The 54628-nt window shown below is 64.7% G+C and carries 56 protein-coding genes (1 of these 56 cut by a window edge); 14 read left to right on the plus strand and 42 right to left on the minus strand.

Annotation, left to right across the window (positions count from 1 at the left end; genetic code table 11):
• The 5 genes from H0W65_RS02185 to H0W65_RS02205 all read right to left on the minus strand — a co-directional run.
• Window positions 1–118 (minus strand): FAD-dependent oxidoreductase (locus H0W65_RS02185; protein WP_294003492.1); only part of this gene is annotated, 118 nt, incomplete at its 3' end.
• Window positions 111–596 (minus strand): endonuclease domain-containing protein, encoded by a 486-nt coding sequence (locus H0W65_RS02190; protein ID WP_294003366.1) that lies wholly within the window; start codon window positions 594–596, stop codon window positions 111–113. The genes H0W65_RS02190 and H0W65_RS02185, both read right to left, overlap by 8 nt.
• Entirely contained in the window at window positions 593–1006 is a 414-nt protein-coding gene (locus tag H0W65_RS02195; RefSeq protein ID WP_294003368.1) for an acyl-CoA thioesterase, read from the minus strand. Before H0W65_RS02195 ends, H0W65_RS02190 begins: the two co-directional genes overlap by 4 nt.
• Window positions 1003–1290: a hypothetical protein gene (locus H0W65_RS02200; protein WP_294003370.1), complete on the minus strand. Its 288-nt coding sequence runs from the start codon at window positions 1288–1290 to the stop codon at window positions 1003–1005. The genes H0W65_RS02195 and H0W65_RS02200 overlap by 4 nt, the downstream gene beginning before the upstream one ends.
• 131 nt (window positions 1291–1421) lie before the next feature.
• Window positions 1422–2777 (minus strand): pyruvate dehydrogenase complex dihydrolipoamide acetyltransferase, encoded by a 1356-nt coding sequence (locus H0W65_RS02205; RefSeq protein WP_294003371.1) that lies wholly within the window; start codon window positions 2775–2777, stop codon window positions 1422–1424.
• A gap of 138 nt (window positions 2778–2915) precedes the next feature.
• Here H0W65_RS02205 and H0W65_RS02210 point away from each other — a divergent pair, with 138 nt between their 5' ends.
• On the plus strand, window positions 2916–3374 hold the full coding sequence (locus H0W65_RS02210; protein ID WP_294003372.1) for a universal stress protein: 459 nt from the start codon (window positions 2916–2918) through the stop codon (window positions 3372–3374).
• Between the two features lie 5 nt (window positions 3375–3379).
• Here the strand turns inward: H0W65_RS02210 and H0W65_RS02215 are convergent, their stop codons facing one another.
• The 3 genes from H0W65_RS02215 to H0W65_RS02225 are packed head-to-tail and all read right to left on the minus strand — an operon-like array spanning window position 3380 to window position 4912.
• Window positions 3380–3859, minus strand: coding sequence for a GAF domain-containing protein (locus H0W65_RS02215; protein WP_294003373.1), 480 nt, complete (start codon window positions 3857–3859; stop codon window positions 3380–3382).
• On the minus strand, window positions 3859–4263 hold the full coding sequence (arfB, locus tag H0W65_RS02220; protein ID WP_294003375.1) for an alternative ribosome rescue aminoacyl-tRNA hydrolase ArfB: 405 nt from the start codon (window positions 4261–4263) through the stop codon (window positions 3859–3861). Before arfB ends, H0W65_RS02215 begins: the two co-directional genes overlap by 1 nt.
• Entirely contained in the window at window positions 4253–4912 is a 660-nt protein-coding gene (locus tag H0W65_RS02225) for an RluA family pseudouridine synthase (RefSeq protein WP_294003377.1), read from the minus strand. Before H0W65_RS02225 ends, arfB begins: the two co-directional genes overlap by 11 nt.
• Before the next feature lie 212 nt (window positions 4913–5124).
• Between H0W65_RS02225 and ctrA the strand changes: the two genes are divergently transcribed.
• The 4 genes from ctrA (at window position 5125) to H0W65_RS02245 (ending at window position 9269) form a co-directional block, all read left to right on the plus strand.
• Entirely contained in the window at window positions 5125–5838 is a 714-nt protein-coding gene (gene ctrA, locus H0W65_RS02230; RefSeq protein ID WP_294003379.1) for a response regulator transcription factor CtrA, read from the plus strand.
• Window positions 5839–6014: 176 nt separating this feature from the next.
• Window positions 6015–6989, plus strand: a complete 975-nt coding sequence (locus H0W65_RS02235; protein WP_294003381.1) for a ferritin-like domain-containing protein — start codon at window positions 6015–6017, stop codon at window positions 6987–6989.
• Window positions 6990–7871 carry a ferritin-like domain-containing protein gene (locus H0W65_RS02240; protein WP_294003383.1) on the plus strand — a complete coding sequence of 294 codons (882 nt, stop codon included), beginning with the start codon at window positions 6990–6992 and terminating at the stop codon, window positions 7869–7871. It begins immediately after the preceding gene.
• A gap of 66 nt (window positions 7872–7937) precedes the next feature.
• Window positions 7938–9269 carry an Nramp family divalent metal transporter gene (locus tag H0W65_RS02245; protein WP_294003385.1) on the plus strand — a complete coding sequence of 444 codons (1332 nt, stop codon included), beginning with the start codon at window positions 7938–7940 and terminating at the stop codon, window positions 9267–9269.
• Here the strand turns inward: H0W65_RS02245 and H0W65_RS02250 are convergent.
• Window positions 9266–10072 carry an arginyltransferase gene (locus H0W65_RS02250; protein ID WP_294003386.1) on the minus strand — a complete coding sequence of 269 codons (807 nt, stop codon included), beginning with the start codon at window positions 10070–10072 and terminating at the stop codon, window positions 9266–9268. The genes H0W65_RS02245 and H0W65_RS02250 overlap by 4 nt on opposite strands.
• 130 nt (window positions 10073–10202) lie before the next feature.
• The gene (locus H0W65_RS02255; protein ID WP_294003387.1) at window positions 10203–11429 is read right to left on the minus strand and encodes a threonine ammonia-lyase; all 1227 of its coding nucleotides are present in this window, start codon (window positions 11427–11429) and stop codon (window positions 10203–10205) included.
• A gap of 53 nt (window positions 11430–11482) precedes the next feature.
• On the opposite strand from H0W65_RS02255, the gene H0W65_RS02260 reads away from it, so the two are divergent.
• Complete coding sequence (locus tag H0W65_RS02260; RefSeq protein WP_294003388.1) at window positions 11483–13132, plus strand: amidohydrolase; 1650 nt, start codon at window positions 11483–11485, stop codon at window positions 13130–13132.
• Between the two features lie 3 nt (window positions 13133–13135).
• Here the strand turns inward: H0W65_RS02260 and H0W65_RS02265 are convergent, their stop codons facing one another.
• The 5 genes from H0W65_RS02265 to H0W65_RS02285 are packed head-to-tail and all read right to left on the minus strand — an operon-like array spanning window position 13136 to window position 20703.
• Window positions 13136–15136: a protein-disulfide reductase DsbD gene (locus H0W65_RS02265; protein ID WP_294003390.1), complete on the minus strand. Its 2001-nt coding sequence runs from the start codon at window positions 15134–15136 to the stop codon at window positions 13136–13138.
• A gap of 17 nt (window positions 15137–15153) precedes the next feature.
• A complete protein-coding gene (metH, locus tag H0W65_RS02270) occupies window positions 15154–17778 on the minus strand; it encodes a methionine synthase (protein ID WP_294003392.1) in 2625 nt (874 codons plus the stop codon).
• Window positions 17775–18842 carry a homocysteine S-methyltransferase family protein gene (locus tag H0W65_RS02275; protein ID WP_294003393.1) on the minus strand — a complete coding sequence of 356 codons (1068 nt, stop codon included), beginning with the start codon at window positions 18840–18842 and terminating at the stop codon, window positions 17775–17777. Before H0W65_RS02275 ends, metH begins: the two co-directional genes overlap by 4 nt.
• Window positions 18839–19741 (minus strand): methylenetetrahydrofolate reductase [NAD(P)H], encoded by a 903-nt coding sequence (gene metF, locus H0W65_RS02280; RefSeq protein WP_294003394.1) that lies wholly within the window; start codon window positions 19739–19741, stop codon window positions 18839–18841. Before metF ends, H0W65_RS02275 begins: the two co-directional genes overlap by 4 nt.
• Complete coding sequence (locus H0W65_RS02285) at window positions 19738–20703, minus strand: metalloregulator ArsR/SmtB family transcription factor (protein ID WP_294003396.1); 966 nt, start codon at window positions 20701–20703, stop codon at window positions 19738–19740. Before H0W65_RS02285 ends, metF begins: the two co-directional genes overlap by 4 nt.
• 205 nt (window positions 20704–20908) lie before the next feature.
• On the opposite strand from H0W65_RS02285, the gene H0W65_RS02290 reads away from it, so the two are divergent.
• Both H0W65_RS02290 and H0W65_RS02295 read left to right on the plus strand, forming a co-directional pair.
• Window positions 20909–21148, plus strand: a complete 240-nt coding sequence (locus H0W65_RS02290; protein ID WP_367120111.1) for a circumsporozoite protein — start codon at window positions 20909–20911, stop codon at window positions 21146–21148.
• Between the two features lie 86 nt (window positions 21149–21234).
• Window positions 21235–21408, plus strand: coding sequence for a hypothetical protein (locus H0W65_RS02295; RefSeq protein ID WP_294003398.1), 174 nt, complete (start codon window positions 21235–21237; stop codon window positions 21406–21408).
• 14 nt (window positions 21409–21422) lie between these two features.
• On the opposite strand, the gene groL is transcribed toward H0W65_RS02295, so the two are convergent.
• The 3 genes from groL to H0W65_RS02310 all read right to left on the minus strand — a co-directional run bounded on the left by groL (window position 21423) and on the right by H0W65_RS02310 (window position 25001).
• Window positions 21423–23066: a chaperonin GroEL gene (gene groL / locus H0W65_RS02300; protein WP_294003399.1), complete on the minus strand. Its 1644-nt coding sequence runs from the start codon at window positions 23064–23066 to the stop codon at window positions 21423–21425.
• A gap of 75 nt (window positions 23067–23141) precedes the next feature.
• Complete coding sequence (gene groES / locus H0W65_RS02305; RefSeq protein ID WP_294003400.1) at window positions 23142–23429, minus strand: co-chaperone GroES; 288 nt, start codon at window positions 23427–23429, stop codon at window positions 23142–23144.
• A gap of 165 nt (window positions 23430–23594) precedes the next feature.
• Window positions 23595–25001 carry an MATE family efflux transporter gene (locus H0W65_RS02310; RefSeq protein WP_294003402.1) on the minus strand — a complete coding sequence of 469 codons (1407 nt, stop codon included), beginning with the start codon at window positions 24999–25001 and terminating at the stop codon, window positions 23595–23597.
• Window positions 25002–25124: 123 nt separating this feature from the next.
• Between H0W65_RS02310 and sppA the strand changes: the two genes are divergently transcribed.
• On the plus strand, window positions 25125–26993 hold the full coding sequence (gene sppA / locus H0W65_RS02315; RefSeq protein WP_294003403.1) for a signal peptide peptidase SppA: 1869 nt from the start codon (window positions 25125–25127) through the stop codon (window positions 26991–26993).
• Here sppA and H0W65_RS02320 read toward each other — a convergent pair.
• The 8 genes from H0W65_RS02320 to mdh all read right to left on the minus strand — a co-directional run bounded on the left by H0W65_RS02320 (window position 26980) and on the right by mdh (window position 36555).
• Window positions 26980–27681, minus strand: a complete 702-nt coding sequence (locus H0W65_RS02320) for a PepSY domain-containing protein (protein WP_294003405.1) — start codon at window positions 27679–27681, stop codon at window positions 26980–26982. The two genes, sppA and H0W65_RS02320, sit on opposite strands and share 14 nt — an antisense overlap.
• A gap of 401 nt (window positions 27682–28082) precedes the next feature.
• Window positions 28083–28730: a DUF6058 family natural product biosynthesis protein gene (locus tag H0W65_RS02325; protein WP_294003406.1), complete on the minus strand. Its 648-nt coding sequence runs from the start codon at window positions 28728–28730 to the stop codon at window positions 28083–28085.
• 11 nt (window positions 28731–28741) lie between these two features.
• Window positions 28742–30148, minus strand: a complete 1407-nt coding sequence (lpdA, locus tag H0W65_RS02330) for a dihydrolipoyl dehydrogenase (protein WP_294003408.1) — start codon at window positions 30146–30148, stop codon at window positions 28742–28744.
• A gap of 9 nt (window positions 30149–30157) precedes the next feature.
• Window positions 30158–31480 carry a 2-oxoglutarate dehydrogenase complex dihydrolipoyllysine-residue succinyltransferase gene (gene odhB / locus H0W65_RS02335; protein WP_294003410.1) on the minus strand — a complete coding sequence of 441 codons (1323 nt, stop codon included), beginning with the start codon at window positions 31478–31480 and terminating at the stop codon, window positions 30158–30160.
• A gap of 8 nt (window positions 31481–31488) precedes the next feature.
• A complete protein-coding gene (locus tag H0W65_RS02340) occupies window positions 31489–34317 on the minus strand; it encodes a 2-oxoglutarate dehydrogenase E1 component (RefSeq protein ID WP_294003412.1) in 2829 nt (942 codons plus the stop codon).
• 52 nt (window positions 34318–34369) lie between these two features.
• On the minus strand, window positions 34370–34657 hold the full coding sequence (locus tag H0W65_RS02345; RefSeq protein ID WP_294003414.1) for a GIY-YIG nuclease family protein: 288 nt from the start codon (window positions 34655–34657) through the stop codon (window positions 34370–34372).
• Window positions 34658–34699: 42 nt separating this feature from the next.
• The gene (gene sucD / locus H0W65_RS02350; protein ID WP_294003416.1) at window positions 34700–35593 is read right to left on the minus strand and encodes a succinate--CoA ligase subunit alpha; all 894 of its coding nucleotides are present in this window, start codon (window positions 35591–35593) and stop codon (window positions 34700–34702) included.
• On the minus strand, window positions 35590–36555 hold the full coding sequence (gene mdh / locus H0W65_RS02355) for a malate dehydrogenase (RefSeq protein WP_294003418.1): 966 nt from the start codon (window positions 36553–36555) through the stop codon (window positions 35590–35592). The genes sucD and mdh overlap by 4 nt, the downstream gene beginning before the upstream one ends.
• A gap of 185 nt (window positions 36556–36740) precedes the next feature.
• Between mdh and H0W65_RS02360 the strand changes: the two genes are divergently transcribed.
• The gene (locus H0W65_RS02360; RefSeq protein WP_294003420.1) at window positions 36741–37115 is read left to right on the plus strand and encodes a hypothetical protein; all 375 of its coding nucleotides are present in this window, start codon (window positions 36741–36743) and stop codon (window positions 37113–37115) included.
• Between the two features lie 159 nt (window positions 37116–37274).
• Here H0W65_RS02360 and H0W65_RS02365 read toward each other — a convergent pair whose 3' ends face one another.
• The 6 genes from H0W65_RS02365 to H0W65_RS02390 form a co-directional block, all read right to left on the minus strand.
• Window positions 37275–37655: a VOC family protein gene (locus H0W65_RS02365; RefSeq protein WP_294003422.1), complete on the minus strand. Its 381-nt coding sequence runs from the start codon at window positions 37653–37655 to the stop codon at window positions 37275–37277.
• A gap of 59 nt (window positions 37656–37714) precedes the next feature.
• Window positions 37715–39148, minus strand: coding sequence for a M20/M25/M40 family metallo-hydrolase (locus H0W65_RS02370; protein ID WP_294003423.1), 1434 nt, complete (start codon window positions 39146–39148; stop codon window positions 37715–37717).
• A gap of 100 nt (window positions 39149–39248) precedes the next feature.
• Window positions 39249–40661 (minus strand): M20/M25/M40 family metallo-hydrolase, encoded by a 1413-nt coding sequence (locus tag H0W65_RS02375; protein WP_294003425.1) that lies wholly within the window; start codon window positions 40659–40661, stop codon window positions 39249–39251.
• A 31-nt stretch (window positions 40662–40692) separates the two neighbouring features.
• Window positions 40693–41793 (minus strand): cell division protein ZapE, encoded by a 1101-nt coding sequence (gene zapE / locus H0W65_RS02380; RefSeq protein ID WP_294003427.1) that lies wholly within the window; start codon window positions 41791–41793, stop codon window positions 40693–40695.
• On the minus strand, window positions 41777–42253 hold the full coding sequence (locus H0W65_RS02385) for a PaaI family thioesterase (protein WP_294003429.1): 477 nt from the start codon (window positions 42251–42253) through the stop codon (window positions 41777–41779). Before H0W65_RS02385 ends, zapE begins: the two co-directional genes overlap by 17 nt.
• Window positions 42250–43032: a succinate dehydrogenase iron-sulfur subunit gene (locus tag H0W65_RS02390; RefSeq protein ID WP_294003431.1), complete on the minus strand. Its 783-nt coding sequence runs from the start codon at window positions 43030–43032 to the stop codon at window positions 42250–42252. The genes H0W65_RS02385 and H0W65_RS02390 overlap by 4 nt, the downstream gene beginning before the upstream one ends.
• An 85-nt stretch (window positions 43033–43117) precedes the next feature.
• Between H0W65_RS02390 and H0W65_RS02395 the strand changes: the two genes are divergently transcribed.
• The gene (locus H0W65_RS02395) at window positions 43118–44212 is read left to right on the plus strand and encodes a glycosyltransferase (protein WP_294003433.1); all 1095 of its coding nucleotides are present in this window, start codon (window positions 43118–43120) and stop codon (window positions 44210–44212) included.
• A 1-nt stretch (window position 44213) separates the two neighbouring features.
• On the opposite strand, the gene H0W65_RS02400 is transcribed toward H0W65_RS02395, so the two are convergent.
• Genes H0W65_RS02400 through glnE form a run of 3 tightly spaced genes read right to left on the minus strand, consistent with a single transcriptional unit; the run spans window position 44214 to window position 48381 of the window.
• Window positions 44214–45299: a glycosyltransferase family 2 protein gene (locus H0W65_RS02400; RefSeq protein ID WP_294003435.1), complete on the minus strand. Its 1086-nt coding sequence runs from the start codon at window positions 45297–45299 to the stop codon at window positions 44214–44216.
• The gene (locus H0W65_RS02405; protein ID WP_294003437.1) at window positions 45236–45691 is read right to left on the minus strand and encodes a peroxiredoxin; all 456 of its coding nucleotides are present in this window, start codon (window positions 45689–45691) and stop codon (window positions 45236–45238) included. The genes H0W65_RS02400 and H0W65_RS02405 overlap by 64 nt, the downstream gene beginning before the upstream one ends.
• Window positions 45688–48381 carry a bifunctional [glutamate--ammonia ligase]-adenylyl-L-tyrosine phosphorylase/[glutamate--ammonia-ligase] adenylyltransferase gene (glnE, locus tag H0W65_RS02410; RefSeq protein ID WP_294003439.1) on the minus strand — a complete coding sequence of 898 codons (2694 nt, stop codon included), beginning with the start codon at window positions 48379–48381 and terminating at the stop codon, window positions 45688–45690. The genes H0W65_RS02405 and glnE overlap by 4 nt, the downstream gene beginning before the upstream one ends.
• Before the next feature lie 105 nt (window positions 48382–48486).
• Here glnE and H0W65_RS02415 point away from each other — a divergent pair, with 105 nt between their 5' ends.
• Window positions 48487–48621 carry a hypothetical protein gene (locus tag H0W65_RS02415; protein WP_294003441.1) on the plus strand — a complete coding sequence of 45 codons (135 nt, stop codon included), beginning with the start codon at window positions 48487–48489 and terminating at the stop codon, window positions 48619–48621.
• A gap of 9 nt (window positions 48622–48630) precedes the next feature.
• Here the strand turns inward: H0W65_RS02415 and H0W65_RS02420 are convergent, their stop codons facing one another.
• The 3 genes from H0W65_RS02420 to H0W65_RS02430 all read right to left on the minus strand — a co-directional run bounded on the left by H0W65_RS02420 (window position 48631) and on the right by H0W65_RS02430 (window position 50388).
• Window positions 48631–49269 (minus strand): sigma-70 family RNA polymerase sigma factor, encoded by a 639-nt coding sequence (locus tag H0W65_RS02420; RefSeq protein ID WP_294003443.1) that lies wholly within the window; start codon window positions 49267–49269, stop codon window positions 48631–48633.
• A gap of 78 nt (window positions 49270–49347) precedes the next feature.
• A complete protein-coding gene (locus tag H0W65_RS02425) occupies window positions 49348–49485 on the minus strand; it encodes a hypothetical protein (protein ID WP_294003445.1) in 138 nt (45 codons plus the stop codon).
• A 102-nt stretch (window positions 49486–49587) separates the two neighbouring features.
• Window positions 49588–50388 carry a response regulator gene (locus tag H0W65_RS02430; protein WP_294003447.1) on the minus strand — a complete coding sequence of 267 codons (801 nt, stop codon included), beginning with the start codon at window positions 50386–50388 and terminating at the stop codon, window positions 49588–49590.
• 301 nt (window positions 50389–50689) lie between these two features.
• Between H0W65_RS02430 and H0W65_RS02435 the strand changes: the two genes are divergently transcribed.
• Both H0W65_RS02435 and H0W65_RS02440 read left to right on the plus strand, forming a co-directional pair.
• The gene (locus tag H0W65_RS02435; RefSeq protein ID WP_294003450.1) at window positions 50690–50896 is read left to right on the plus strand and encodes a NepR family anti-sigma factor; all 207 of its coding nucleotides are present in this window, start codon (window positions 50690–50692) and stop codon (window positions 50894–50896) included.
• Between the two features lie 18 nt (window positions 50897–50914).
• On the plus strand, window positions 50915–52459 hold the full coding sequence (locus H0W65_RS02440) for a sensor histidine kinase (RefSeq protein ID WP_294003452.1): 1545 nt from the start codon (window positions 50915–50917) through the stop codon (window positions 52457–52459).
• A 186-nt stretch (window positions 52460–52645) separates the two neighbouring features.
• On the opposite strand, the gene tatC is transcribed toward H0W65_RS02440, so the two are convergent.
• The 4 genes in view from tatC to scpB are tightly spaced (at most 34 nt apart) and all read right to left on the minus strand, a layout consistent with a single transcriptional unit that may run on beyond the window.
• The gene (gene tatC, locus H0W65_RS02445) at window positions 52646–53428 is read right to left on the minus strand and encodes a twin-arginine translocase subunit TatC (RefSeq protein ID WP_294003454.1); all 783 of its coding nucleotides are present in this window, start codon (window positions 53426–53428) and stop codon (window positions 52646–52648) included.
• On the minus strand, window positions 53425–53808 hold the full coding sequence (gene tatB / locus H0W65_RS02450) for a Sec-independent protein translocase protein TatB (RefSeq protein ID WP_294003456.1): 384 nt from the start codon (window positions 53806–53808) through the stop codon (window positions 53425–53427). The genes tatC and tatB overlap by 4 nt, the downstream gene beginning before the upstream one ends.
• Window positions 53809–53823: 15 nt before the next feature.
• Window positions 53824–54099 (minus strand): twin-arginine translocase TatA/TatE family subunit, encoded by a 276-nt coding sequence (locus tag H0W65_RS02455; RefSeq protein ID WP_294003459.1) that lies wholly within the window; start codon window positions 54097–54099, stop codon window positions 53824–53826.
• Window positions 54100–54133: 34 nt separating this feature from the next.
• Window positions 54134–54628, minus strand: the 3' portion of a protein-coding gene (gene scpB / locus H0W65_RS02460; protein WP_294003461.1) for an SMC-Scp complex subunit ScpB. 72 nt of this gene lie beyond the right edge of the window; the window shows 495 of its 567 coding nt (coding positions 73–567); the start codon falls outside the window, past its right edge; the stop codon is at window positions 54134–54136.

Below are 54628 nucleotides of genomic sequence, written 5' to 3' on the forward strand. Positions count from 1 at the left end.
CCCCCAGATTCTCCCGCTCGACGATCGCTGTCCTGAGCCCCAGCTGCGCCGCGCGGATGGCGGCGACGTATCCGCCGGGCCCAGAGCCGAGGACGATGAGGTCGTAGGTGTCAGCCATGCGAAGCTCCAAGCCCCTCTCCCCCTGCGGGAGAGGGAGGGGCCCAAGCCGAAGGCTTGGGAGGGTGAGGGGCGGTGAGTGCGGCCATGATCATGTCGAACACACCAGCCGGATTCGTCAGGACATCATATTTCCAGAAGCGCAGCACTGAAAAGCCTTCAGCGCGAAGAAACGCATCACGTCGTTCGTCCAATTTGCTATCGCTATGCTGGCCGCCATCAACTTCGACGATCAGCCGCTGCTCAAGGCAGACAAAGTCGACGATATAGGGTTCGATCGTCAGCTGGCGGCGGAACTTGCATCCCTCGAGCCGCCGGTCGCGGAGCAATTGCCACACTATACCCTCTGCCGGAGTCGCCTCATGGCGCATCGCCTTCGCGCGGGTCTGCATCAACTTGCGCCGTGCCCTCACCCTGCCGTCGCTGCGCGACGGCTGTCCCTCTCCCGCGAGGGGAGAGGGAGGAGGCTTGCTCGTCACTCCCCTCTCCCCTTGCGGGAGAGGGTCGACTCGGCGTCAGCCGAGCGGGGTGAGGGGACTGCGCGAGGTCGGCCGTTTTCGTCCAACGCCACGAACGTAAACTCCCCGCTCGCGACCTTCGTCTCCCTATCCCCATCCCGCTCGCGAGCCACCGCCTCGACCGCGATGCGCATCGAGCTTCGGCCCTGTTTCACCAGCTCGGCGAAGACGCTCAGCTCATCCCCGACCCCCATCGGCCCGATGAAGCGCAATTCGTCCGCCGCCACCACCACCGCCTTGCCGCGCGAGTGGCGCGAAGCGAGGCTCCCCGCAGCGAGCGCCATCTGGCTCATCAGCCACCCCCCGAACACCCCGCCATAGGGGTTGGTGTCGGCTGGCATGGCGGTGACGCGGATGAGGGGGACCCTCATGTCGTTGCCGTCGGTGGTGATCGGGCAAAGAAAAGGAGGCCGAGCACAAAACCGATCGACGCGCCTGCGATCGCTCCGAACTGTTCGAAGACTCCGAACGTTTTGAACATGCCGAATGTCACGAACATCAAGAGCGCACCGACGATGCCGCCGCCGACAGTGAGAACTCCTGTCGCGGGCAACAGAGAGTAGGCGCGACGTCTAAGGAATCGGATGGCCGGCAAGCCAAAGAACAGAGCTGGAAATGCCCCGAAAATCACGTAGGTCCCGGCGATTCCGAGCATCACTAAGACACTCGTCTGATCAGCACTCGAGGGCAAGTCCCAAACTATGGACAGAAAACTAGCAAGTATGCCTCCGCCCAAAATCGCAAGCACAAACAACAAGGCTTTTCGCAACTGGTCGAAGGCAATTTTCAAGCCACCAGCCCCAGCGGCGTCTCCACCAGCGCCTTGAACGCCTTCATCAGCCGTGCCCCGTCGGCGCCGTCGATGGCGCGGTGGTCGAAGCTGCCGGTCGCGCTCATGATGGTCGCGATCTGCAGGCTGTCATCGATCACATAGGGCCGCTTTTCGCCCGCGCCTATGGCCATGATCATGCCCTGCGGCGGGTTGATGACGGCCTCGAACTGCTTGATTCCATACATGCCCATGTTCGACAGGCTGGCGGTGCCGCCCTGATATTCGTTCGGAGCCAGCTTGCCCTCCTTGGCGCGACCGGCGAGGTCGGTCATTTCTTTCGAAATCGCGGAAATCGCCTTGGTCTCGGCACCGACCACGATCGGGGTGATCAGCCCGCCGTCGATACTCACCGCGACCGAGATGTCGGCGCGGCTGTATGTGATCAGCGTGTCGCCGGCGAAGCTGACGTTGCATTCGGGGACTTCGATCAGGCTTAACGCCAGAGCCTTGATCAGCATGTCGTTGACCGACAGTTTGATGTTCCGCGCGGCGAGGCCCGCGTTGAGCTCACCGCGTAGCTTCAACAGCGCATCGAGCTGGATATCGACCGTCAGGTAAATGTGCGGCACTTGCTGCTTCGACTCGGTCAGCCGCCGCGCGATGGTCTTGCGCATATTGCTGAGCTTGACCGTTTCGTGCGGAATGTCGGTTTCGAACGGTTTGGCGGGCGCAGCCGGCGCCGCGGCTTGCGCGGCTGTAGCGGCCTGAGCGCCGCCACCGGCGCTACCCAGATCGGCGCGAACAATCCGCCCGTCCGGCCCGCTGCCCTTGAGGCTAGCAAGATCAATCCCCTGCGCCTCGGCGAGACGACGCGCGAGAGGCGAGGCTTTGATTCTATCGCTCCCCTCTCCCCTTGAGGGAGAGGGCGACTCAGCCGCAGGCTGAGCGGGGTGAGGGGGTGCTGAAGGAGTTTCACCGCCACCTTTCGACGGAGGGGCGGGTGCGGGCCCAGGTTGCGCCCCCTCACCCTGGCTGGCTGCGCCAGCCTTTCCCTCTGCCGCGAGGGGAGAGGGGCTGACAGATGCGCTTTGGCTGCTGCCCCCGGCAGCAGCGTCGCTAGCATCTTCCCCCTCGCCCGCCAAAATCGCAATCGGCGTGCCGACCTTCACCCCATCCGAGCCTTCCGGGACCAAAATCTGCGCGATTGTCCCCTCGTCAACCGCTTCGAATTCCATCGTCGCTTTGTCGGTTTCGATCTCGGCCAGGATATCGCCCGACGACACGGAGTCGCCGACCTTAACCAGCCATTTGGCGAGGGTTCCTTCCTCCATCGTCGGCGACAGGGCGGGCATTTTGAGTTCGATCGTCATGGGCACTTCTTTGGCTGGAGACTCGCCGGGCACAAAGGCCAAAGCGGCGGGTGGGGTCAAGAGGGCGGCGGAATCGCGGATGGCCGCTTGTCAGATGAACCGCTTTGGCGCAGCCTCGCGCTCAAGGGGGGATCGGGCATGGCGCGCACCTATCTGGTGGTGATCGACGACAGCGCCGAAGCGCGGGTGGCGCTGCGCTTCGCCGCGCGCCGCGCCGCCAAGACTGGCGGAGCGGTCGAAGTGCTCGCCGTGGTTCAGCCGCAGGATTTCGTCCAATGGGGCGGAGTGCAGGCAGCGATCGAGGAAGAGCAGCGCCTCAGGATCGAGGCTAGCGTCGCCGCCTCGGTCGGTGAGATCGTCGATGCGGCAGGGATCAAGCCCGAAATTGTGGTGCGCGAAGGGGATCCGGTGACGGTCGTGCGGGCCTATGTCGGCACACGCGACGACATCGCCGCGCTGGTCCTTGGCGCCGCGCCGGCGGGCAAGCCCGGGGCCCTGGTCGCCGACTTCACCGGCAACGACGCCGGCAAGCTGCCCTGCCCGCTGATGATCATCCCTGGATCGCTAACCGACGACCAGCTCGAACATTTGAGTTAGCCGTCTTAAATTGCGGCGCTGAGAATTTCACCCAGCCGGACGCATCCGGCCTCATCCTCTTCATCGAACCTGGCGAGCGAAGGGCTGTCGAGGTCGAGCACCGCGATCAACTCGCCGTCGCGCATGATCGGCACCACGATTTCGCTATTCGACGCGGAATCGCAGGCGATGTGGGTCGGGAAGGCATGGACATCCTCGACGCGTTGGACCTGGCGGGTCGCCGCGGCGACGCCGCACACGCCCTGGCCGAAGGGAATGCGGATGCAGGCCGCGCGGCCCTGGAACGGCCCCAGCACCAATTCGCCGCCGATATTGCGGTAAAAGCCCACCCAGTTGAGGTCGGGCAGCGTTTCCATGATCAGCGCCGTCGTATTGGCCATATTGGCGATGCCGTCGGACTCGCCCGCGACCAGTCCCTCGAGCGCCGAGGCGAGGTCGGCGTAGAGTGTCGCCTTGTCGGCCGCCTCGATCTTGAAGTCGTACATCAGTCCCAGCTCACCTTCCCACGGCCCGCCTTGACCTGGCTGCGGCCTTTTTTTTCGTCGACGCGCCTGGCCTTGGCGGCGCGCGACGGGCGCGTGGTCTTGCGCTTGGCCTGCACAATATGGGCCTCGGCGATCATTTTCGCCAGTCTTGCCCTCGCATCCTCGCGGTTCGCCTCCTGGGTGCGGTAGCGCCGAGCGGTGATGACCAACTCGCCGCCGGTGGTCAGCTTGCTCCCGGCGATGACCTTGAGCCTGGCGTAAACTTCGGGGCTGAGTCCAAGCTTATAGACGTCGCAGCGCAGCTGGCAGGCGGTTGCGACCTTGTTGACGTTCTGCCCGCCCGGCCCGGTCGCGGCGAGGAATTTTTCGGACAGCGCTTCCTCGGGGCTGGCGTCAATGGTCATCGATCATGTCCAGCCACAGGCCGAAGCTATCGGGGATTTTCGCCATCACGTCGATCGCCGGCTTGGGGTCGCGCGGCACCCTGAGCTTCCAGGCGTGGAGCAGCATCGGCCGATCGCCCGAGCCGTAAACCGGATCGCCGACGATCGCCGCGCCCAGCCCGCGGGCGGCATGAACGCGGATCTGGTGCGTGCGGCCAGTTTCGGGCTTAAATTCGACGAGGCTCTGCCCCCCTTCCACGGCAATCCGCCGCCAATGTGTCACCGCGCGCTTGCCGCCCTCGTCGACCACCATCCGCCAGCCCTCGGCCGCGCTGGAAACCTTGGCGACTGGCAAGTCGATCGTCCCCGCTTCCCCCGGCGTCTCGCCCACGACCACCGCAATGTAGGTTTTCTCGACCGTGCCGGCCTCAAAGGCCTGCTGGAAACGCGCCCGCGCCTTCGGATTGCGCGCGAACAAGAGGCAGCCCGAGGTGTCGCGGTCGAGCCGGTGCATCGCCGTCGGCGGCCGTTTGAAGCCGAGGCTCAATTCAAACGCCCGCGCTTCGACGCTCGGACCGCCATTGCGCGGGGGGTCGACCGGCAGGCCCGCCGGCTTGTCGATCACGATCGCCTCGCCATCGATGAACAGGATCAGGTCTTCCAGCGTCATACGCAGAGGCGATGCCACCTGATCCCGGCCCCTGCAAGGGAAGGGCAGGTGATGCAGCGCTGCAACGTTTCCGGGCATTTACCTAGCTTTACGCAACATTAACCTTTTGCGCCGAGAAACGGCATGGTTAATGGACGCTTAGTTCTCGTTAAGAGCGCGAAACCTTTTTTGGACGCGCCTTGGGACGGGGATCTGGACGGGGGACTTGAGCAATGCGCGTACTGCTGATCGAAGACGAAGCGACCATCGCCAAGAGCATCGAGCTGATGCTCGGGACCGAAGGCTTCAACGTCTACACCACCGATCTTGGCGAAGAAGGCCTCGATCTTGGCAAGCTCTATGATTACGACATTATCCTGCTCGATCTGAACCTGCCCGACATGCATGGCTACGACGTGCTCAAGAAATTGCGCACCGCCAAGGTCGGCACACCGGTCCTCATCCTTTCCGGCATCGGCGAGATGGACAGCAAGGTCCGCGCGCTGGGCTTCGGCGCCGACGATTATGTCACCAAACCGTTCCACCGCGACGAATTGGTCGCGCGCATCCACGCCATCGTCCGCCGCTCGAAGGGCCACAGCCAGTCGGTCATCCGCACCGGCAAGCTGGCGGTCAACCTCGATGCCAAGACGGTCGAAGTCGACGGCAGCCGCGTCCATCTGACGGGCAAGGAATATGCGATGCTGGAGCTGCTTTCGCTCCGCAAGGGCACGACGCTGACCAAGGAAATGTTCCTCAACCACCTCTACGGCGGCATGGACGAACCCGAGTTGAAGATTATCGACGTATTCATCTGCAAGCTGCGCAAGAAATTGAGCCTTGCGTGCGGCGGCGACAATTACATCGAAACCGTCTGGGGCCGCGGCTATGTGCTGCGCGAGGTCGAGGGCGATAGCGCAACGACCGAGGTCGCTGCGGTCGCCTGATACCCACGAATTCGGGACAGCCAAGGAACGGCGGTGCGGCGACGCGCCGCCGTTTTCTATTGGGACTGGCGATCTTCTTCAGAGGTTTATTTGTAAGATTGGCGGCGTCCGGGGAACTGGCGGAGGTCGAGGGCGGTTTCCAATGCCAGCCGAGGGGTTGGCAGCGGAGTTCGATTATGGACTATATTAGCCTCGATCCCACTAGGCGGCAGGCGCTGCGGATGATGTCCGCCGGCCTGATGGGAGCCGGGCTCGCCGGCTGTGCCGACCTGATCCCGCAAAATCTCGGCCTTGCACTGTTACCCAATCCGCTAACCGACCCCGCCGTCTATAATTTCGCACTCAACCTCGAATATCTCGAGGCCGAATTCTATCGTCGCGGCGTCTATGGCGAAGGCTTGCCCGGCGAGCTGATCGGCCCCAATCCGGGCGCAGTGATCGGCGGCCGCCGCGTACAGTTCCGCACGCCGTGGATCGCCGAGATGTTCGCCGAAATCACTGAGGATGAAACCAACCATGTGCGGTTCATCCGGCAAACGATTTCCTCTTCGCCGCTGGTCGAGATCAACCGACCGGTGATCGACCTCCAGACCAGCTTCCGGACGCTCGGCATGCAAGCCGGCCTCGGTCCCAACTTCGACCCCTTCGCCGACGAGGAGTCCTACATCCTCGGCGCCTTTATCTTCGAGGATGTCGGTGTGACGGCTTATGCCGGCGGCAGCGATCTGATCGCCGACGATGATTCAATCGAAGCGGCGGCCGGGATTCTTGCGATCGAAGCATATCACGCCGGCGCGATTCGCGCGACGATAGCCGAGATGGGACCACGGATGGTCGCCGCCGCCGACGGCATTTCACGCGCTCGCGGCGCAGCCGAAGGCCCGAACAACCGCCGGCCGAACCGGTCGAGCGTCCATACCGTCCCGGGACCGAAGGAGCAGGCCATTAGCGCCGGCGAGGTGTTCCAAGGCGAAGTCGTCATTGCGCCGACCGATCCCCAAGGTCGCAGTTTCCCGCGCCCACCGCAGGATGTCCTCAACATCGTCTTCATGAATCCCGATCCGGAAGCGAATCGCGGCGGCTTCTTCCCCAATGGCGTCCAGGGTGTCGTTCGCCACGCCATGTATCCAGCCCAGACGAGGAGTGCCTGAATGGAACAGATCGGCCAGGATCGGCGCTCGCTGTTCGGCTTGTCGAATGGCCAGGCAGCGCTTGCCGCCGTTGGCGTGCTCGCCGCATCGACCGCTTTCCCGCTCAATGAAGCGGTAGCGCAACAGGCGGAAAGTTCGACCGACGTCGACCTTTTCAACTTCGCCCTGAACCTCGAATATCTCGAAACCGATTATTATCTGCGCGGGCTCGGCACGACCGTTGATGTGGTGTTTCGAACATCGTTCGGGGCACCGGTAAAGGGCGGCCGCAAGGTCCAGTTCTCTAACCCGGTGCGCGAAGGCATGATCAAGAACATTGCCGGCAACGAGGTCGCGCATATCAATTTCGTGCGGGCCATAACCGGCAGCCAGGCGTCCAAGCGGCCACCGATCGATATGGACGCGGGATTCGCCGCGGTTGCCGCCGCGGCTGGACTGTCGGACTTCGATCCGTTCGGCAACGAGATGGATTTCTTCCTCGGCGGCATGTTGTTCGAGGACGTTGGAATCAGCGTGCTCAAGGGATCGGCGCGCAAGTTGCGCAGCCTGACCCTGCGCGAATCCGCCGCTGGCCTGCTCGGCAGCGAAGGCTATCACATGGGAGCAATTCGATCGGTCATCTACAAGATGGGCGATACGTGGCGGTCGCGCGCCGCCGCCATCTCCGAATTTCGCGACCGGCTCGATGGCCCGCAGGATCTCGATCAGCCCCCGGTCAAGGTCGGTGCCTTGGCCAACATCACACCAACCAACCAGAACGGGATTGCGTTCGGGCGAACCCCGCAGCACGCGCTCAACATCATCTATGGCAATCCGGCGCAGGGCATCATGGCGGGGGGCTTCTTCCCCGAGGGATTTAATGGCAGAATTCGGTCGACCTGAAGCCGATAGCTTGGCACGGCGTTAACGATCAGGGCCAGGGAGCAGGGGATGAGGATGGCGACGGGGGTGAATAAGGCAGAAGTATCGCCACGCCCAATCGCCGCGAGCCTCCCTGAATCCTTCCAGACGGTGCCGATTCCCGGCCGAGGGGCGGGCTTCTGGCGCAAGATGGGCGCCTTCGCCGGGCCCGGCTACCTCGTCGCGGTCGGCTATATGGACCCGGGCAACTGGGCGACTGACTTGGCCGGGGGTTCGGCCTTCGGCTACACCTTGCTGTCGGTTATCCTCCTGTCGAACATCATGGCGATGGTGCTGCAGGCGCTGTCGGCCAAGCTCGGCATCGTCACCGGGCTCGACCTCGCCCAAGCGTGTCGCGCCCACTATAGTCCGCCGGTTCGTATCGCGCTGTGGCTGCTATGCGAACTGGCGATCATCGCCTGCGACCTGGCCGAAGTGCTGGGGACCGCCATCGCGCTGCAACTGTTGTTCGGGATTCCACTGGTGTGGGGCGTGATCCTGACCGCGCTCGACGTGCTGATCATCCTGCTTCTGCAGCAGCGCGGCTTCCGCTGGCTCGAAGCCTTCGTCATCGCCCTGTTGATCATCATCGGCGGCTGCTTCGCGGTCGAACTCGCGCTTGCTCAGCCGAGCATCGCGGCGATTGCCGGAGGACTCGTGCCGCGACCCGAAATCGTCTCGAATCCAGCCATGCTGTACATCGCCATCGGCATCATCGGCGCGACCGTCATGCCGCACAACCTCTACCTGCACAGTTCGATCGTCCAGACCCGCCGCTTCGACCAAAATCCCGAGGGCAAGCGCGAGGCGATTCGCTTCGCCACTCTCGACAGCAGCATTGCGCTGAGCCTCGCGCTGTTCATTAACGCCGCCATTCTAATTCTCGCCGCCGCCACCTTCCACCAAGCAGGGCGGACCGAGGTGGCCGAGATTCAGGACGCCTATCATCTGCTGACGCCGATGCTGGGCCTCGGCATGGCCAGCACCCTGTTCGCCGTGGCGCTGCTCGCCTCGGGGCAGAATTCGACGATCACCGCAACGCTGGCCGGGCAAATCGTGATGGAAGGCTTTTTGAATATCCGCCTTCCCGCCTGGCTTCGCCGCCTCGTGACGCGAGTGCTGGCGATCATCCCCGCGGTCGCGGTCGCCGCCGCTTACGGCGAGGCAGGAACGGCCAAGCTGCTTGTGCTGAGCCAGGTTGTGCTGAGCTTTCAGCTACCGTTCGCGGTGGTACCGCTGGTCAAATTCACCAGCGACCGCGGCAAGATGGGCGAGTTCGTCAACTCGACATTGCTCAAGGTCGCGGCCTGGGTCATTTCGACGGTCATCATCGCCCTCAACCTGAAGCTGTTGGCGGACGTGTCGGGACTGTTCGGCTAAGCGTCGACCAGGATGCGGCGTGGGCTGCGGGTCGGCAGCGTGACGTCGATCCTGGGGGCATCGGCCTCGCCTGCGTCCATCGACCGCCAGCCGTCGCGGCCAAGACGCTCGAGCGGACGGAAGGTCGCTTTGTAGGCCATTCGGCTCGACCCTTCGACCCAGTAGCCGAGGTAGACATAGGGAAGGTTCGCCCGCGCGGCGCGGATGATGTGGTCGAGAATGATGAAGGTGCCGAGGCCTTTGCGCGATCCCGGGCCGACATCGTAGTAGCTGTAGATCATCGACAGCCCATCGCCCTGCTGATCGCTCAGGCAGGCGCCGACCAGCTTGCCGGGGCGCCCGCCTATCGACGGCTCGCGATATTCGATGACATAGGTGCGAACCGGGGTCTGCTCTACCATGTCGGCATAATCATGCTCGTCCATTTCGGCCATGCCGCCGCCGGGGTGCCGCTGGGCGAGATAGGTGCGGAGCAGCGCATATTGTTCCTCGGTGCTCCACGGACGGCAAGCGCTGACCTCCAGATCGGCGTGGCGGCGCATCAGCTTGCGTTGGGTAGCGTTAGGCTCGAATCGGTCGGCGGCAACGCGAACCGAAACGCAGGCCGAGCAATCCACGCAGCTGGGCCGATAGGCCACCGATTGCGAGCGGCGGAAGCCAATGCGGCCAAGTGCCTCGTTGAGCTCGCCCGAGTTGCGGCCGTTCAATTCGGTGAACACCTTCCGCTCGACCTTGCCCGCAAGATAGGGGCACGGTGAAGGGTTGGTGACGAAGAATTTCGGGAAGCGGAATGGTGCGCTCACCCTGTCCGGCCTTTCGCAATGGTTACGAAACTCTTTATGCGACCGGTAAACGCGGTTGGAAAGGGGCTGGTACTACGAAAAGAGGGTTAAGGGGGGATGCTGTCCCGCGACTGGACGGAACGAGGTTAATTCAATCGAGCTCCGCGCGCTCGACATCGAAGCCGGCGCCTTCCAGGCGCTCGACCAGAAGTTCGATGGCACGAGCGTCGCGGGCCTCGCCTTCGACCTCGATCACCGTATCCTTGGCCGGAAGGCGGGTGAAGATGCGCTGATGCTGGACCTCAATGATGTTGACGCCGCTGGCCTGGAAGCAGGCGGTGATCGAGGCGAGTGCGCCGGGCCTGTCCTGCGCCGCGATCCGGAGCCGGGCGATCCGCCCGCAGCGAACCAGCTCGCGCACCAGCACGTTGGCCAGCAAATGAGGGTCGATATTGCCGCCGCACAAGATTGTCCCGACCTTGCGCCCCTGGTAGCGCTCGGGATTGGCGAGGATCGCCGCGAGGCCTGCTGCACCCGCCCCTTCGACCACCGATTTTTCGATTGCGACGAGCAGCGCGACGGCATGCTCGATCGCTCGTTCGTCGACCAGGTCAATGCGGTCGACCAGATCGGCGATGATGGCGCGGGTTAGCTGCCCCGGCTCCTTGACCGCGATGCCCTCGGCCAACGTGTCGCCGCCGATCGCACCATGGCCGTCCTCGACGACATTCTTCATCGATGGGTAGAGTTCCGCTTCGACCCCGATGATTTCGATGCCTGGTTTCAACGCCTTGGCCGCCGTGGCGATTCCGCTGATCAGCCCGCCGCCACCGATCGGCACCACCAAAGTGTCGAGGTCGGGCACGTCCTCTAGCATTTCGAGCGCGACCGTGCCGGCGCCGGCCATCACCGCCGGATCGTCGAACGGATGGACGAAGACCAGCCCGCGCTCGGCCTCGAGTTGCCTGGCATGTGCGTGCGCCTCGTCAAACGTCTCGCCGACCAGCTCGACCGTCGCGCCATGGCCCTCGGTCTGGGTCACCTTGATCGTCGGCGTGTTGACCGGCATCACAATCGTCACCGGAATGCCGAGCCGCCGGCCGTGATAGGCGACCGCCTGTGCATGATTGCCCGCCGACGCCGCGACCACGCCGCGCCGGCGGTCGTCTGGATTGAGCTGCAGCAATTTGTTGAGCGCGCCGCGTTCCTTGTAGGCGGCGGTGAACTGTAGATTCTCGAACTTCAGCCAGACTTCGGCACCGACCATTTCGGACAGGGTGCGGCTGCAATGGACGGGCGTGCGAACCACCGCGCCATCAATGGCAACGGCGGCGGCGCGAATATCGTCCAGGGTCGGCCGGGTCGTGCAATTGTTCATCGGTTGGGGTGCCTAGCCCTTCCGCACAAAGCAAACAATGCTATGCCGTCGCCATGCTGAAACCCCCGTTCGCGCTTGCCACGCTGCTCATCGCCACCAGCCCCGTGGCCGCCCTCGCCGATACGTTGGTGACCAACGCCAACGGCATTCAGGTTGATACCAACGGTAAGCTGCAACATTTCACCGGGTTACTGATCGGCGACGATGGCAAGGTGGAGCGGTTGCTTCAAAAGGGTGATGGGGCACCCAAGGCCCAAAAGCGGATCGACGCAGGTGGGCGAACTCTGCTTCCCGGATTGATCGACGCCCATGGCCATGTCTTGGGGCTCGGTCTCGGCGCGATCCAGCTCGACATCACCGGCTCCAAATCGCTTGCCGAGATGCAGCAGCGACTACGCAATTATGCGACCGCCAATCCCGGCACCGGCTGGATCCTCGGGCGCGGCTGGAACCAGGAACTGTGGGCCGATAAGCGCTTCCCGACCACGGTCGATCTCGACGCGGTGGTCGCCACGCGTCCGGTGTGGCTCGAGCGGGTCGACGGCCATGCTGCGGTCGGCAACAGTGCAGCGCTGAAAGCCGCGGGGGTCACTGCCGCGACCCAGGCGCCATCGGGCGGGCGGATCGAGAACGGGCTGTTCGTAGACACCGCGCGCGGCTTGGTGGAAGGCAAGATTCCTCCGGCCAGTGTCGCCGATCGCGACCGCGCGCTGAAGGAAGCGCAGCGCATTCTCCTGTCCAGCGGGCTGACCGCAGTCGCCGACATGGGCACGTCCCTCGACGACTGGAAAGCGATGCGCCGACTGGGGGATGCAGGCGCACTTAACTTCCGCATCCTCAGTTACGCGGCCGGCCCGGAGGCGTGGCCGGTCATCACTGGAGGCAAGCCGACGCCTTGGCTCTACGGCGGACGGCTCCGCATGGCGGGGATAAAGCTTTACGCCGACGGGGCGCTCGGGTCGCGCGGGGCGTGGCTCAAGGCGCCTTATGCCGACAAACCCGACACCAATGGGCTGCGTTTCCTGACCGATGCCGAGCTCGACAGACAGGCGGGCGACGCCGCGGCGCACGGCTTCCAGATCGCGGTCCACGCCATTGGCGATGCCGCCAACGCGCAGGTGATCGGCGCCTATGAGCGGCTGACCAAACGCTATGGCGCCGCCCGGCGCTGGCGGATCGAGCATGCACAAATCATCGACCCAAAGGATATTCGACGCTTGAAGCCGGCCGGGATCATCGCCTCGATGCAGCCGACCCACCAGACCAGCGACCGGACCATGGCCGAGGCGCGGCTAGGACCTAGTCGGTTGGCGGGCGCCTATGCGTGGGCGACCATCGCGAAGTCGGGAGCGCGGCTCGCGTTCGGGTCCGATTTCCCGGTCGAATCGCCCAATCCCTTCCCGGGCCTGAGCGCCGCGATCAGCCGCCAGGGCCTCGACGGCATGCCCCCGGGCGGCTGGCGACCCGAAGAGCGGGTGAGCTTCGAAGCGGCGCTGGCCGGCTTCACGCGCGGCGCGGCATATGCCGGCTTCGCGGAAGATCGCATCGGCTCGCTCGATCCCGGCCGCTACGCCGACTTCATCCTCGTCGACCGCGACGTGAGCAAGGTGTCGCCAAGCGATCTCGGGCGGACGAAAGTGCTCGAAACCTGGGTCGCAGGAAAGCAGGCTTGGACTAGCGCGGACGCGAAGCCCGCTCGCTGAGCCCTAGCGCTGTCTCGCAGCGCGTTCACTCAACATGCCCGGGGTGAGGATTTGCGGCAGTTCCTCGGGCTTCGCCTTGCCGGGCTCGTACCACAGATAGAGCGGCGCCCCGGCTCGCCCCTGGCTTTCCAAGAAGCGGGTGATCGCTGGATCGCCGTTGGTCCAGTCGCCGACCAACACCTTGACCCCCGCCCTGGCGAACGCCGCGCGGGTCGACTCCCGCTCGATCGCGGCGGCTTCATTGGCTTTGCAGGTCAGACACCAGTCGGCGGTGAAATAGACGAACGCCGGGTGCCCGGCGGCAAGCTCGCGCTGGACCGCCGCTTCGCTCCATACTCCGGCGCCGAGGGGAACGCGCGACGCGGACTGCTGCAGTTGCGGCACGAGCATTGCCGCCGCGCCACTCAGCAATAGCGCGGCGCCGAGCGCCATGAGGCCGCCAGATTCGCCGCGCCGCTGCCGCCTACCCGCCCACGCAAGCAGCAATACCAGCGCCGCGACCGCAGTAAGACCGACACCGAGCGCCGCTATTCCTGCTTGCCGGTAAAGCAACCACAGGCAGCCAACCGCAGTCGCCGCCATCGGGATAGCGAGGAAGCGCTGCAACCGCGCCATCCACGCCCCCGGCTGCGGCAGTCGGCGGCGGAGGGCGGGGACGAACGCGACGACCACGAACGGCAGCGCGAGGCCGAATCCCAGCGCCGCGAACACCGCGATTGATCCGTAGGCGGGCAGCAGCAGGGCAATGCCCAGCGCCGCCCCGAGGAAAGGCCCGGCGCAAGGCGTCGCGACGAACGCAGCCAGGGCGCCGGTACCAAAGCTGCCGGTCGGTCGGGTCTCGCTGCCGATCACTGGCAGCTCGAAGATGCGCAGTAGGTTCAATGTGATCGCGGTGGCGAGCAGCAGAAGGATAACAGTGGTGCGCGGGTCCTGCAGTTGGAATGCCCAGCCGGCCGACCTGCCCCCGGCGCGGATCGCGAGCAGCAGTGCTCCGAGCAGGCCGGTGCCGACGATCGCGCCGCCCGCATAGGCGATCGAATCGCGCCGCGCCGCGCGCTCGTCGCCGCCCGATTTGGCCAAGTGCAACGCCTTCAAGGCAAGGATCGGGAAGACGCATGGCATCAGGTTGAGGAGAATTCCACCGACCAGCGCGCCGAGGATCGCCAGGACGACGGCGTTAAACCCCAGCGCGCCTACGGCGCCGATCGGGCTGCCGCCTGGCGGGACCGCACCGGGCACCGCGACAATCTCCAGCCCGCGACCGTCACCGAGCGCGAGCACGCCGGTCAGCCGCTGTGGGGATCCGCGCCGATGCTTGAGTTCGACCACCAGCGTGTCGCCGACTCGGCGGAAGGTTTGCGGCGCGGCATAATCGATCGGGCCCTCCTCGGCCGGAAAGAAATAGGGCTCGCCGATCGTCACGTTGCGCGGCAACGGGACCGCAATCCCGACCTTCTCACCTTTGATTTCGAACCGTGCGGTGCTGGCGAGCGGTCGCGGCAGAGCGCGGCGCCAATCGTCGAAGCGGGTATTCGCGGTCGGCCGGCCAACCCCGACCGAAAGATCGAGCGCGAAGCTGCCCTTTTCGGGCACGCAGACCTGATCGGTGCAGGCGAGCCAGCGCGCTTCGGCACGGATTGGCAGGTTGTCCGACGCATCGGCGGGAACCTTGAGCCGGGTCAGGATCGCATGGTCGCGCTCGTAGACATAATTGACGATGCCGGCGACCAGCAGCTTCGATGGCACCGGGTAGCGCAATGGTCCGACGCTTGCGCCCCTGGGCAGCGTCCACTGGATCGTCATCGGCAACCCGGCGTCGCCGGGATTGAGCCAGTAGCCGTGCCAGCCCGGGCTGGTGTGCATCAGGATCGCGATCTCCACCTCGCCGCCCGGGTGCGCCGGTCCTTCCGCGACCAGCTCCGGCCGGATCGCGTTGCCGCGCGGCAATTGCGCCAGCGCAGGCTGGGCAATCAGCGCGGCGAACAGAAGGAGAAAGCGAAGCATCGTCGCCCCCGCTAGCATCAGTCGAGGTTGGGGCGAAGCCAGCGTTTGGCGGTGTCGAGGTCGACCCCGCGCCGCACCGCATATTCCTCGAGCTGGTCTTGCCCGATCCGCGCCACGCCAAAATAGGAGCATTCGGGATGGGCGAAGTAGAAGCCTGAAACGGCCGAGGTCGGCCACATCGCGAAATTCTCGGTCAAATCGATCCCCGCCGCGCCTTCGCCGAGCAGCGAGAATAGCAACGGCTTCAAGCTGTGATCGGGACAGGCGGGATAGCCCGGCGCGGGGCGGAAGCCGCTATACTCCTCGCGGATCAGTTGCTCATTGGTCAGCGCCTCGCCCGGTGCATAGCCCCACAGGTCGGCGCGGACGTGCTGGTGAAGCCGCTCGGCGAACGCCTCGGCCAGCCGGTCAGCTAGCGATTTCAGCAATATGTCGCGATAATCGTCATGCTCGGCCTTGAACCGCGCGAGGTGCGGGTCGATGCCATGGATCGCCACCGCGAACCCGCCCAGCCAATCTTCCTCACGCGGGGCGATGAAGTCGGCGAGGCACATGTTGGGGCGGCCGGCGCGCTTCTTGACCTGCTGGCGGAGGAAAGGAAGGCGCGTGCGCTGCTGGTCAAGGACGATAACGTCATCGCCTTCGCGGCGCACCGCGAACAGGCTGGCGACACCCCTAGCCGTCAGCCATTTCTTCTCGACGATCTCCCCCAGCATCGCCTGTGCGTCGGCGAACAGCGAGCGCGCGCTTTCGCCAACCACTTCATCGTCGAGGATCGCCGGATAATTGCCGGCCAATTCCCACGCGCGGAAGAAGGGCGTCCAGTCGATCAGCGGGACAAGGTCGTCGAGGGGCCAGTCGTCGAAGCGGTGCGTACCCGGCTTGGCCGGCCGCGGGCTCGGGCCGTCGTGGACCGGAGTGAAGCCGTTGGCCCGCGCCTCGATCAGCGGCGACAGCTCGCTGTGCCCCCTGCCCGCGCGGCTTTCGCGCAGGGCGCGATAGTCGTTGGCGGTGCGGTGGATCAGTTCGTCGCGGCTGGGCCCGTCGCTGACAAGGGCAGACGCCACCCCGACCGCGCGACTGGCGTCTAGCACATGCACCACCGGCCCCGAGTAAACTGGCTCGATCCTCAGCGCCGTGTGCGCCCGGCTGGTGGTCGCGCCGCCGATCAGCAATGGCCGGGTCATGCCGGCGCGCTGCATCTCCTCGGCGACGGTGACCATTTCATCGAGCGACGGCGTGATCAGCCCAGAAAGCCCGATCATCGCCGCGTCATTCTCGTTGGCGATCTCGAGGATTTTCACCCAAGGCACCATCACCCCCAGGTCGATCACGTCGAACCCGTTGCACTGCAAGACGACGCCGACGATATTCTTGCCGATGTCGTGGACGTCGCCCTTGACCGTGGCCATGACAATGCGGCCCTTCGACGTGTCGACCCCCGGTGCCTTCTCGGCCTCGATGAACGGCAGCAGATGCGCCACCGCCTTCTTCATCACCCGCGCCGACTTGACCACCTGCGGCAGGAACATCTTGCCCGATCCGAACAGGTCGCCGACCAGGTTCATGCCCTGCATCAGCGGGCCTTCGATCACCTCGATCGGCCGCGCGAACAGGTGACGCGCTTCCTCGGTGTCATCGACGACATGGGCATCGATACCCTTGACCAACGCATGCGCCAGCCGCTCCTTGACCGGCCAGCCGCGCCACTCGGCGGCCTGCTTCTCAGCCACCGGGTCGGTCCCGCGATAGCGTTCGGCGAGCACGATCAGCCGTTCTGTCGCATCGCCGCCCGCATTGGGCAGTCGGTCGAAAATGACGTCCTCGCAGGCCTCCCGCAGCTCGGGATCGATCGCGTCATAGACGTCGAGCTGGCCGGCATTGACGATCGCCATGTCGAGGCCGGCGGGGATGGCATAAAATAGGAATACCGAATGCATTGCCCTGCGCACCGGCTCGTTGCCGCGAAAAGAGAAGCTCAAATTCGACAGGCCGCCGGAGATATGGGCGTGGGGGCAGGCCACGCGAATCTCGCGGCACGCCTCGATGAAGTCGATCGCGTAACGGCGATGTTCGTCGATGCCGGTAGCGATGGCGAAGATGTTGGGGTCGAAGATAATGTCTTCGGGCGGGAAGCCGCTCTCCGTCAGCAGCGCATAGGCGCGCTTGCAGATCTCGACCTTGCGCTCCTTGGTGTCGGCCTGGCCAACTTCATCGAAGGCCATCACGACGACAGCGGCGCCATAAGAGCGGACCTTGGCCGCCTGCTCGAGGAACGCCGACTCGCCTTCCTTCATGCTGATCGAATTGACGATCGGCTTGCCCGACACGCATTTGAGACCGGCCTCGATGATGCTCCACTTCGAGCTGTCGATCATCACTGGCACGCGGACGATGTCGGGCTCAGCGGCGAGACGTTTGAGGAAGGTCGACATCGCTTCCTCGCCGTCGAGCAGCGCCTCGTCCATGTTGACGTCGATGATCTGCGCTCCGGCCTCGACCTGATCGCGCGCGACCTCGACCGCGGCGTCATAATCGCCGGCCAGGATCAGTTTCTTGAATTTGGCCGATCCGGTGATGTTGGTCCGCTCACCGATGTTGACAAAGCGCGCGCCGACGGCGGCACCGGTGGAATCGGTCATGCAGCGAGGATCATCGGTTCGAGGCCGGCCAATATTGTTCTCGAAGGTGCGCACGGGACGGCGCGCGGCGTGCAATCGCGCGCCGCCCCGGTGATCGCGGCGATGTGCCGAGGAGTCGTACCGCAGCATCCGCCGACAATGTTGACCAGGCCGGCGTCGAACCATTCCGCCACCTGGCGCGCGGTTTCCTCCGCGCTTTCGTCATAACAGCCAAGCTCATTGGGCAGCCCGGCGTTGGGATAGGCCATCACCAGAGTCTCGGCGGTGGCCGAAAGCGCGGCAAGGTGCGGCCGAAGCTGCGCCGCGCCGAACGAGCAATTGAGGCCGATGGTCAGCGGTCGGGCATGGCGCACGCTCGCCCAGAACGCCTCAACCGTGTGGCCGGAGAGGTTGCGGCCGCTCAAATCGGTCAGAGTCATCGAAATCATGATCGGCAAGTCGCGGCCGAGCGCGGCACCCGCTTCGAGCGCGGCCATGATCGCCGCCTTGGCATTCAACGTGTCGAACACCGTTTCGATCAGAACCGCGTCGACCCCGCCCTCGACCAATGCGTCGATCTGCTCGCGATAAACCGCCTTGACCTCGTCAAAGTCGACTTCGCGATAGCCCGGGTCATTGACCTTTGGCGACAGCGAAAGCGTCTTATTGGTTGGGCCGCAGGCGCCCACGACCCAGCGCGGCTTGCCGTCGGCGGCGGTGGCGGCATCGACCACTTCGCGAATGATCGTCGCCGCGGCGCGGTTGATGTCGACGACCAGATGCTCGGCGCCATAATCGGACTGGCTGATGCGGGTCGCGTTGAAGCTGTTTGTAGCGAGAATGTCCGCCCCGGCATCGACGAAACGCCCGGCGATCGCGCGGATGATATCGGGCCGCGTCAGGTTCAGCAGGTCGTTATTGCCGCGCTGATCATGGTTGAGGGTCAGCTTGCCGCGATAATCGGCTTCCTTCAGCTTCTCGTCCTGAATCATCGTGCCATAGGGGCCGTCCTTGATCAGGATACGGGTCGCGGCGGCGGCGCGGATGGCGGCGGCCACCCCCCCTGAGCCTGTCGAACGGGTCATGCCCTTACTCCCAGCATGTGACAGATGGCGTAGGCCAGCTCGGCACGGTTGAGTGTGTAGAAATGGAAATGGCGAACCCCGCCGGCGTAAAGCTGGCCACACAGTTCGCCGGCTAGCGTCGCCGCGACCAGCTGCCGCGCGGCGGGCAAATCGTCGAGCCCTTCGAACAAATGGTCCATCCATCCGGGGATTGCCGCGCCGCACATCCCGGCGAAACGGCGGGTCTGGGCGACGTTGGACACCGGCAGGATGCCCGGCACGATCTCGATGTCGGCGCCGCGCGCCGCGACCCGGTCGCGAAAACGAAAGAAGCTTTCGGCCGAGAAGAAGAATTGAGTAATTGCCCGGTCGGCGCCGGCGTCGATCTTGCGCAGAAGATTGTCGAGATCGCTATCCGGGCAATCCGAGTCGGGATGCACCTCGGGGTAAGCGGCGACCGAAATGTCGAACGGCGCGACCTGCTTCAGTCCCGCCACCAGCTCGGCGGCGTTGGCATAGCCCTGAGCATGCGGCGCGTATGGCTGGCCGGGCTCGCTGGGGTCGCCGCGCAGCGCGACGACGTGGCGGACGCCCGCTTCCCAATAGGCGCGGGCGACATCGTCGATCTCGCCGCGGCTCGCCCCCACGCAAGTCAAGTGCGCAGCCGGCGTCAAATCGGTGTCGCGCACGATTCGCTCGACCGTCGCGTGCGTCCGCTCGCGGGTCGATCCGCCGGCGCCATAGGTGACCGAGACGAAGCGCGGCCGAAGCGGTGCCAGCGTCTCGATAGAGTGCCACAGCGTTTCGGCCATGGCGTCGGACTTGGGCGGGAAAAATTCGAAGCTGACGGCGATATCGCCGCGCGCCTCGGCGAACAGGGGCGAATGCGCCGCAAGCGCGTCGAGGGCCTGACGGTTCATGCCGCCGCCCTCTGGCGTTTGGCCACCGGCTGGGTCGCGCGCCACAGGATTACCGTCAGCTCGCCGCCTTCGAGCCGCTCGATGCGGTCGAGCTTTAGCCCGGCGGCGGCGAACCAGCCGCGCATCGCGTCGTCCGCAAAGCCGAGGCGAAGGTGCGCGTCCTGCTCGCGCAGCTCGGCCCGCTCGTGCTGGGCAAAATCGATCACTAGCAAGCGCCCGTCCGGCTTCATGACGCGCGCCGCTTCGGCAATTGCCGCGCCCGGTTGCTGGGCAAAATGTAGCACCTGGTGGAGGATGATGCTGTCGGCGCTGCTGGCCGCTAGCGGCAGCGCGTACATGTCGCCCTGGCGAAGGCTGGCCGTGCAAATGCCCGCGGCCTCCAGCTTGACGCGGGCGAGGCGCAGCATGTCCGACGAACGGTCGATGCCGACCGCGCTTCTGGCGCGCGGCGCGAACAGTTCAAGCATCCGTCCGGTGCCAGTACCGATGTCGAGCAGCGCGCCCAGCGGCTTGTCGTCGAGCATCTTCTCGATCGCCCGCTCGACCTCGTCGTCGGGGACGTGCAGCGCGCGAATGCTGTCCCAGGTCGAGGCGCGCGCCTCGAAATAGCGGCGGGCGGCCTCGGCGCGGTCGATCCTGACGGCCTCCAGCCGCGCATTGTCGCCGGCGAACAAGGCTTCCGCTTCCCCGTCGGCCCAGCCCGCGAACAGGTCGAACAGGGGTGCCGAGCGAGCCGTTTCCGCCAGCTGAAGGAAGACCCAACTTCCTTCCTTGCGCCGGCCGACAAGCCCGGCGTCGCTCAGGATCCGCACGTGGCGCGATACCCGCGGCTGGCTTTGCCCTAAGACCTGCGCCAGCTCGCCGACCGACAATTCCATCGTTTTCAGCAGGACGACGGTTCGCAGCCGCGTCGGGTCGGCCAACGCCTGGAAAAGGGCGGCAAGGGGAAGTTCTCTGCTCACGGAATAACGATATAAACATGTCTTTATATCCGTCAATCACCGAGAGCATCACCGGTCGTTTGGCGCCCGGCCGCAAATGACGATTGCGTGACGCAAGGCACATCTATATTCCGGCGCGCTGGCCTGACCTCTTTTTTAGTGGCAGGCCGAGCCGGACTGACCGTCGCAAGAGGGCTGGTCCCCATAAGCAAGGAATGGAACGATCATGAAGAAGGTTGCACTGACCGTTGCGGTCCTCGCGCTCGGCCTAGCCGCGTGCGAAACGAAAACTGAGAATGCGGTTGAGAACGTCGCCGTCGAAAACGCTGTCGAAGCCGATGCGATGGCCGCCGACAATGCGGTCGACAATGCGCTCGACGCGGCTGGCAATGCCACGGAGAACGCCGGCAACGCCGTTGAAAACGCTGCCGACGCGACTGCGAACGCCGCCGACAACGCGATGTAATTTCGCGCTGTCGCGTCTTTCGGATGCGATAGGAGGGCCGTCCGCTGGTTCAGCGGGCGGCCCTTTTTCATGGAGAGAGAATGCCAATGCGTCTGCTTCTCCTGTTGATCCTTCTGGCGGCTTGCCAGCGAGAGGAGACGGTCGCGCCGCCGACCGCGGAGGAGCACCAGCGCCTGGACGATGCCGAATCGATGCTGGACAATCTCGCCAACGAAGAAGGGCCGGCGAACGCTTCCGCGCCCTCCGGCCCTTCAAACTAGCTGGCAACTCGGACTTAGAAGTCCATTCCGCCCATGCCGCCCATGCCGCCGCCGCCCATCGGCATTGCCGGCTTGTCCTCGGGAAGCTCACTGACCGCCGCTTCGGTGGTGATCAGCAGGCCGGCGACCGAAGCTGCGTCCTGGAGCGCAGTGCGCACGACCTTGGTCGGGTCGATCACGCCGGCTTCGACGAGGTTTTCGTATACCTCGGTCTGAGCATTGAAGCCCGTCGTCTCGTCATCCTCGCGCAGCAGGTTGCCGGCGACGACGGCGCCGTCGTAGCCCGCATTCTGCGCGATCTGGCGAAGCGGGGTCTGCAATGCCTTGCGGATGATATCGATGCCGCGGGTCTGGTCGTCGTTGGCGCCCTTCATGTCGTTCAACGACTTGGTCGCGTAGAGCAGGGCGGTCCCGCCACCAGGAACGATGCCTTCCTCGACCGCGGCGCGGGTCGCGTGGAGCGCGTCGTCGACGCGGTCCTTGCGCTCCTTGACCTCGACCTCAGACGCGCCGCCGACCTTGATCACGGCCACGCCGCCGGCGAGCTTGGCAAGACGTTCCTGCAGCTTTTCCTTGTCGTAATCGCTGGTGGTGTTTTCGATCTGCTGGCGGATCGCCTCGGTGCGCGCCTTGATCGTCTCATGCGTGCCCGATCCATCGACAAGCGTGGTGTTGTCCTTGTCGATCGTCACGCGCTTCGCGGTGCCGAGCATCTCGACCGTGACATTCTCCAGCTTGATGCCGAGGTCTTCCGAGATCATCTCGCCGCCGGTGAGGATCGCGATATCCTCGAGCATCGCCTTGCGGCGATCGCCGAAGCCGGGCGCCTTGACCGCCGCAACCTTAAGACCGCCGCGCAGCTTGTTGACGACCAGCGTGGCCAGGGCCTCGCCCTCGATGTCCTCGGCGATGATCAGCAGCGGACGGCCCGACTGAACGACCGCTTCCAGGATCGGGAGCATCGCCTGCAGGTTCGACAGCTTCTTCTCGTGGATCAGAATGTAGGGATCCTGAAGCTCGACCGACATTTTCTCGGGGTTGGTGATGAAGTAGGGCGAGAGATAGCCGCGGTCGAACTGCATGCCTTCGACGACATCAAGCTCGAACTCGAGGCCCTTGGCCTCCTCGACGGTGATGACGCCTTCCTTGCCGACCTTGTCCATCGCCTCGGCGATCTTTTCGCCGACGATGGTGTCGCCGTTGGCGGCAATGCTGCCGACCTGGGCGACTTCCCTCGATCCGGCGACCGGCTTCGAGCGGCCCTTGAGATCCTCGACGACCCTGGTGACGGCGAGGTCGATGCCGCGCTTCAGGTCCATTGGGTTCATGCCGGCCGCGACCGACTTCATGCCTTCGCGGACGATCGCCTGAGCTAGCACGGTGGCGGTGGTCGTGCCGTCGCCGGCGATGTCGTTGGTCTTCGAGGCGACCTCTCGCAGCATCTGCGCGCCCATATTCTCGAACTTGTCCTTGAGCTCGATTTCCTTGGCGACGGTGACGCCGTCCTTGGTGATGCGCGGAGCGCCATAGCTCTTGTCGATGACGACGTTGCGGCCCTTCGGCCCCAACGTGACCTTGACCGCGTCGGCGAGGATGTCGACGCCGCGCAGGATGCGCTCACGCGCGTCGCGGCTGAATTTTACGTCCTTGGCTGCCATGTGGCTACCCTTTCAAACTGTTTGAATGTTCTCAATGTTCGCACTGATGCACCAGTTGTGCGCCAGCTTTCGAAGTCAGCCGACGATCCCCAGGATGTCGCTTTCCTTCATGATGATCAGGTCTTCACCGTCGATCTTGACCTCGGTGCCCGACCATTTGCCGAACAATATCTTGTCGCCGGCCTTCACTTCGAGCGGATGGATCTCACCTGCTTCGTTGCGAGCACCGGTGCCGGCTGAGACAACTTCGCCTTCCTGCGGCTTTTCCTTGGCGCTATCGGGAATGATGATCCCGCCCTTGGTTTTTTCGTCGGCCTCGACCCGGCGGACGAGGACTCGATCGTGAAGCGGCCTAAAACCCATGTTGCTTAACCCTCTTTGCATCTTGGTATGTTGTGGCGCTTGGCACTCGCATTGGACGAGTGCCAGCGATGCAGAGCATATGGGTCGTCCGATCCTATTCGTCAACGGCATCTGGCCACGCTCATCGATGGTCTGCGCGGCCAACGTCCGGCAGCCACGTCTATATCAGGATTTGGCGGGCAGCAGCCCGATCGCCGCGAGGCGCGACCAGCGCCAGATCATCAGCGCGGCGACGATTGCGAGGCCAATCGCCAGTCCGGTCCAGATGCCGACCCCGGCCCAGCCGCGCGAGAACGCCAGCCAGGCGCCGACGCCGATGCCGATCGCCCAATAGCCAATGAAAGTGAAGACCATCGGCACACGCGTGTCGTGGAGCCCGCGCAGCATGCCCGCGCCGACCACCTGCGCGCCATCGACAACCTGGAAGATGGCGGCGATGCCGAGAAAAGAGACGCCGAGGGCGATCACCCTCGCATTGGCCGGCGTGTCTGCGAGAAACAGCGTCATGAGGTCGCGCGGGATGGCCCAGATCGTCAGCGCCATCAGCCCCATGAAGCTGACGCCGAGGGCCCAGGCGGTCCAGCCGGCGCGGCCGATCGCGACGCGGTCACCTTGCCCGAGGAACAAGCCGACGCGGACCGTCGCTGTTTGGCTAAGGCCCCAAGGGACCATGAACGACAGCGCCGCGATCTGCAGAGCAACGGCATGCGCGGCGACCGATTCGGCGTTGATCAGGCCCATCAGATAGGCGGCGGCGCTGAACACCCCGCCCTCAAACCCCATCGCTAGCCCGATCGGCAGGCCGAGCCGCCACATCCGGCCGTAGCGCGGCCAATCGGGGCGCCACAGGCGGCCGAACAAGTGGAAACGGCGGAACTGACGGTCGGTGACGATCACCACCGCGAGCAACGCGGCGAGCAATGCCCAAACGATCGAGCTGGCCAGGCCACCGCCGAAGATACCGAGTCGGGGCAGGCCGAAGCGGCCGAAGATGAGGCCATAGCCGAGCGCGAAATTGACGACGACCCCGCCCAGGCTGATCGCCAGCACCCAGCCCGGCCGCTGGAGCGCCGAGACGAAGTTGCGCATTGCCTGAAAGAGCAAGAAGGGCAGCATCGACCAGAGATAGCCGTGGAGGAAGCGCTCGGCGTCGGCGGCGAGCGCCGGCTCCTGCCCCAGCGCGCGAATGATCGGCGCACTGTGGTAGAGGATTAGCCAGACGGGAAGCGTGACGGTCGCGACCAGCCAGAAGGACTGGCGAAACGTGCGCCGTACTTCGCGCACCGCGTGCCGCCTGGTCCCCAAGGCAGTCGCCATCATCGGCGAGGAGGCGGTGACCAGGCCGAGGCAGATCAGACTGAAGGCGAAGTTCAAGTTGATGCCGAGCGCCGCGGCGGCGAGCTGGCGCGGTCCGAGCCAGCCCATCAGCACCACGTCGCTCGCCTGGATCGCCGCCATGGTCAGGTTGGCGAGGATCAACGGCCAGGCGAGCGACAGGGTAGCGCGGAGTTCGGCGCGCCAAGCGCGAGTCTCTGTCAGATTTCGGGAGAGGGTAACGGCGCGGGACGACATCGGCCGTCATTGCGAGGAACGCAGTGACGAAGCAATCCCAGGTTACGCGGCCGGATTGCTTCGCTTCGCTCGCAATGACCGAGATGTTTCGCTAGGCGTCTGCGAAACTTCGGGAGTTTGGCGATGCGGTTCGTTCGCGCGGTGTGGAAATTGCTGGTCGGCATCAAGGACGTGCTGGTCCTGATCTTCATGTTGATGTTCTTTGGCCTGCTCTACGCGGTACTGTCCGCGCGGCCGACGGCGATCAGCGATGGGGTGCTGGCGATGGACCTCGATGGGGTGGTGGTCGAGCAGGCCGCGCGGCCCAGCCCATTCTCAAGTGTCGTCGGGACCGGCAAGGTCACCCAGGAGTTCGCTCTTCGCGACTTGACCGAAGCGCTCGATTCGGCGCGTACCGATGACCGGGTCAAGGCCGTCGCGCTCGACCTCGACGGGTTCCTCGGCGGCGGTCAGGCGGCGCTGGCCGCGCTGGGCGAGAAGCTTGACGCGGTGCGCAAGGCGGGCAAGCCGGTGGTCGCCTTCGCCGCCGGCTATACCGACGATCGCTATCAGCTGGCGGCGCATGCCTCCGAAGTGTGGATGCCCGAATTGGGGGCGATGGCGGTCGCCGGGCCGGGCGCCACTAATCTTTATTACAAGGGGCTGCTCGACAAGCTTGGCGTGGCGGTCAACGTCTATCGCGTTGGCACCTACAAGGCGGCGGTCGAGCCCTTTACGAGGAGCGACATGTCGCCCGAAGCGCGCGAGAATGCGCAGGCCCTCGGCGACGCCCTGCTCGAAACGTGGAAACAGGACGTCAGGCGCGGGCGGCCCGCCGCGGCGGCCGGGCTCGACCGCCTGCTAGCCGATCCGGTGGGGGTAGCTCGGCAAGCCAATGGCGATCTCGCCAGGGCCGCGCTCAACCTCAAGTTGATCGACCGGATCGGCGAGCGCCGCGCTTATGAAGCGCGACTGGCCAAGCTGGGCGGCGCCGACGCAACCGCGCCGCACGGCTACAAGCGGATCAAACTGGGCGCCTATGAAGATCAGCTGAGCGACGACAAGGGACCCATCGGCGTGATCACGATCGCCGGGACGATCGTCGACGGCAAGGCTGGACCGGGGACGGCCGGCGGCGATACCATCGCCGCGGCGATCGAGAAGGGGTTAGCCAAGAACGATCTCAAGGCGCTGGTCGTGCGCATCGACAGCCCCGGCGGATCGGTCATGGCGTCCGAGCGGATCCGTCAGGCCCTGCTCGCCGCCAAGGAAAAGAAGCTGCCGATCGTGGTGTCGATGGGCAGCGTCGCCGCGTCCGGCGGCTATTGGGTGGCGATGCCCGGCGATTTCGTCTTCGCCGAGCCGTCGACCATCACCGGATCGATTGGCGTGTTCGGCATCCTGCCCAGCTTCCAGGGCACACTCGGCAAGCTCGGCGTCGGCGCCGACGGGATCAGGACGACGCCGCTGTCAGGCGAGCCGGACCTCCTCAAGGGGCCGTCACCGGCCGCCGGCGCAATCATCCAGGCGGGGGTCGATCAAATCTATGCAAAATTCCTCGGCATCGTCGCCCAGGCGCGGCGCAAGTCGCCGGCCGACATCGACCGGATCGCCCAGGGACGCGTGTGGGACGGCGGTACCGCGCGCCAGCTCGGCCTGGTGGACGGGTTCGGCGGAATGGACGACGCGATCGCCAAAGCGGCGGCGCTCGCCAAGCTGGGCGAGGATGAGCGCGGGTTGACCAATCTCGAGCGCGAACCAGACTTCACCGACACGCTGGTGGGCTTGTTCGCGGGCGCCGAGGAGAGCGACGATGCGACCGGCTCCGAGGCCTTGGCAACGCTGGCGCCGGCATCCGAGTCGCTGGTCGCACGCGCCTTGGCCGATGTCCGCGAGATATTGTCGGGGCCGGTCCTTCAGGCGCGCTGCCTTGCCTGTCCGCCGGGCACGGCGGCGGCGCGGCTGACCACCGACGATCGCGGATTGCTGGCGCGCTGGCTCAGCTGGGGTTGAGCGGCTTGCGCCGTTTGCGACGACGAATGGTCAGGGGCAGGATGACCAGCGCCAGCAAAACCATGCCGAGCGACAATAGGGCGAAGGTCACGATCCACGGATTGTTGATGTCCTCGCGGCCCTGCAGGTCCATGATGTGCAGGCCCCACATGAAATCGTAAAACCGCCACCAGCGGGTTCGCCGGGCGACGATCTCGCCGGAACCGGCATCGACGTAGAAATGGGTGCCGTCATCGAGAACCACTCGCCAGCCGTCCATCGCTCGGCGCAGTTCGAGCGGCGGGCTTGCGCGGCCCACACGGCTGGTTTCGACAATCTTCGCCGGACCGGTGTAGCGCGAGGTCACCTCGCGCGCGGCGTCGGCCGGGCCGAGCGTCGGCAGCAACGCCCCCGTCGCGGGATCGGCAAGGCGCGATCCTCCGTCGGCGAATGCGATCACCCAGCGCGGCCCCGATGCGCGGGATTCGAGACGGAGCGAGGCAATCGCCCGGCCCTCGATGACGGGCGCGGCGAAGCCCGCGGTCGAGGTAATAGGTGCAGGGTCGCGGATCAGCGCTGTGCCGCGCACCTCGTCGATTGGTTTGGCGACCATCACCACGCCCGACAGGGTCCACAGCAGCATCGGCACGCCGACCAGCCAGCCGAGCCAGACGTGCCAGCGGCGCAGCCTGCGTCTTACCGTGACCAAGAAGAATCTCCCCCGCCTACAGGCCGATGCGGCGGTTGATCCGAAAGCTCGCCCCCAAGCCTCGGCGCCGAATCGGCAAGCGCTGTTGTCTAGCGGGGCCCAACGGAAACGCCATGCATTTTTAGTCCGAATTAAGTTTCAAGTGTGACCGATGATGTAGTTGTTGATGAGGGTCGCGCCTCCCTTTCTGCGGACGGACAAGGCGAATTCGCGCCGGTCGGTGCCGTTGATATGAGCAGTTCGGCCAATGCGTCGGCCAGCGGATCGCCAACCCGGTCAACCGGCACCGCCCCCTAGAATCTGGGTTCCCTGCACCACCATCGTCGCGTCATAGGGCGCTTCCGGATGGGTCGGATGGGACGTAGCAGATTTACGCGACGTCCCCCGCCGGGCACCACGGATCAGTCTGCCAAACTCAGCCTTTGACTGAGGTCGCTCACCAGGCGTTTGCGGCTGCTGTGCGGATATTCGGCCGGGGAAAAAGGCATTGCGGCGCTGGCATACTGATCGATCAGCGGCGCCAGTCCTTCGCGGTCGAGTGGTTCAGCGCCTTCGCACAAAGCGCTCAATTTTTCCTGGAGCACCTCCTTGCGCGCGATCGACCGCACCGATCCTGACTCGGCGACGCACAAGGCAAATACCCCATCCAGGAAATAGCCCCACATCGAATCGAGCCGCGCTGCAAGCCCCGGCAACGGCTCGCCGTCTTCGTCGAACGCATCGGGTAAGCGGTGGATGGTTCGGTCGGCGTCGGCCAGCGCCCGAGCCATTTCTTCGCGAAAAGCCGGTTCGAGCGACGCGCCCCCTGATGCCCGGTCGAGCCATTGCTTCTGCGACGGAGCGAAGTAGCGGCCGGCGGGAACGCCATCGTTGGGAAGGTCGCCGAACGCCGCCGAAACAATGCGGTTGGCCAGGACGGTGTAAGATGGCGCGGGCACGGCGCCGGCCGCGACCAACCGGTCGAGCTCGTCGACCGACAGTCCGCTGCCCTCGGCGATAACGGACGCCTCTCGAAAATATCGGTCGAGATAATTCCGCATTGTGCTCATCGACTACTCCATCAGATGTGAATCGGCTTCCCCTGAACCGCCATCGCCGCTTCCTTGATCGCCTCGGCGTGCGTCGGGTGGGCGTGGCAAGTGTAGGCGATGTCCTCGCTGGTCGCGCCGAACTCCATTGCCAGGGTCGCTTCGGCGATCAGCGTGCCAGCGAGGCTCGAGATGATCCACACCCCAAGCACGCGGTCGTTCTTGGCGTCGGCGATGACCTTGACGAAGCCGTCGGTGTCGCGGTTGGTCTTGGCGCGGCTGTTGGCCATGAACGGGAATTTGCCGACCTTGATGTCGTGGCCCTTTTCCTTCGCCTGTTCCTCCGACAGGCCGACCCCGGCGATCTCCGGATAGGTGTAGACCACCGACGGGATGACGTCGTGATTGACGATGCCGGTCTGGCCGGCGATGTTTTCGGCGGCGGCGATGCCCTCGTCCTCGGCCTTGTGGGCGAGCATCGGGCCGGGAATGACGTCGCCGATCGCCCATATGCTGGGCACCTTGGTCCGGAAATCGTGGTCGGTTTCGACCTGGCCCTGCTTGTTGGTGGCCAGCCCGACCTTATCGAGGCCGAGGCCTTCGGTGTTGGGCCGCCGCCCGATCGAGACGAGCACCGCGTCGGCCTCGATCGTCGAAGCTTCCCCACCTTTGGCCGGTTCGACGGTCAGCGTCGCCTTGCCGTTCGCGACCGTGGCGCCGGTGACCTTGGTCCCGGTCCTGATGTCGAAGCCCTGCTTCTTAAAGATTTTCGCCGATTCCCTGCGAATTTCCTCGTCCATACCGGGCAAGATCTGGTCGAGATATTCGACCACCGTGACCTTGGCGCCGAGCCGCCGCCAGACGCTGCCGAGCTCAAGCCCGATCACGCCCCCGCCGATGACGACGAGATGCTGAGGCACTTTGGGCAGCGCGAGTGCTCCGGTCGAATCGACGATCACGCCCGCATCATTGTCGACCTCGACTCCGGGCAGCGGCGTGACGGATGATCCGGTGGCGATTATGATGTTCTTCGCGGTGACGGACTTGCCCGCGACATTAATCGCGTTCGGCCCCTCGAAGGTCGCATAGCCCTTGAGCCAGTCGACCTTGTTCTTCTTGAACAGAAACTCGATCCCACCGGTCAACTCTTTGACCGCCTTGGCTTTCTCGGCGTGCATCTGATCGAGATTGAGCGCGACGCCCGACAGATCGATCCCGAACTTGGTCAGCGCGCCCGAATGGGCTTCCTCGTAAAGCTGCGACGAATGAAGCAGCGCCTTCGACGGGATGCAGCCGACGTTGAGGCAGGTCCCGCCCAGCGTCTCGCGACCCTCGGCGCAGGCAGTCTTCAGCCCGAGCTGCGCCGCGCGGATCGCGGCGACATAGCCGCCTGGGCCCGAGCCAATGACGATGAGGTCGTAGTCGTAAGTATCGGCCATCTTGTTTCCCTAAAGGTCGATCAGAAGGCGCGTCGGGTCTTCGATCGCTTCCTTGACGCGGACCAGGAAGGTGACTGCTTCGCGGCCGTCGATCAGGCGATGGTCGTAGCTAAGCGCGAGATACATCATCGGGCGGATGACGACCTGGCCGTCCTTGGCCACGGGCCGGTCCTCGATGCGGTGCATGCCGAGCACTGCCGATTGCGGCGGGTTGATGATCGGGGTCGACATCAGGCTACCGAACACGCCGCCGTTGGAGATGGTGAAGGTGCCCCCCTTCATGTCCTCGGCGGTGAGCGCGCCGTCCTTGGCCTTCTTGCCATAGGCGGCGATGGCCTTTTCGATCTCGGCGAAGCTCATCCGGTCGGCATTGCGCACGACGGGGACGACCAGGCCTTTCGGGGCCGACACCGCGACCGAGACGTCAAGATAGTCGTGATAGACGATCTCGTCCCCCTCGATCCGGGCGTTGACCGACGGAACGTCCTTGGCGGCGAGCGCGACGGCTTTGACGAAGAAGCCCATGAAGCCGAGGCGGATGCCGTGCTTTTTTTCGAACAAATCCTTGTAGCGCGCGCGGGCGTCGATCACCGCGCTCATGTCGACATCGTTGAAGGTGGTCAGCAGCGCCGCCGTGTTTTGCGCTTCCTTCAGGCGAGTGGCGATGGTCTGCCGCATCCGCGTCATCTTGACGCGTTCTTCACGCCGTTCTTCGTTCCCCGGCAAAGGCCGGGGTCCAGGAGCCGCAGGCTTCAAATCCGGTGATGCGGGCGCTTTCGCCTCCGGCGCCTGGGCCCCGGCCTGCGCCGGGGAACCAGAGTCCTTAACCTTCGCCGCCGCGAGCACATCGTCCTTGGTCAGCCGGCCGTCCTTGCCACTGCCCTTGATCGCCGACGGGTCGACATGAAGTTCGAGCACCGCGCGGCGGACCGCGGGCGACAGAGTCAGTGCTTCGGTAGCAACGGCGGCAGAAGGCGCCTGCTCCGGGACCTGCTCCGGCGCATGCTCGTCGTCGCGCGGCAGGGGCGTCTCGGCCGGGCCGGCCGGGTTGGTCGGCGCTTCGCTGGCCTCAGCAGGCGCCGCTACAGCTGCCCCGCCATCGCCGACGCGCGCGATAATCGCGCCAACCGCGACAGTGTCGCCTTCCTTGCCCAGCTGCTCGGCCAGCGTGCCCGCCACCGGTGACGGGACCTCGACCGCGACCTTGTCGGTTTCGAGGCTGACGATCGGCTCGTCGAGCGCAACCGCGTCGCCCGGCGCCTTGAGCCACTGGCCGATCGTCGCCTCGGTGATCGATTCGCCCAGCGTCGGGACCTTTACGTCGGTGGCCATGATAATCCTTACGAAGCGTTGGCGGTGGCGGAGCCTGCCGCGCTGCTATGCCCCAGCGCGTCGGCAATCAAGGCCGCTTGCTCTGCGGCGTGACGCTTGGCGAGGCCAGTAGCGGGCGACGCGGCGGCGGCGCGACCGGCATATCGCGGCCGCATCCCGCTGTGCCCGATCTCGGCGAGGCAGGCCTCGATCCGCTCCTTGGCGAAGAACCAGGCGCCGTCATTCTTGGGTTCTTCCTGCGCCCAGACCACGGCCTCGAGCTTTGGCATCGCCGCGAAACGCTTGACCAAGGGTTCGGCCGGGAACGGGTATAGTTGTTCGATACGGACGATCTCTGTGTGCTTGTCGCCGGCCGCGTCGCGCGCCTCCATCAGCTCGTAGCCGATCTTGCCGCTGCACAGCACGGCGCGCCGCGTTTCGCCCGTCGCCGGCGGGTTCAGGTCGCTGAGAATTCTTCGGAAATGGCCTTCCCCGATGAAATCCTCGCGCTTCGATACCGCCAGCTTGTGCCGAAGCAGCGACTTGGGCGTCATGATGATCAGCGGCTTGCGGAAATCGCGAAGCATCTGCCGGCGCAGAATATGGAAATAATTGGCCGGGGTGGTGCAGTTGGCGACCTGGATATTATCCTCGGCACAAAGCTGCAAAAAGCGCTCGGGCCGGGCCGAGCTATGTTCCGGCCCCTGCCCTTCATAGCCGTGCGGAAGCAGCAGCGTCAGGCCCGAAGCACGCAGCCACTTGGCCTCGCCCGCGGCGACGAATTGGTCGATGACCGTCTGGGCGCCGTTGGCGAAGTCGCCAAATTGGGCCTCCCACAGCACCAAGGTGCGCGGGTCGGTGATCGAATAGCCATATTCGAAGCCCAAAACGCCAAACTCGGACAGTGGGCTGTCGCGCACTTCGAAGCGCGGGCCGACGTCCGACCGGTCATTGATCTGGCGCAGCGGGATATATTTCTCGCCAGTCTTCTGATCGACCCAGACGGCGTGGCGCTGCGAAAAGGTGCCGCGGCCCGAATCCTGGCCGGACAGCCGCACCGAGTAGCCGTCTTCGACCAGACTACCGTAGGCAAGTGCCTCCGCGGTCGCCCAGTCGATCCCCTCCCGACCATCGAGCGTCTTCTTCTTGACCTCAAGGATGCGGCCCAGCGTTTTGTGGATCGTCAGGCCGGGGGGAACGGTCGTCAGCAGCGACGACAGCCGAGCATAGAGGGCTTCGTCGATCGCCGTATTGACGTTGCGGCGCGCATCGACCGGTTCGCCCGGGCGGCCCAGGCCTTGCCAGCGTCCTTCGAACCAGTCGGCCTTGTTGGGCAGGTAGCTAGTTCCCGCCTCGAACTCGGCTTCCAGATGGGCCGTGAACTGCTTGGTGGCATTGTCGACCCACGCCTCGTCGATGACGCCTTCCGCGATCAGCCGCTTGCCGTAAATCTCGCTGATCGGCGGATGCTTGGCGATCGCGGCGTACATCAGCGGCTGGGTAAAGCTCGGCTCGTCGCCCTCGTTGTGGCCGAAGCGGCGATAGCACCACATGTCGATGACGATGTCGCGGTTGAACCGCTGCCGATATTCAATTGCCAGCTTGCAGGCGAAGGTGACGGCTTCCGGATCGTCGCCGTTGACGTGGAGGATCGGCGCCTGGACCGATTTGGCGATGTCCGACGGATAAGGCGAAGACCGGCCGAACTGGGGCGAGGTTGTGAAGCCGACCTGGTTGTTGATGACGAAGTGGATCGTCCCGCCAGTGCCATAGCCGGGCAGGCCGGAAAAGCCGAAGCATTCGGCGACGATCCCCTGTCCCGCGAAGGCCGCGTCGCCATGGAGCAAAAAGGGAAGGACCGTGTCGCCATGCTTGTCGCCGGCGAGGGTCTGGGCCGCGCGGCTCTTGCCGAGCACGACCGGGTCGACCGCTTCCAGGTGCGAGGGGTTGGGGACGAGGCTCAAATGGACCTTGTTGCCGTCGAATTCGCGGTCCGACGACGTGCCGAGATGATATTTGACATCGCCCGACCCACCGACGTCGGCCGGGTTGGTTGCGCCGCCGGCGAATTCGTGGAAGATCGCGCGGTAGGGCTTGCCCATGACGTTGGCGAGGACGTTCAGGCGCCCGCGGTGGGACATGCCGAAGGTGATCTCGACGACCCCCATCTGCCCGCCGTACTTGATGATCGATTCAAGCGCCGGGATCGCGCTTTCGCCGCCATCGAGGCCGAAGCGCTTGGTGCCGACATATTTGCGGGCGAGGAATTTCTCCCATTGCTCGCCGTGGATGACTTTTTCGAGGATCGACTGCTTGCCTTCGGGGGTGAAGCTGATTTCGGCCGCCTTGCCCTCGATCCGTTCCTGAAGGAAGCGCCGCTCGGCGATGTCATTGATGTGCATATATTCGACGCCGACCGGGCCGCAATAATTGCCCTTCAGCACGCCAAGCATCTCACGCAGGCTGGCGCTGTCGAAGCCCAGCGTGCCGCCGAGCCAGATTTTGCGATCGAGATCGTCTTCGGTGAAGCCGTGGAACGACGTGGTCAGTTCGGGAACCTCGTCGTGATGCGCGAGGCCGAGGGGGTCAAGCTTGGCGGCGAGATGCCCGCGCACGCGGTAGCTGCGGATCAGCATCATCGCGCGGATCGAATCCTCCGCTGCGCAGCAGATCGAGGCATCGTCCGTGACACCGGTCGCGGCGGCCGCCGAGCGAGCCGCGTCGGCGACCTCCTCGACCGTTGCCTCGGTCGGGTCGAGGCCGAGATTGTTAGCGTCGAGCTGGCTCACCGGCCAGTTCGCCCGCGCCCAGCTCGGGCCCTGCTCGCGATCGATCGACATTGACATTTGATCAGTCATTCATCTCTCGTTCCCCGGCGGAGGCCGGGGTCCAGGCCGGCGGCAGCCGGGGTCAAAACAAGGTCGGATAAAGATCAACCCAATCAAGATTTCGTTCCTCGATTTGCTTAATCTTCCAGGGCCGCTTCCACTCCTTCATCCGCAGTTCGCGCTGGCGGGCTTCCTGCAAATCGTCAAATGCTTCGAACCATACTAGCAGCGTGCAACCATGGTCCTTTGTGAAACCGTTGATCAGGCCTTCGCGATGTTCATAGCCGCGTTTGATAGGGTCGCTGGTCGCGCCAATGTAGATCGTTCCATTCCTGCCGCTCGCCATGATGTAAACGAAGCCGGCTTTCATTCATCCTCCACTAATCGCAGCCTTCGGCTCCTGGACCCCGGCCTACGCCGGGGAACCACTCAGCAATGCCTTCAACGTCGTGCCCAGCTCAGATGGGCTTGGCGACACGGTTATTCCAGCCGCCTCCATCGCCGCGATCTTGTCTTCAGCCCCGCCCTTGCCGCCGGCGACGATCGCACCGGCATGGCCCATGCGGCGACCGGGCGGTGCGGTCAGCCCGGCGATGAAGCCCACGGTCGGCTTGGAACGGCCGCGTTTCGCTTCGTCGGCAATGAACTGCGCGGCGTCCTCTTCGGCGCTGCCCCCGATCTCGCCGATCATGATGATGCTCTTGGTCGCCTCGTCGGCGAGAAACAGTTCGAGAACGTCGATGAAGTTGGTGCCGTTGACCGGGTCGCCGCCGATGCCGACCGCGGTGGTCTGGCCGAGCCCCTCGTGGGTTGTCTGGAATACCGCCTCATAGGTTAGCGTGCCCGAGCGCGAGACGACGCCGACGCTGCCCTTTTTGAAGATATTGCCCGGCATGATGCCGATCTTGCATTCCTCGGGGGTCAGCACGCCGGGGCAGTTGGGCCCGATGAGGCGCGACTTCGATCCGCTGAGCGCGCGCTTGACCTTGACCATGTCGAGCACCGGAATGCCTTCGGTGATAGCGACGATCAGTGGCACCCCGGCGTCGATCGCTTCGAGGATCGAATCCGCCGCGAAGGGCGGCGGCACGTAGACTACCGAAGCGGTCGCACCAGTCACCTCAATGGCCTCGCGGACGGTGTTGAACACGGGAAGGCCGATGTGCGTCGTCCCGCCCTTCGCCGGTGTCACGCCGCCAACCATCTGCGTGCCGTAAGCCAGCGCCTGTTGAGTGTGGAAAGTCCCAGTTTCGCCGGTCATTCCCTGGGTGATGACCTTGGTGTTCCGGTTGACGAGAATGCTCATTGGGCGAGGCTTCCGTCAATCGCCTTGCATGCGACCAGCAATTCCTTGACCGCGTCGACGCTGACGGTGAAATTCTTCTGCGCTTCGTCGTCGAGTTCGATTTCGACGATCTTCTCCACCCCGCCCGCACCGATAACGATCGGAACGCCGACGTAGAGGTCGTTGACGCCGTACTGGCCGGTGAGGTTGGCGGCGGCGGGGAGGACGCGCTTCTTGTCCTTCAAATAGCTCTCGGCCATCGCGATCGCGGCGGTGGCCGGGGCGTAGAAGGCACTGCCGTTGCCGAGCAAGGCGACAATCTCCCCGCCGCCGCCCCGCGTGCGTTTGACGATCGCGTCGATTGTTTCCTGGGTCGACCAGCCTATCTTGATGAGGTCGGGGATCGGGATGCCGGCAACAGTTGAATATTGGACGATCGGGACCATCGTGTCGCCGTGCCCGCCCAGCACGAAGGCGGTGACGTCCTCGACGCTGACCCCAAATTCCTCGGCCAGAAAATGGCGGAAACGCGCGCTGTCGAGCACGCCCGCCATGCCGACGACCATCTTGTGCGGCAGGCCTGAAAATTCGCGCAGCGCCCACACCATCGCGTCGAGCGGATTGGTGATGCAGATCACGAAGGCGCCCGGCGCGTGCGTCTTGATGCCTTCGCCGACCGCCTTCATCACTTTCAAATTGATGCCGAGCAGGTCGTCACGGCTCATGCCCGGCTTGCGCGCGATCCCGGCGGTGACGATGCATACGTCGGCGCCCGCGATGTCGGCATAATCGTTCGAGCCCTTGAGGCTCACGTCATAGCCATCGACCGGCGCGGCCTGCGATATGTCGAGCGCTTTGCCCTGCGGCGTTCCCTCGGCGATGTCGAACAGGACGATGTCGCCAAGCTCGCGCATCGCCGCCAAATGGGCGAGCGTGCCGCCGATCATCCCGGCGCCGATCAGCGCGATCTTCTTGCGTGCCATGGGCTAAGCTTGCCTTTCGTCGTGATGGATGCAAGCGGTCCAAAGCCGCGTGCGGCGCCCGCTTAGCGGCATGACGCGACCCGGGCAACCGCGAGCTAAGGGAACGAGTCGGCGATCGGGCGGTTTTCTGGATGAATGGGACGGTCACGAGCCGTTCAGGGGCTTGCCTCCAGGATCGGATCATTATGAAAAACATCATCATCCTCGCGAGCGCCGCAGCGTTCGCCTTCACCGCCCCGGCCTATGCCAAACCAGGCCATGGCAACAAAGGGCACGGTGACCACGGCTATTCGCAGGGCTATGGCAACTGCCCGCCCGGGCTCGCCAAGAAGCACAATGGCTGCTTGCCCCCGGGTCAGGCAAAAAAACACTACAGCATCGGCCAGCGGTTGCCTTATGGCTACAACCGTTTCACGCCGTACGACCAGATCCCCTACGATCTGCGGCGCCAATATGATTTGAACAATGATTATCGCTACATCTATCGCGATGATTATCTCTACCAGGTCGACCCGACGACGCTGGTCGTGCGCCAGATTTTGAACTCGATTATCCGCTAAGTTCTAGCGATAGCGGCTGAGTGCAACCGGCCGCTTGGGGCCGCTCCGCGCAATCGGGGCGGCCCTTTTACCAAACATATGAGCCTGATCAGGCCGGCAGGCGCTCCTGATTTTCTTCTTTCGACCGGCCCCAGTGCGACCAGAACGGCTGTCGTTTTGTCAGGCAGTTTGGAACAGGCTGAGGATGTTGCCATCGGGATCCTTGAACCAGGCGGTTTTCATCCCCTCGGCCGCATAAATGTCGCCATCGCGAGCGAGGCCGTCCATGTCGTAATGTTCGAACATCACGCCTTTGTCCTTGAGGTCGCTGACCTCGGCGGCGATGTCCTCGACGTCGAAGGTCAGCGCCGTCGCCTTGTTGGTGCCGGCGAACTCGGATCGATAGACGTTGAGCTTGGTGTCGCCGCTCATCATCGTGACGACTTCGCCGCCCTGCTCGTCGACCGCCTTCAACCCGAGGGTGTCGGCGTAGAAAGTCCTGGCGCGATCAAGATCCTTGACCGCGATCATGGGGGTTGCGTCGGATTTCCCGATCATCATCGCTCTCCTTTGGGGTGATGCGATGGAAACGAGCGAACGGACGCCGCCGTTCCGGTCGCTTATTTCCCCGCCAACTCCCTGAGCATGATCTCCCAGTGGACGACATTGTCGTCGAGCGACTGGACCGGAAGCCGTTCGTCCTTGCCATGGGCGCGCAGGTCCGTGGGAGCCACCAACCAGCCGCCGTTGGTGCCATAAACCGGGATTCCGGCGACGCGGAACGGACGGGCGTCGCTGGCGCCGGTCGACATTTCGGGGTACACCGCCGTCCCGGGATGCAGCGCCTGCACCGCCTTGGTGTGGGCGTTGGTAACGTCAGGACGGAGCGGCGACGCGAGGCTGGCGACATAATCGTCGTTGCGGGTCACCTTGACATCGGGATCCGCGACGATCTTTTCCAGATCGACGCGGACCACATTGGGATCGACGCCGGGGAATAGCCGGCAGTTGATCATCGCCGTCGCCAGCTGGGGCAGCGCATTGTCAGCATGACCGGCGAACAGGCGGGTAGCGACGCAGCGGGTGCGGGTCAGCCCGACCTGGCCCTCGTCGGCCTCGACGACGTCGGCCGCCTGGCCGTCGTCGGGGTTGGCGAGCCAAGCGCGCATCGCGTCGCCTAGCGGCCCCTTCTCCATCTTTGCCCGTGCCGTGAAATAGGCGCGCGTCGTCTCGCTCAGCATCGGCTCGAACCGATAGGCCTCGATCTTGTCGATCGCGTGGGCGAGCGAATAGATTGCATTGTCCTTGCGTGGCTTCGACGAATGGCCGCCGCGGTTGCGCACCGTCAGCGTGTAGCCCGCGAAGGTCTTCTCCGCCGTCTGCATGGTGAAGCCGATCATCTCGCCGCCAGCGGTCTTGCTGCCGCGGCCGCCATCGGCGTTGAGGCCATATTCGGGGTGGCCGAGCAAATCGAGCCACTCGCTGGCGCCCTTGGCCGCGCCGATGCCGTTGGTTTCCTCGTCGCCGGTGAACAGCACGACGATGTCGCGCTTCGGCTTAAAGCCGGCCGCCTTCAGGTCGATCATCGCCTGGGTGATGCCGACGATGCCATCCTTCATGTCGATCGTGCCGCGGCCATAATAATAGCCATCTCGGGTGGTCATGACGAACGGGTCGGTGGTCGAATCCTCACGCTTGGCCTCGACCACGTCCATATGGCCCATCAGCAGGATCGGTTTGCCGCTCGCCTTGCCGCTCGCGCGCCAGCGGACGATCAGCGCGGCGGTATCGTCCTCGCCGGTGGTCGCGCTGCCGGTGTGGTAGGGAACGACGTGGACGTCGGCCGCTGGGAAGCCCGCCGCGGTGAACTGATCAGCAACATATTGCGCCATCGCCGGCACCTGATGGCGGCCAATCACGGTCGGCATGTTGATCACATGCTCAAACATATCATGGGTCGCCTGGTGTCGCGCGGGCGACAGAGCGGGCGCAGCCGGCGCGGCGAGCGCGGCGGCGGATGAAGCGGTCAGCAAGGCGGCAAACATCAAACGCATGGCATCATCTCCACAGAACAAGCGCCGCACGCTAGGCGCGCACGCCGCGCAGTCAATCATCGGACGTCGACCAGTTGGCGGTGAAAAGTCGAAGAAGCCCTCACTTGCCCGCCAGCTCGCGAATCATCGCTTCCCAATGCGCGACATTGTCCCACAGGGCCTGAACCGGCAGGCGCTCGTCACGGCCGTGCGCGCGCTCGTCGTCGGGCGAAATGCCCCACGCGCCATTGACGCCATAGACCGGGATGCCGATGGCACGGAATTCCAGCCCGTCGGTCGCGCCTGTCGACATTGTGGGGATGATCTGCACGCCCGGATGAATTGCATGCACTGCGTGAGTATAGGCATCGATCACATCGCGGCGCAGCGGCGATGCGGGCGTAGGCCGCCCGCCAGCGGCATCGGCGACAATTTCGACGTTGGACCCGACCAATTGTTTCAGTTCGGTTTCGACCAGCTTCGGTGCAACGCCGGGCATGATCCGGCAATTGACCGTTGCCTCGGCCAGTTGCGGGAGAGCGTTGTCGGCATGGCCGCCTTTGAGCATCGTCGCGACGCAGCGCGTCCGCGTCTTGCCGACTTCAAGCTCATTGGCCTCGATCGCGTCAGCGGCGGGAGCATCGGCGGGGTTGGCGAGCCACGTGCGCATTGCTCGGCCAAGCGCGGAGTCTCGTTCCTGTTTGGCGCGCTCGGTGAAATAGGCACGGGTGGTTTCGGTAAGCGTTGGCGAAAATCGATGCAATTCAAGCTTCTTCAACGCATCGGCCAGTTGATAGATGGCGTTATCGGGTCGCGGCTTGCTGCTATGCCCGCCCTTGTTACGTACTCGAAAATAATAGGTCTGGAATGTTTTCTCCGACGTTTGCAGGGCGAATCCGAGCGAAGACCCGCTCGATGTAACCGCGCCATCGCCGTCGTCGGCATTGAGCGCAAATTCGGCATCGGTCCATTTACGCCAATCGTTGGCGCCGAGCGATGCCCCCTTGCCCATCGTCTCCTCATCGCCGGTATACAGGAGGACGATGTCTCGGTTGGGTTTGAATCCGGCGGCGCGCAGCTTCATCAATGCAACCATGGACGCGACGACACCCTGCTTGTCGTCCCAGCTTCCCCGTCCATAAAAATAGCCATCCTTTTCGACGAGTTTGAACGGATCGCTGTCCCAGTCGGAAGCAAGCGCCTCCACCACATCCATGTGCGCCAGGATCAGGATCGGCTTGGCCTTGGTTTTACCGGTCGCTGGCCAGCGGGCGACCAGGGCCGCCGTGTCGTTGCCTGGGGCCGAAGTGTAGGGAAGGACATGGACATCCGCGGCTGCCCAGCCCGCGCCCTTGAGCTTTTCGGCGAGATAGTTGGCGAGGGCCGGAAGCTGGTTGCGCCCGGCGACGGTCGGCATTTCGACCGCGGTTTTGTAAATCTCGCGGGTGGTCGCTTCCCACTGGGGCGTAAGCTTGGCCGGGGCGGCGAGCGTGGCCGTCGAGACGAAGAGCAAGCAGGCGGCGATCGAGCGCATTTTAATTCCCCTCTTTTTCGAGGGGGCAAGGCTATGCCGAGCCGTGCCCTTCGGCAAGGTAATCGGCGCTCTGCATCTCCTGGAGGCGGCTGACGGTGCGCTCAAACTCGAAATTGCCATCACCGACGGGATAGAGACCCTCTGGCTCGGCATCGGCGGCGGCGAGCAATTTGACGCGATGCTCGTAAAGCGCGTCGATCAAGGTGACGAACCGAGCCGCCTCGTTGCGCATTTCGCGGGTCATCACGGGAACGCCGACCAGGATCACGGTGTGATAAGTCTGTGCGATTGCGAGATAGTCCGCCGCGCCACGCGCTTCGCCGCACAGCCGCTTGAACGAGAACACCGCCACGCCTTTGAGGCTTTTGGGGACGTGAAGCGTCCGCTTGGCTCCGACGTCGAGTTCAGCTGACGGAACATGGGCGCGATCCTCGACAGGGTAGTCGGTCAGGCGGAAAAAGGCTTCGCTGAGCTTGGTCGTCGCCTCCGGCCCGTTGGGCACCAGCCAGGTGTCGAGGCCGGCCAAGCGGTCGAGACGATAGTCGGTCGGGCCGTTCAAGGGCACGACCTGCATCCGCGCCTCGATCAACCGGATGAACGGCATGAACAGTTCGCGGTTGAGGCCGTCCTTGTAAAGGTCGGCGGGCGGGCGGTTGGAGGTGGTAACCAGCGCCACGCCTTCCTCGATCAACGCGGTGAACAGCCGCGACATGATCATCGCATCGGCCGGATTCGAAACCATCATTTCGTCGAAGGCTAGGAATTTGACTTCTTTCGCACTGTGCTCGGCGACCGCGATCACCGGGTCGCCCTCCTCGTTCTCACGCGCCTTCTTGAGAAGGCGATGCACGTCGAGCATGAACGGGGAGAAGTGGGTGCGGCGCTTAGGCTCGACCGGGATCTGGTCGAAGGCCAGATCCATCAGCATCGACTTGCCGCGCCCGACCCCGCCCCACAGATAGACGCCGCAGGGCGGCTCCCGGCGCCCGAACCATCGCTTCAAAAGTCCGCCACGATTGCCGATGTCGGCTGAGAACCGATCGAGCGCCGAAACCGCGCGCTGCTGATCGGCGTCGGGCTTCAGCTCGTTGGCCGCAATCAGCGCGGCATAAGCCCTACCGACTGGGCCCATTGGCCCGCGTCACCCGCTTCAGCGTGCCGGTGAAACTATGGGTTGGCTGCCCGTCCTGCTCGCAATGTCCCGACAGGAAGACATGGCCGCCCTTGGTTTGGCCAACCAGCCGGACGATGGCCTCGAGGGGTACATCGCTCCGCCCGCGCGCGATGAAATGGACGGCGCAATCGAGCGTGACGTAATGGCCCTCGGCCATCCCGGCGCAGCGTCCGCCGGCGAACAAGGCCATGTCGATGAAGCTCATCACCGCGCCGCCATGGATCGATCCGCCCATGTTGAGGTGCGCCTCGGTCGGAAACATCCTTGCGCGCGCCTGCCCTTCGCCTTCGGGCTTGAACAGCAGCCGACCCGTCTGCGCCGCGAAACTGCCGGGCGGGAAATCGCCCCAGCTGTACCAGCCGGGGTTTTGGGGGTCGGGCTCGGCCCCGGTGGGAACGCTCCCCGGCTCGTCGCTCAAGCCGCCCGCTCCGCGATCAATTTCTTGGTTTCGGCGATCGCCTTGGCCGGGTTCAGGCCCTTGGGGCAGGCGTTGGCGCAGTTCATGATGGTGTGGCAGCGGTAAAGGCGGAATGGATCCTCGAGCTGGTCCAATCGCTCGCCGGTCGCCTCGTCGCGGCTGTCGGCCAGCCAGCGGTAGGCGGCGAGCAGGACGGCAGGGCCCAAAAACTTGTCGCTGTTCCACCAATAGCTCGGGCAGCTGGTCGAGCAACAGGCGCACATGATGCATTCGTAAAGCCCGTCCAGTTTGGCGCGGTCGGCGGGCGACTGCAGCCGTTCCTTGGCCGACGGGTCCGGCGTCGCTGTCTTCAGCCACGGTTGGATCGACGCATATTGGGCGTAGAAATGGGTCATGTCGGGGACCAGGTCCTTGACCACTTCCATATGCGGCAAGGGGGTAATCTTAACCTCGCCCTTGAGGTCGTCGATGGCGGTGGTGCAGGCGAGGCCGTTGCGGCCGTTCATATTCATCGAGCACGACCCGCAGATGCCCTCGCGGCACGAGCGGCGGAAGGTCAGCGTCGGGTCGATCTCGTTCTTGATCTTGATGATCGCATCGAGGACCATCGGCCCGCATTTATCGAGGTCGATCGCGTACGTGTCGTAGCGCGGATTGGCGCCGGTATCGGGGTCATAGCGATAGACTTTGAACGATTTTGTCCGCTTGCCCGCCTCGGCCGCAGGATAGTTGCGGCCTTTGCCGATCTTGCTGTTCTTGGGCAGGATGAATTCGGCCATCGGACTCTCGGGTCTCCTCGATTTCGTGCCGACTTAGCGAGCCGCACTGGGCAAGGGAAGAGCCGTACGTTAGGTGAGCGGCCGAATGAGCGGCCCCGCGATCCTCTATGTCCACGACCTGCGCGGCAGCGGCGTGGTGACCAACGCGATCGCCTTGGCGCGGCGGCTGGGGGCCGAGCGCAAAACGATCTTGGTGGCGGGCTATGGCAAGGGATTGAACCGCGCGGTTGATGTTGCCCCGGCGCGACTGGCGATATTGTCCGACGCGCCCGAGCCGGCCCGGGCGCGGTTGGCGTCGGCGCGGCGGCTGCGGCGGCTCATCCAGACGAGCGGCGCCAGACTGGTGATGTCGATGGGCAATTACGGCCATTCGACGGTGTTTTTCGCAACGCGGGGAATGGACGTCCACACCGTCTACCGCATTAGCAACGAGATCGGGCGACCTGGGGCGGGGTTTCGCAGCTTCCGCCGCCGAGCGTGGCAAAAACTACTGCTCGCCACCGCCGATGGGATCGTGCTGGTAGGGCGCGCGCTGGCCGAGCAACCGCTGTTCGCCGGGGCGGTGAAGCGCGGGGAGGCGGCTTATATCCCCAACGGCATTGACCTCAAGCGGGCGGCCGCCGGGGCGGAGGGGCCGTCGCCGCACCCGTGGCTGGATGATGGCGGGCCGCCGGTGGTCCTGACCATCGGACGAATCCATGTGCAAAAGAACCTCGACGGGCTGGTCGAAGGCGCGGCGCTGGCGGCGGAAGTGCGGCCTCTCAGGCTGGTTATCGTCGGGTCGGGCGATGCCGCGCTGCGCGACCGGCTGACAGCGCAAGCCGATGAGCGCGGCCTGGCGCTGTTGTTCGCGGGCGAGACCGACAATGTTTTCGCCTGGCTGGGGCGGGCCGACCTGTTCGCGCTGGTGTCGCACTGGGAAGGATCGTCGACCGCGCTGCTCGAGGCGATCGCAGTCGGCGCGCCAGTGGTTGCCAGCCGGCAGGCGGGGGACGCTGCTCACGTCCTCGACGGTGGCACCTATGGCCGGCTGGTCGATGCCGACGATCCGGCGAGCATCGCCGCGGGGATCGTAGCCCAACTCGACGTCCCGATCCGCCCCGGCAACCGCGCCGAGCAGTTCCGCCTCTACCGCACCCACCAGCGCTATCTTGATGTCCTAAGGGCCTTAGGAACCTAATTCAAAGCGATCGTCGAGCCGCCCGGTTGGCGGCGAACGCGTAGCGGCCCTCTCGGTTAAACAGGCCAAGGCTCAGCGAAGATCGGGCCAATCTTCGCCAGCCATATGCTCGGTCGCTGCCATGAAACCCGGCGTTGCACGCCCGCGCCCAGAACAAAGCACAAACGTAAGCCAATCCGTCATCGTTATAGACCCGAAGCCGGTGATTGGCGGCGATGATCCTCGTCAGCCAACGCTCCGTCCAGTCGATGAACTCGCGGTCCACGGCCCGTCGACGAAGCCGGCCGAGCAGAATGTGGCGATCCAGCTCGGTATCGTCGGCCGCGATGCCCAGCCGATCGAACTCCGCGGCGAACAAGGGTCGCTTGAACTCGCGGACGCGCGCCGCCTGCTGCTTGACGATCTGGCCCGCGTGATCCCGCCGTTCCATCAGGACTTCGGGAAGATTTGCGACGCGATGATCCGCCGACACGCGCAGGAACATGTCGAGATCCTCGCAGACGGGAAAGTCCGGATTATAGGGATAGTTTTTCAGGATCGCGGCCCGGCCGATCAGGGAGGATTGTTTGAAGGCGGCGCGAAACAGCAGCGTCGGGCGGATGATCTCGTGCCGGCCAGGGGCCGATCTAAGCTTGCGCTTGACTCCGGTGCCGATCGTTGCCGCGCACGCGCCCACCATGGCGATGTTCGGGTTCGCCTCGAGGAAGGCAAGCTGGAGCTCCAGCCGACGGGGGCGCGCCAGGTCGTCGCTGTCAAGCCAGGCGATAAAGTCGCCCCGCGCGGCGGCCAAACCGGTGTTTCGAGCGCCGGGAATTCCCTGGTTGCGTTCGTGGCGGATGAGGCGAAGCCGTGGGTCATCGATCGCCTCGACGACTGCCACGGTATCATCAGTCGATCCATCGTCGACCACAACGATTTCAAGGTTGCTCAGCGATTGTGTCTGGATGCTGTTGATCGCCTCGGCAATCATCCCGGCCCGATTGAAGACCGGCATGATGACCGAGACCCGCGGTTTTGACTCCGTCAATGAGTTTTCGCTGCCGCGAGGACCTCTGCGGCATGACCCGGCACCTTGACCTTGCGCCATTCGCGCAGGATTTTGCCATCGGCGTCGATCAGGAAGGTGGCGCGCTCCATCCCCATATATTTGCGGCCGTACATCGATTTTTGGACCCAGGTGCCGAACGCGTCGCTGATTGCGCCATCCTCGTCGGCGGCGAGCGGGACCTTAAGCTCATATTTGGCGATGAACTTGTCATGTTTCGTCATCGGGTCGCGCGACACGCCGACAACCTTGGCCCCGGCCGCGGCAAAATCGGCGGCCATCGCCGTAAAATCCTGCGCTTCGCGCGTGCAGCCCGACGTGTCGTCCTTGGGATAGAAAAAGAGCACCAGCGCCCCGCCCGGCGAGGCGAGGTCGAGGCTTGATCCGTCGCTGAGCCCGATGTTGAGAGCCGGAACCTTATCACCTTCGGTCATTGCTTGCCTTCCCTCACTGCCGCCCAGCGCGCCGCGATCCTCTGCCGGGCTTCGTCGATTGCCGCAAGCAGGCCCGACCAATCGGAGTGCCCGCACAGCGACGCGACCAACGCGCGCGACTGTTCGGCCGGCTCCATCGAGCCTTGCGGGCTGACCAGGCGCAGGACGACCAGCACCCGGCTGAGCAGGCGCAGGTCGAGATCGGCGCCTGCGTCAATGAGACCCGCTTCGGCCAATCGGGCCAGCGCGACCTCGAGCCGCGGGTCGAGCCCGACATGGTAGCTCAATTGCAGCGTGTGGACCACGAACTCCAGGTCGACCAGGCCACCGGGGCCGAGCTTGATGTCGAGCGATCCGGAGGCCGGCTTGTGGCGCGCTATTTCCTCGCGCATCGCCGCGGCGTCGGCCCGAATTTTGGCCGGATCATTAGCAACGGAAGATATTTGAAGGAAGAGATCGCGGACCTTTTCCTTGGCCGCGTCCGATCCGGTCAGCGGCCGCGCGCGGCACAGAGCCATATGCTCCCACGTCCAGGCTTCGCTCCTCTGATAGGCCCCGAACGCCTCCAGGCTCACGGCCAACATGCCCTGCGCCCCCTGCGGACGAAGGCGTGTGTCGACATCGTAGAGGGGCCCGACCGCTGTCGGCGTGCCGAGCGCAGCGCTGATCCGGCTGGCGAGACGATTGTAATAGTCGGTCGCCGGGACTGGCCGCGGCCCGTTCGACTGCACCCCTGGCGGGGCGTCGAACAGGTAGATGAGGTCGAGGTCGCTGGCATGGGTCAGCGCCCGCCCGCCGAGCCGGCCAAGGCCGAGGATGATCAGCTCGCCGCCCGGGACCACGCCGTTCGCCTGCGCGAATTCGCGCTGCACCGCCTCGCTCAGCGCGACGATCGCCGCTTCGGCAAGGTCGCTATAGCCCTCGGCGATGACGATCGGGTCTCGGTATGCAGCGAGCAATTGCACGCCCAGCGCGAAGCGGCGCTCGCCCACGGTGCGGCGGATGCGGTCGAGCGCCGTGTCGAACGCATCGCCCTTGATCTTGGCGCGGAATCGCTCGGTCAGCGCATCCGCGTCGGGCGGCACGCCGAAGCTCGATTCGTCGATCAGCCCGTCGAACAGTGTCGGCCGCCGCGCCAGCTGGTCGGCTAGCGGCGGCGCATGGGTCAGAATCAGCGCGAACAGGTCGGCGAGGCGCGGCCCGGCGGCAAGCAGGCGATAGAGGTTGATCCCGCTCGACAGCTTATCGACAATGTCGCCGAACCGATTCAGCGCTCGCATTGGGTCCGGGCCGGCCGCAATCGCTTCCATCAACGTCGGCAGCATCGCCTCGAACGCCGCCCGGGCCGCCGGGGAGCGCAGAGAGCGCGCCCGCCCAGAGCGCCAATCGCCGAGGTGCCTGACGGCCTCCTCGACGTCCGTAAACCCGATCTCCGCAAGCTCGGCCCGCAGGATGTCGGGGTCATTCGACAAGCGCTCCTCGCGCTCGGTCACCAAGCCGTCGAACTGGCGGGCGACAAAATCGACATGGCATGCCAGCGATCGCATCAGCGCCGCGCCATCCTCGCGTCCGTCTAGCCTGGCGAGCGCGTCGAGCGCCACGGAATCGACGGGCAGGCGGTGCTCCTGCCGATCGTCGATCATCTGCACGCGATGCTCGGTAGTGCGCAAGGCGCGATAGGCGGCGCCGATGGCCGTCGCGACATCCCGGTCCAGCCGACCGGCGTCGGCCAATGCTGCCAGCGCGTCGAGGGTTGCTGGGGCCTGCAACGCCGGCTCGCGCCCGCCATGGATCAACTGCTGGACCTGGGTGAAAAACTCGGCCTCGCGGATGCCGCCGCGGCCGCGCTTGAGGTCAAATCCGGGGCCGAATGCCTGGCCCTGCGCATAATGATCGCGGATGCGCAGCGAGATTTCTCGAATTTCCTGGATCGCGCCGAAATCGAGCGCGCGACGCCAGACGAACGGCCGGATTTCCTCCAGGAAGGTGTCGCCGACCGCGCGGTCGCCGGCGGCGGCGCGAGCGCGGATGAAGGCGGCGCGCTCCCACGGCAGGGCCGAACTCTCGTAATAGCTGATTGCCGCGCCAATCGGCAGGACGATTGGCGTGACCTCGGGCGCGGGGCGGAGTCGCAAGTCGACCCGTGCGACATAGCCCTCGGCCGTTCGCTGCTGCATAAGCTCGACGAACCGCCGGCCATAACGCACCGCCGCTTCGCCGGGATCGTCGCGCGCGCGGCGCGGCAGCGTCGCCGGGTCGAACAGCAGCACAAGATCGACGTCGGAAGAATAGTTGAGCTCGCGGCTGCCAAGCTTGCCGAGCGCGAGGATGGCGATGCCGCGCGGCTCGGCGTCGGGCATGCGTTCCAAGATCGCGGCGGAAAGCGCCTCGTCCATCGCCGCGTCGGCGAAATCGGACAAGGCGCGGGTCACCCAGATCAGGTCCTTCTCGCCGCTGAGATCGGCCAGCGCAACGGCCAGGGCGATCGCGTGGCGGCGGAGGCGGAGGCGGGCGGCTACCCCGTCGCCCTCGAGAGCCGCCGCGACCGCAAACGCCGCTTCGCTGCCATGATCGACGAACATTCGCGCCACTTGCGGAAAGGCGGCGGCGGCGGCGCGAAGGAACGGTGAATGCGCCTCGGCGCGCGCCAGCGCCGCCGCCCGCTGCGAAGAATCGACCGTCGCAATCATGCCACATCTCATGGCCGATGCGGCGAGCGACGGAAACCTCTGGCGCTTTCGAGCATTAAGTAGCTGATGAATTTGGAACGTCCCTTTGTTGCAAGGACGGAAGGCATGAAGCGCATTATCTGCTCGAATGATCTTCCACCGTCCCAGGCAGGCCTTGCCGCCGCCCTGCGCCGCGCTTTTGAAGCGCCGAGCGGAGACGCGTCGTGCGAGTTCGACGCGCTGCTGAGGAAGCTCGGGTAAGGCGGCGGCTTAGCCGCGGTCGCGGCTAAGCTCGTCGACCTCGGCCATGATTTCCTGAAGCGCGGTCTTGTCGGGATTGGTTTTGTGCTGCCGCCGCGAGGGCAGCTTTCCCCCGCTGAGCAGAGCCTCTAACGCGACCCTCCCGCGCGCCACGCGACTCTTGATCGTGCCGACCGCGCAGCCACATATCTCGGCTGCTTCTTCATAAGCGAAACCGCCCGCGCCGACCAGGATCAGCGCCTCGCGTTGCGGTTGCGGCAGGTGGAGCAGGGCGCGTTGCATGTCGCCCAGTTCGACGTGCCGGTCCTGACTGGCGGGGGCGGCGAGAATCTTGGCGGCGGTGACATCGTCCCACTCGCCCTTGAACCGCGCGCGGCGCATCTGGCTCAAAAACAGGTTGCGAAGAATGATGAATGTCCAGGCGCGCATGTTGGTCCCGGCCTGGAACCGAAGCCTCGCCGCCCAGGCCTTGAGCAGCGTTTCCTGAACCAAGTCGTCGGCAAGATCGCGGCTGCCCGAAAGCGAACGGCCGAACGCGCGCAGATGGGGAATGACCTGCGCCAGCTGTTCCTTGAATTCGTTGTCGGGCAGCGGCACCGGTTCGGGGCGCGGTCCCTCTTCGACTTCATCGTCGTCGGAATCGTTCACAGGAATCCGCCCCGCTTTTGCCTCGGCCGTCCTGACAGCCTCGGCCTTGTGATACGCACCAGCCATCAATGTAGGGGCTTAGCGGGCGACGAACAATATGACGGCAAAGATTGCAATTACGAGCAACAGGCCACCGCCAAGGACAAGCCGCATGCTCTTTGGTCCCGTTCCCTCGCGCGCCTCGGTCCCGGTCAGATGTTCCGGCTGATCGTCCATGTCGTTCCCATCAAGAATGTTTCACCCACCAACGCAGCGCGACTCGTACCGGTTCCGAAAAGACGGGAACTTAGCCGTTGATCGCCGACGTTCGGGTTTGGTTCAGCCGGCGGGAACGGTCGCGGCGTCGAAAAACAAAGCCTGGCTGATCGCCGCCTTGACCGTCGAGCGCTGAAAAGGCTTGGTGATCAGGAAGGTCGGCTCGGGCCGAGTGCCGGTCAACAGTCGCTCGGGAAAGGCGGTAATGAAGATCACCGGCACCGAGAATTCGGCGAGAATGTCTTTGACCGCGTCGATTCCGGAGCTGTCGTCGGCCAACTGGATATCGGCCAGCACGAGCCCCGGCGGCGACTTGCGCGCCTGGGTCACCGCTTCGTCCCGGGTGACGGCAACGCCGGTCACGTTGTGGCCAAGATCGCGAACGATCGATTCGATGTCCATCGCAATGATGGGCTCGTCCTCGATGATCAGCACATCGGCGTGAGTCTGCCGCTCAATTTCCTCCATTGCCTCGGCGACCAGATTCTCGACGTCATCGGGCGAAGCCGAGATCAGATAGGCGGTGTCGTCGCTGGAAAAGCCCTCGAGGCTGGTCAGCAGCAAGGCTTGGCGCGACAGAGGCGTTATCCGTGACAGGCGTGCCTGCGCGATGCCCTCATGGCCGCCAAGGCTGGTGGTCGGCTCCTCGCCCTCCTCGATATTGGCGCTCGACCAGATCGCGTGGAAGGTGCGGTAAAGTCCGAGGCGCGGCTCGATCTCGGTTGGAAATTCCTCTGGCCCCGCGACGATCGTCTCCAGAGTCGCACGAACGAAGGCGTCGCCATGCGCCTGGCTTCCGGTCAGGGCGCGCGCATAACGGCGAAGAAAGGGCAGATGCGGTGCGAGTTCTTGACCCAACGACATAAAAAGATGGTCTCCGCTAAATTCGTTAAATCGCTCGGCGTCCGTTGTGGGCGCGCCGAAGCGGTGGCGCAACCCTGTAGCCAAGCGATGAATGACCTTTCAATGGCCCACACCCATGCCCCAAGTTCGCGCAAGGTGGAACAAAGCACTGGCGATTTGGTTTCCTGCTTCGCTACCTCGGTCCCAATAGAAGTCGCGCATTGACGGGGCCGTGTGGCGGGCGATAGGTTCGGTGTCGTTCCCGAGGTCGTACCTCTCGGTCGGCTTTGCGCCCAGTGAGTTTTCAAAAGGATTGGCGCATATGCTCGTGCGCGAGGGGGACGAGAGGTTGAGTGGTACTGAAAAAGCCAGCGGCGACCGCGTTTCCGGCAAACCCGGCGCTTCCGCTCCCCAAAAGCGCAAGGTCAAGTCCGGCACGGTGGGTCGCGCCCTCCGCACCGTCTACGACGATATGCTGCGCGAAGAGGTTCCCACGGATTTCCTCGACCTTCTTGGCAAGCTCGACTGAAGTTCGGGTCGAGGCCGCATGGCGGTAAACGACGGCTTTTCGGGCTTGATCGCCCGCCTCCCGACTCCGGCCAAGATTCTCCTGATTCTCAGCTTGGCCTTGCTGCCCCTTGGGGTGGCCAGCGCATGGTCGGCGGCACGTGGACTCGAAGCCGCCAACCACGCCCTCGACGAGCGGTCTCGCGACCAGGCTCGCGTCGCAGCTGAATCCATGGAAAGCTTGATCGCCCGAAACACCCTGGCGGTTCGGGTCGCTGCCAATGCCGTGCTTTCCGCTCCTCCGGGAGAACACTGCGCCGAAATGCAGCGCATCCTGGGCATCGCGCCGGCGGTCGGCCGCGAGTTCGCGCTGCTCGACGACGGCGGCCGGCAATTGTGCAGGGTCGGCGACCTGATGCCGCCCGTCCCCCTCGGCCGCATCGCCCCCGGCGATTTCAGCCTGTGGGCGTCGACCACCAAAGACGCGATAATCGTTCGCGCGGGCGTGGTGCTCGGGTCCACGCTGGTGCGCGTGCCGACCGTCGATTTGCGAGATGCAGTCGTATCGAAAGGCGTGCCGTTCGGCGGGGTGACGCTGATCGCCGCCGGCCAGGAGTTGGTCGTCATCCCGAACAAGGGCGGCAGCGGCCGGATCGTGGAGACGGTGCCGCTCGCGTCGAACCAGGTCGAGGCGCGGATTTCGGTGAGCCGTCTCAATATCCCGACGCTCGACCGGCTGTTCATCTTCCTGCCGTTGCTGATGTGGGCTGCGGCAGCGATCATCAGCTGGTGGATGGTCCATCGCCTGCTCATCCGCCCGCTGCGGCGGCTGCAGGGCGCGGTGGTCGATTATCGGCCGGGCGACGGTCAGTCGCTGGCCATTCCGGAAAGCCTCGGCCCGGCGAGGGAAATCCATGAACTGGGCGACGCGTTCCAACGCGCGGTCCAACGGATCGAAGATGCTGAACACGAGGCGCGCGAAGCGCTGGAGGGACAGCGGCGGCTGGTGCGCGAGGTCCACCATCGGGTGAAGAACAACCTGCAGGTGGTCGCGTCGCTTCTCTCGATCCACGGGCGCAGCGCCGAAGATCGCCAGGCCAAGGCCGCATATTCCTCGATCGGTCGGCGGGTCGATGCCCTGTCGGTCGTCCACCGCAATCATTATGCCGAGCTTGAGGAGAATCGCGGCATCGCGCTCCGCCCGCTGCTCACCGAGCTTTCCGCAGGGCTGAAGGCAAGCGCCCCGGCCGAGGCCCGCAAGATCCTCGTCGAACTGGAGCTTGATTCCGTCTCGACCACCCAGGACGTCGCCGTCGCCGCGGCCTTCCTGATCACCGAAATGGTGGAGTTCGCGATGTTGCGGGCGCCGGCCGACCCGATCGACATTTCGCTTCGCCGGGAAAGCGAACTGACGGCATCACTGTCGATCAGCGCATCGGTACTGGTTCCGGACGCCGACACGTCTGAGATCAGCAAGCAGCAGTTCGAACGGATCGTCGAGGGATTGGCGCGGCAGCTGCGCTCACCTCTCGAGCGCAAGCTCGGCCGCTACACCGTAACATTGCCGATATTCCCCGATCGTTGACCGCCGTTTCCCGGCTATGATTGAGCGATTGTATTTTTTTTGAAGAAGAACGGAACCGACTGCGAAAAGCGGACGTTTTACAAGTCGGATAGCGACCTTTTGCCCCCCCGCTCTCGCTATCCGATTACATGGGCCCGGAACCGCCAACCCTTCCCCCCCCGGTGGCGTTTCCGGGCCCACATTCGTCTAGGCCCCTTCCACATCACCGATTGAGGTTGCCCGCGCCCGGCGCGACGCGCGCCAGTGCGTAACGCGAATGGCGAGTAGCGCGAGTTCATAGAGGCCGTAAAGCGGCACCAGCAGCAGCAGCATCGAAACGACGTCCGGCGGGGTCAGCACGGCCGACACCGCAGCCGCAGCGACGATCGCATAACGCCGCGACCCGGCGAGTTGCTCGCGCGTGACGATCCCGGCGCGCTCGAGGATCATCAGGAGGACCGGCAGGAGGAAGGCGACCCCGAAGCCGAACAGGAAACGGGTAACGAAATTCAGGTAATTGCCGATCGCCGGCAGCGCCTCCTGCGTCACCCCGCCGACATTGCCGCCGAAGCCGAGCAGAAACTTGAGCGCCCACGGCATCGCCACATAATAAGCGAAGCACGCGCCAGCGGCGAAGAAGAACGGGGTCATCAGCAGGAACGGCAGAAATGCCTTCTTTTCGGTCTTGTACATGCCGGGCGCGACGAACCGCCATATCTGTGTCGCCAGCACCGGAAAGCTCAGCATCAACGCGGCGAAGAAAGCCACCTTCACCTCGACGAAAAACGCCTCGAACAGGTCGGTGTAGATTAGCTTGCCCTGCCCGGCGCGGAGCAAAGGCTGGACCAGAATGGCAAATATTGGTTTGGCGAAATAGAGGCAGGCGAAGAACCCTACCCCCATTGTCGCGACGCACCAAAGCAGGCGGCGACGAAGCTCGATCAGATGCTCGAGCAGCGGCGCCTTGCTGTCGTCAATGTCACCGATCATGGCAGCGGCCGTTCGGCCGGGGGCAGCGGATCTCCGTCAGGCGCGGCTGGGGCCTCCAGCGGCAGCATCGGCTCAGGTTCCGGCAGTGCGGTCATCACCACGCCGTCATCGGTTTTGGCGGGCGGGTCGGGATAGACGGCATCGGCTGGATATTGGGAAAGGATGCGCTGATTCTCTTCACGCCAATTGCGCTCCATTTCCTCCAATTCGGCCTCGCGCATGACATTTTCGATGCCGGCAGTGAAATGACGGGCATAGCCGCGCACCCGCCCCACCCAGCGGCCGACGTTGAGCATCACGCGCGGCAGATCCTTGGGCCCGATGAACAGCAAGGCCACGACTGCCACGACGAGCAATTCGGAGGTGTCGACGCCGAACATGGCGCAGGAAAATAACTAGCGGCTGCTGTCGTCGCTGGGCGGCGGCGGCGTAACTGGATCGGGGCTGCGCGGGGTGATGTCGATCGGTTGCTGTTGCTGCGGCGTCTGTGGCGGAAGCTGGCGCGGATCGGCCGGGCGCTGCGCCTTGTCATCGTCGTCGGTCATACCCTGCTTGAAGCTCTTCAGCCCCTTGGCGACATCGCCCATCATCGAGCTGAAGCGATTGCCGCCGAACAAGAGCAGCAGGATGATCGCGAAAATGAGGATATGCCAGAGGCTGAAACCGCCCATGAGGAAACTCCGATAAAAGGACTTGGCGACTTACTTAGGCCTCCTCCTCGTCACTTTCCAGCTGAAGCTGAAGCGCCGCCTCGTCGAGCGGATCGAGCAGGCCCGCAGCCTTCAAATCGTCGATACCCGGCAGGTCGCGCCGCGACCCCAGTCCGAAGTGGGTGAGAAAATCGACGGTTGTCGCATAGAGCAACGGTCGGCCCGGCCCTTCGCGGCGCCCGGCGGTCCGCACCCAGCCCGCCTCCATCAGCACATCGAGCGTGCCCTTCGAAATCTGCACTCCCCGGATCGCCTCGATCTCGGCGCGACTGACCGGCTCATGATAGGCGACGATCGCCAGAGTCTCGGTCGCGGCCCGCGACAGCCGCCGCGACTCCTCGCGGGTGCGACGGAGAATGTGGGCGAGGTCGGGCGCGGTCTGGAAATGCCAGCGGCCGCCGCGCTCGACGAGCTCGATCCCATGCCCGGTGTAGATTTGCGACAGCGCGGCCAACGCCGCTGCAACTTCACCCTCGCCGGCGAACGCGGC

It is taken from the genome of Sphingomonas sp., from assembly GCF_013816785.1.
Taxonomy (GTDB): domain Bacteria; phylum Pseudomonadota; class Alphaproteobacteria; order Sphingomonadales; family Sphingomonadaceae; genus Sphingomicrobium.

Excerpts from the sequence above, each read along its gene's own strand:
- H0W65_RS02370 (WP_294003423.1), bottom strand. The coding sequence starts at position 39,148 with ATGCGTTTGATGTTTGCCGCCTTGCTGACCGCTTCATCCGCCGCCGCG.
- H0W65_RS02340 (WP_294003412.1), bottom strand. The coding sequence starts at position 34,317 with ATGACTGATCAAATGTCAATGTCGATCGATCGCGAGCAGGGCCCGAGC.
- H0W65_RS02365 (WP_294003422.1), bottom strand. The coding sequence starts at position 37,655 with ATGATGATCGGGAAATCCGACGCAACCCCCATGATCGCGGTCAAGGAT.
- H0W65_RS02425 (WP_294003445.1), bottom strand. The coding sequence starts at position 49,485 with ATGGACGATCAGCCGGAACATCTGACCGGGACCGAGGCGCGCGAGGGA.
- H0W65_RS02215 (WP_294003373.1), bottom strand. The coding sequence starts at position 3,859 with ATGTACGACTTCAAGATCGAGGCGGCCGACAAGGCGACACTCTACGCC.
- H0W65_RS02235 (WP_294003381.1), top strand. The coding sequence starts at position 6,015 with ATGGACTATATTAGCCTCGATCCCACTAGGCGGCAGGCGCTGCGGATG.
- sppA (WP_294003403.1), top strand. The coding sequence starts at position 25,125 with ATGCGGTTCGTTCGCGCGGTGTGGAAATTGCTGGTCGGCATCAAGGAC.
- H0W65_RS02255 (WP_294003387.1), bottom strand. The coding sequence starts at position 11,429 with ATGAACAATTGCACGACCCGGCCGACCCTGGACGATATTCGCGCCGCC.
- metH (WP_294003392.1), bottom strand. The coding sequence starts at position 17,778 with ATGACCGATTCCACCGGTGCCGCCGTCGGCGCGCGCTTTGTCAACATC.
- H0W65_RS02400 (WP_294003435.1), bottom strand. The coding sequence starts at position 45,299 with ATGGCGCAAGGTCAAGGTGCCGGGTCATGCCGCAGAGGTCCTCGCGGC.
- lpdA (WP_294003408.1), bottom strand. The coding sequence starts at position 30,148 with ATGGCCGATACTTACGACTACGACCTCATCGTCATTGGCTCGGGCCCA.
- ctrA (WP_294003379.1), top strand. The coding sequence starts at position 5,125 with ATGCGCGTACTGCTGATCGAAGACGAAGCGACCATCGCCAAGAGCATC.
- H0W65_RS02240 (WP_294003383.1), top strand. The coding sequence starts at position 6,990 with ATGGAACAGATCGGCCAGGATCGGCGCTCGCTGTTCGGCTTGTCGAAT.
- H0W65_RS02435 (WP_294003450.1), top strand. The coding sequence starts at position 50,690 with ATGCTCGTGCGCGAGGGGGACGAGAGGTTGAGTGGTACTGAAAAAGCC.
- H0W65_RS02290 (WP_367120111.1), top strand. The coding sequence starts at position 20,909 with ATGAAGAAGGTTGCACTGACCGTTGCGGTCCTCGCGCTCGGCCTAGCC.
- arfB (WP_294003375.1), bottom strand. The coding sequence starts at position 4,263 with ATGACCATTGACGCCAGCCCCGAGGAAGCGCTGTCCGAAAAATTCCTC.
- H0W65_RS02295 (WP_294003398.1), top strand. The coding sequence starts at position 21,235 with ATGCGTCTGCTTCTCCTGTTGATCCTTCTGGCGGCTTGCCAGCGAGAG.
- H0W65_RS02390 (WP_294003431.1), bottom strand. The coding sequence starts at position 43,032 with ATGGCCGAATTCATCCTGCCCAAGAACAGCAAGATCGGCAAAGGCCGC.
- odhB (WP_294003410.1), bottom strand. The coding sequence starts at position 31,480 with ATGGCCACCGACGTAAAGGTCCCGACGCTGGGCGAATCGATCACCGAG.
- H0W65_RS02195 (WP_294003368.1), bottom strand. The coding sequence starts at position 1,006 with ATGAGGGTCCCCCTCATCCGCGTCACCGCCATGCCAGCCGACACCAAC.
- tatC (WP_294003454.1), bottom strand. The coding sequence starts at position 53,428 with ATGATCGGTGACATTGACGACAGCAAGGCGCCGCTGCTCGAGCATCTG.
- H0W65_RS02265 (WP_294003390.1), bottom strand. The coding sequence starts at position 15,136 with ATGCTTCGCTTTCTCCTTCTGTTCGCCGCGCTGATTGCCCAGCCTGCG.
- zapE (WP_294003427.1), bottom strand. The coding sequence starts at position 41,793 with ATGGGCCCAGTCGGTAGGGCTTATGCCGCGCTGATTGCGGCCAACGAG.
- metF (WP_294003394.1), bottom strand. The coding sequence starts at position 19,741 with ATGAACCGTCAGGCCCTCGACGCGCTTGCGGCGCATTCGCCCCTGTTC.
- H0W65_RS02325 (WP_294003406.1), bottom strand. The coding sequence starts at position 28,730 with ATGAGCACAATGCGGAATTATCTCGACCGATATTTTCGAGAGGCGTCC.
- H0W65_RS02415 (WP_294003441.1), top strand. The coding sequence starts at position 48,487 with ATGAAGCGCATTATCTGCTCGAATGATCTTCCACCGTCCCAGGCAGGC.
- H0W65_RS02310 (WP_294003402.1), bottom strand. The coding sequence starts at position 25,001 with ATGTCGTCCCGCGCCGTTACCCTCTCCCGAAATCTGACAGAGACTCGC.
- H0W65_RS02225 (WP_294003377.1), bottom strand. The coding sequence starts at position 4,912 with ATGACGCTGGAAGACCTGATCCTGTTCATCGATGGCGAGGCGATCGTG.
- H0W65_RS02440 (WP_294003452.1), top strand. The coding sequence starts at position 50,915 with ATGGCGGTAAACGACGGCTTTTCGGGCTTGATCGCCCGCCTCCCGACT.
- groL (WP_294003399.1), bottom strand. The coding sequence starts at position 23,066 with ATGGCAGCCAAGGACGTAAAATTCAGCCGCGACGCGCGTGAGCGCATC.
- H0W65_RS02200 (WP_294003370.1), bottom strand. The coding sequence starts at position 1,290 with ATGCTCGGAATCGCCGGGACCTACGTGATTTTCGGGGCATTTCCAGCT.
- glnE (WP_294003439.1), bottom strand. The coding sequence starts at position 48,381 with ATGATTGCGACGGTCGATTCTTCGCAGCGGGCGGCGGCGCTGGCGCGC.
- H0W65_RS02210 (WP_294003372.1), top strand. The coding sequence starts at position 2,916 with ATGGCGCGCACCTATCTGGTGGTGATCGACGACAGCGCCGAAGCGCGG.
- H0W65_RS02260 (WP_294003388.1), top strand. The coding sequence starts at position 11,483 with ATGCTGAAACCCCCGTTCGCGCTTGCCACGCTGCTCATCGCCACCAGC.
- H0W65_RS02375 (WP_294003425.1), bottom strand. The coding sequence starts at position 40,661 with ATGCGCTCGATCGCCGCCTGCTTGCTCTTCGTCTCGACGGCCACGCTC.
- groES (WP_294003400.1), bottom strand. The coding sequence starts at position 23,429 with ATGGGTTTTAGGCCGCTTCACGATCGAGTCCTCGTCCGCCGGGTCGAG.
- H0W65_RS02405 (WP_294003437.1), bottom strand. The coding sequence starts at position 45,691 with ATGACCGAAGGTGATAAGGTTCCGGCTCTCAACATCGGGCTCAGCGAC.
- sucD (WP_294003416.1), bottom strand. The coding sequence starts at position 35,593 with ATGAGCATTCTCGTCAACCGGAACACCAAGGTCATCACCCAGGGAATG.
- tatB (WP_294003456.1), bottom strand. The coding sequence starts at position 53,808 with ATGTTCGGCGTCGACACCTCCGAATTGCTCGTCGTGGCAGTCGTGGCC.
- H0W65_RS02430 (WP_294003447.1), bottom strand. The coding sequence starts at position 50,388 with ATGTCGTTGGGTCAAGAACTCGCACCGCATCTGCCCTTTCTTCGCCGT.
- mdh (WP_294003418.1), bottom strand. The coding sequence starts at position 36,555 with ATGGCACGCAAGAAGATCGCGCTGATCGGCGCCGGGATGATCGGCGGC.
- H0W65_RS02345 (WP_294003414.1), bottom strand. The coding sequence starts at position 34,657 with ATGAAAGCCGGCTTCGTTTACATCATGGCGAGCGGCAGGAATGGAACG.
- H0W65_RS02395 (WP_294003433.1), top strand. The coding sequence starts at position 43,118 with ATGAGCGGCCCCGCGATCCTCTATGTCCACGACCTGCGCGGCAGCGGC.
- H0W65_RS02205 (WP_294003371.1), bottom strand. The coding sequence starts at position 2,777 with ATGACGATCGAACTCAAAATGCCCGCCCTGTCGCCGACGATGGAGGAA.
- H0W65_RS02360 (WP_294003420.1), top strand. The coding sequence starts at position 36,741 with ATGAAAAACATCATCATCCTCGCGAGCGCCGCAGCGTTCGCCTTCACC.
- H0W65_RS02275 (WP_294003393.1), bottom strand. The coding sequence starts at position 18,842 with ATGACCCGTTCGACAGGCTCAGGGGGGGTGGCCGCCGCCATCCGCGCC.
- H0W65_RS02455 (WP_294003459.1), bottom strand. The coding sequence starts at position 54,099 with ATGGGCGGTTTCAGCCTCTGGCATATCCTCATTTTCGCGATCATCCTG.